Raw genomic sequence first — 57,671 nt, 5'->3', positions numbered from 1 at the left:
ATAACCACCATAATATATGGTTCCATCTTTGGATTGAAAGGAGGCGTCGTCCATAAAAAAATCGCTTTTCAGGTAGGTGGAAAACCTTTTTGTTTGCGTATTAAATTTACTGATTCCTCTGTTCGTACTAATCCATAGGTTATCGTCTGAATCCGAATTTAAACTGTAAACTATATTATTGGATAGGCCGTGTTCTTCGTAGTAGATTTCCTCTACTTTATTGCTTTTGGTATTAAAACGATTTAAGCCATTGTTCGACCCTACCCATAAATCATCTCCAACTTTAATTAAGCTATATATTTTGTGGTTGCTAAGTCCAACAGACAGGGTATTGAAATATGTAATTTCTTTTGTTGTTATATTAACTTTTACAATTCCGGAATTGTCAAGACCCAGCCAAACTATGTCGCCATCAAGCTCAATATCCCTGATGTTGCTTGAAACTTTGGCAGTTTGTTCGTAATCAAATATCAATTCTGAATTGTTTTTCAGATTGAGTATTCCAAGTCTTGAGCCTACTCCGATGGCTACATTACCATTTTTAAATTCTTTGATAGAATAACTTCGGTTGTTCCATTTATTACTAAAATAACGATTGATGTGCTCCAACCTTTTTGTCTTTCTGTTATAAATACAGAATCCGTTTAACATTCCTACCCAAATATTTTCCAGTTTATCCTCGAAAATGGTTCTAACACTTAACAGTTTCCTGTTATTACCATTTTCATCCACATAAGAATCTATCAATGTTTGATTTCCGTTTTGATGTATAATACCCAAGCCTGTTCTGTCAAAGCCTACCCAATATTCGTTGCCGGAACTTGCCCATATCGCTCTCACAAGGTCTATTTCTTTGTCGGAAGATGCATTGCGCTTCCAGTTAAAATGTTTAAAACTGTTTTTGCGTTTACCAATAAAGTTAACTCCATGCTTTGTTGTACCCACCCAGATATTTCCGGCCTTGTCCATTTTTATATTGGAAACATTGTAACCATGGAAAGAATTGGGATCGTTGGAATTGTACTCATAATTTTGACAAATCATTTCGGTAGCAGTCAACTCAAATCTGATCAGACCATTGTTTCCACCTACCCATATTTTATCTGAATCGGTGAATATGGGAGGATTCTTCTTTATTGGAGGACAATCTTTTATGCTGCCATATAAATACCTTTCTGTGCGCTTAGTTAACAGCTCGTTATAAAAGGATATCCCATCGTTATGTAGAGCCACCGTTTGGTTTTTGTTACATGATAGGGCATTGGTAGGTTCGGTAATACGTTTTTGCGGATAAAAAGAGGAGTCTTTGCCAAAAACCATTTCAATAACACCAAAGTCTCCATAGGCAGCTATATTCCCACTAGGAATGTTGGCAATATCTAAAATTTGTGTTTTGGGAAGAGGCGTAACCAATGAGCTGTCTTTCGGATTAAATCCAATAATTTTCGAGGATGTTTTGAACCAGAGCCAACCTTGGATATCTATCTTAACGTTATTAAACTGCTTTGCAGAATAAGGACGAAACAAAGAGTCATGGTAATGTATGAATTCTTGTTTCAGCCCATCGTATTTGTTTAATCCGCCATCTATGGTTACTATCCAGGTATTGCCTTCATCGTCACAGGTTAAATTAATACAATAACTGCCTGTTAAACTTCCTTTTTTATTTAAACTGGGCTTAAATACTTCAAACGAATAACCATTATACCGGTTTAAACCATCAAGAGTACCTATCCATACATAGCCATTGGCGTCAATGTCCATACAGAATGCGCTGTTCTGAGAAAGCCCATCATTAATATCCAGATGGTCAAATCGGATATTCTGACCCGGTATATTTGTCCCAATTAAGAATAATATTGGTACGATTAACAGACGGATTTGATTCATTTAATTTGTTTAAGGTGTAAATCTATAAAAAACATTTGAAATGATTATATGACACAAAACCATCTTTTTTTGACACAAATATTATGCTTGACCAACAGGGTTGAATAATAGATTTGTAATAATGTTAGAAAGTGAATTAATCAACGTTTAAATTATAAAAAATGAAAACTACGTTTTTATTGTCGCTATGCTTCGTACTGGTTTTAGGAGTGAATGCACAAAAATCAAAGGACCTGTTTAATGGAAAAAACCTTAAAGGCTGGAAAGTATTAAATGGCGAGGCCGAATTTAAAGTAGAAGATGGTGCTATTGTGGGTGTTTCAAAAACTGGTACCCCAAGTACATGGCTAGCAACTAAAAAAGAGTATACCAATTTTATACTCGAATATGAAATGGTTATTGGTAAAAACCTTAACTCCGGGGTTCAGTTCCGTTCTCATTTTGATGAGGAAAAAAAACATTTTTATGGTCTGCAAGTAGAAGCTGACGATTCGGAGAGGGCGTGGACTTGTGGGATATATGATCAAGGTCGTCAGGGATGGCGCTATCCGTTAGAGTATAACCCTGCTGCCAAAAAGGCTTTAAAAAGAGGGCAGTGGAACAAAGTAAAAGTGATTGCTTACGAGAACCATATTGCTACCTGGTTAAACGGCATTAATGTAGCCAATTTAATGGAGGAAGAAGTAGAGACCGGTTTTATTGCCTTGCAGATTCATAGTGCAGGCAAGGATAAAGAAGGAGTTGAAAATAAATGGAGAAATATTACCATTACAGAACTGGACGAAGAACCAAGTTTTGCGGGAGCTACTGCTCCGGTCGTAAGTTATCTGAAAAATCAGTTGACGGATGCGGAAGTGAAAGATGGCTGGAAACTGCTTTGGGATGGCAAAACAACCAAAGGATGGAGAGGTGCCAAAAGAGATGATTTCCCTGAAAAAGGCTGGAGTATTAAAGACGGAATCCTACAGGTGCATGCTTCAGGCGGCGGAGAATCGGAACACGGTGGAGATATTGTGACAACCAGACCATATAAAAACTTTATTCTTGAAGTTGATTTTAATTTCACCAAAGGTGCCAATAGTGGTATCAAATATTTTGTGGATACCGATTTAAACAAAGGAAAAGGTTCGGCCATTGGTTGCGAATTCCAGATTTTAGATGACAAAAACCATCCGGATGCCAAAAAAGGTGTTGGAGGCAAAAGAACCATTGGTTCATTATATGACTTAATTCAGGCAGACTCCCGACTTTTTGTACATGGCTTAAGTCCTCAGAAATACGTAAATACCGGTAAATGGAACAGAGCCAGAATCGAAGTGCGAGGGTCTAAAGTAAAACATGTGTTGAACGGATGTACCGTTGTTGAGTACGAAAGAGGCACCCAACAGTGGAAAGCCTTGGTGGCGTACAGTAAATACGCCCAATGGCCAAATTTTGGGGAAGCGGAAGAAGGATTGATCTTACTGCAGGATCATGGAGATGACGTACTATTTAAAAATATCAAAATAAAAGAATTGTAGCAGATTAGCAGCTGATTTAAAATCAAATGACGGAAAGGGGTTTAACAAATAGTAAGTTCCTTTCCTCTATGTGCTTTTTGCTAAATGTTTAAAATCGTGAAAAATGGAAACAATAAATAAAAGAAGAGAATTCCTTAAGAAAAGTCTTGTAGCAGCAGGTGGAATAACCATTCTTCCCAGTAGTACCATCTTCGCCGGGAAAAAGACATGGGATAAAGAATCACAATCACTTAAAAATTCATCCTATGTACCAAGCGAGAAAGTAAACCTGGCTTGTATCGGTATTGGGCACCGTGGTGGAGGCATTGTGAAAGAATTGCATAGTACCGGGTTGGCTAATGTTGTTGCTTTATGCGATGTTGATTTGGCAGGAGATCATACACAAGAAGTTCAGAATATGTTCCCTGATGTACCTCGTTTTACGGATTTTCGGAAGATGTTCGACAAGATGGGGGATAAGATTGATGCTGTTAGCGTTGGAACACCAGACTTTTCACACTTTCCGATCACGATGTTGGCCATGTCCATGGGAATTCATGTTTATGTAGAAAAGCCTATGGCAAGGACCTTTAACGAGGTTGAATTGATGATGGCGGCCGCTAAAAAATACAAAGTTCATACCCAAATGGGTAATCAAGGGCATTCAGGGGCTAACTATTTCCAGTTTAAAGCCTGGAAGGAAGCAGGTATTATTAAAGATGTAACTGCCATTACCGCACATATGAATAAGTCGAGACGTTGGCATAAGTTCGATCCGCGAATTACCAGTTTCCCGGCAAAGGAGACAAAGCCCAGAAGAATGGATTGGGATAGCTGGCTAACTACCGCTCAATATCACGATTATAATAAAGATTACCATCACGGTCAATGGCGTTGCTGGTACGATTTTGGAATGGGTGCATTGGGAGATTGGGGAGCCCATATTTTAGATACGGCGCATGAATTTTTGGATTTAGGTCTGCCATCGGAAGTGAACCCAACGTTATTAGAAGGGCATAATTCATTCTTTTTCCCCTTCTCATCTACTATTGAATTTAAATTTCCTGAAAGAGGGGATATGCCTGCCTGTGATATTACCTGGTATGATGGATTAGATAATATTCCTCCCGTACCTGCCGGTTATGGTGTTTCAGAGGTGGATCCAAATATTCCTCCAGCAAGTAACGGAGATGTGCAGCCAGCTAAATTGAATCCGGGGAAGATTATTTACAGTAAAGACCTAACTTTTAAAGGAGGCACACATAGTGGTACCTTGTCCATCATCCCCAAAGATAAAGCGGAGGAGATGAAATCGAAATTGCCTGAAGTTCCCCAAAGCCCATCAAACCACTTTGAGAACTTCCTTTTGGCATGTAAAGGGCAGGAAAAATGTCGTTCTTCTTTCGACATTGCCGGACCGTTAAGCCAGGTTTTCACTTTAGGTGTGTTAGCGCAGCAGCTTAGTACTAAACTGAAGTTTGATAGAAAAACTAAACAAATCACAAATAATTCCATCGCTAACGAAATGTTAGTTGGTACACCTCCACGAAAAGGTTGGGAGGAGTATTATAAATTGTAATAAACACTAGTAGATGAGAGGTAGTTGATTAGTGGTTAGCAATAACAGCAATCTTCGATCTCTTATCTAATAGCATAAGGCTGGTGGAGGCAGAGGGAGTGTAATTTATAGTTCGGAAGTTGTGATCTATCTCGACAGGGGTAGGTATGTATTAATGGACCTTAATGGTAAGGCTATAAAAACCGAAAAGGAAGGATCTTTTAAAGCTGCAAACGATACGAACGATTCCATTGGTTTTGACATGTTAACGGTTAACCATATGCGTAATTTGGTTGACGCAATAGTTAAAGGGGATAAATTAAATTCTCCGATCTACGATGTTGGTATTTCTACGCAGCTATGCCATTTGGGTAATATTGCCCAGGATGTTAAGGAGAGTATCAAGATTATTTAACCAATAAAGTCTTGTACTTGAGACTAAAATTTTGTCTATAAAGACTGTTTCAGAATGCCTATTAATATTTCATGCATCTTTTGTTCATTTATTAAAATGTCGTTCGTCTAATAAATGCCGTTCGTAAAATAAAAATGTCCGGGGTAAATCTCTACAACAATACCATTGCAGCCATGAATTCTAGGTTAGATGTGGTACTTTGGAGCAAAGACCAAAGTATAACATTTGAACGCGTGTTTTCTGAAATGGAGAAAATAGTATATGATGTTGAATGTATGTTGAGCATGTATCATCCTGAAGCGAAAGTGTATCAGCTTAATAATGATTCATTTAAAACTCCTGTTAAGGTTAGCGGTACACTTTTTACCTTAATTGAACAATGTATTGAATTCTACCATAAAACTAATGGCTATTTCAATATCGGATATAAAGCTTCTGGAAGTATCGGTGATAGTCTTGTTGATCAATTGATATTGGATAAAGAACAGCAGACCGTTGGGTATGGCTCAGGAGAAGTTCAGCTTGATTTTGGAGGAATTGGAAAAGGCATAGCCATAGATCGAGTAGCAGCCTTATTAAAGCATGAAGAAATTGAAAACGCCTTTGTCAGTTTTGGAGGTAGTTCTATCCTTACCCGTGGTCGTCATCCTTACGGTGAATATTGGCCGTTAGCTTTAGAGGATGGAAGAAATACAAATTTAAAGTTAAATGATGCTGCAGTATCTATCAGCGGTTTCCATGAAAAAGAAAATAAAGAGCATGTTACTGATCCTAAATCAGGAGAATTAAATCATAAGTTAAAACTGGTAGAAGTACAAATGAGTTGCCCTGTAAAGGCAGAAGTGCTTTCTACGGCTTTATTGGTAGCTCCGGAAAGGGAGCATCAACAAATCATTAATAATTTTAATCCGGAATTATGTATCAGGATACCACTGTAACCATCCTGATATTAAAATCTTGATATTATAATAATTGTTATGGGAGATAATAGGAGGGAGTTTTTAAGGAAGATTGGCATGGCAGGGGCCGGAATGGCCTTCATGGCAAATCCGCTGGTTCATTCTTTAACCGCACAGGAAAATAAGAAAAATGTGCGCATTGGAATAATTGGTACGGGGAGCAGAGGTAGGTACTTACAGGAACATTTGCACAGAATTCTTGAAGAAGGACATGGAGGGTTCGAAATAGTAGCCTTATGCGATAATTATGAACCTAGCTTGGAAAAATCCAAAGAGTTAGCACGTAAGTATAAGAATACAGCCAAAACTTACGATAAATACACAAAACTGATTAAAGATAGTGGTGTTGATGGAGTTGTCATTGCCACTCCATTGTTTCAGCATGCGCATATTGCCATTGACTGCATGAAAGCAGGAATCCATGTGCTTTGCGAAAAAGCGATGGCTCGTACGCTGGATGATACCAAAGCTATGTACGACGCACATATCAGCACGGGAAGTATACTTTTAATTGGCCATCAACGGTTGTTCAGCAATAAATACAGCCATGCCATGCAACGTATCCATAATGGAGAATTGGGTATTATTGGACAGATGCATGCCCATTGGCACCGAGGTAACGATTGGCGCCGGCCTGTGCCCAAAGGAAAACCGGAATTGGAAAGGCAAATTAATTGGCGTTTATATAAGGAATATTCGGCAGGATTATTAACAGAACTTATGTCGCACCAGATTCAAGTGGCAAACTGGGCCTTACAAGAGAATCCTGTTTCGGTTATGGGAACGGGTAGTATACGATATTGGCATGATGGGCGTGAGGTGTATGATAATCTGGCCGTTATATTTTCGTATAAGGATGGAACCAAATTTACATACGATTCCCAAACCATTAACAAAAGGTATGGTTGCGAAGAAGAAATAATAGGTGACAAGGGAACTTTTGAATTAGAAACCAATAAATTTTATTCCTCTAAACCCGTTAAGCCAAAACCTGCGCCGGGAATAGCCCAAATGATAGGTGACATTCAAAAGGGATTATTTGAGGAGGTTCCGATTGGAGGACCCAGCTGGGCTCCGGAGACTAAAAAGAAGCAAATTGCTGAACCTATATATGCCGGGCAAAAAGGAGATGGAACAAAAGAAGAATTAATTGGCTTTGTTAATTTTATAAAGCAAGGGAAATGTCCTGAATGGATCACCAAGGAAGGATATAATGCCAGTATCTGGACTATGCTTACGGAACAAGCTATTGATAGTGGCAAGATATTAACTATGCCCGAAAAATATAATATTTAGTATTTAAATCAAATAAGCTGAATAGAATGAAAGATATCGTATTAAAAGGAACTTCGGTAAGGAAAGAATTAAGGATATTGTTGATCGTATTTTTAATTGCATTTGGATTAAATATCTACTCAATAATAACCTATAAAACACTTTGGGGCGAATTACTTACCTCGCTGGGTTTTGTTGCTATATTAGCTATCATATTTTATTTGATAGTGGGCGTTATCAGGTTATTGGTATTGGGGGTAAGGAAGTTAATTTAGCTATTTTAATAAAATAGGTAATTCATATCAGATGATCAAAGTTATCTTTTAAAGTTTCGCTATATCGATGTCTTCTATGGTTTTAGAAAGGAGATATAATGGGTTGTAACGGTTACAAGTACCGTTAAGATCCCCAATATGGGCTTTGTAAAGGGAAAAATAATTTAATTTGTGATACTAAGTTTTAAAATTTATAATAAATCTATACATCATGAAAAAACTATTCATCACATTACTTATAGTCTGTAGTGTAAACTTAACTGCCCAAGAAATTAAACCTTCTGAAGTCAAAAAGAACATGAAACGGGTAGCGGATTGGCAGATAGAGCACTTTCGAGATCATTTCAGCGGAAAGAAACCACACCATATTGCCGATTGGACAAACGGAGCACTGTATATAGGTATGGTAAAATGGGCAGCAATGGCTGGTGACGATACTTATTACGATTGGTTAAAGAAAATAAGTGAGGATCAGGAATGGAAACTTCATCGTCGCCAGTACCATGCTGATGACCATACGGTAGGTCAATTATATTGCGAACTGTACAGGAAGTATGGTGACAAAAAAATGATTGAACCTACCATTAAACAATTCAATTACATTATGTATCATCCTTCGCAAAGCATATTGGATTGGAAAACACCATACCACCAAGACCGCTGGAACTGGTGTGATGCCTTGTTTATGTCGCCTCCGGTTTGGGCCAAGCTATATCGGATAACAGGAGAAAAAAAATATCTGGACTTTATGGTAACAGAATTTAAAGCAACCACTGATTTCTTATTCGATAAAAAAGAGAACTTGTATTATCGTGACCAAAATTATATTGGTAAGTTAGATAATGGTACTAAAATATTCTGGTCGAGGGGGAATGGATGGGTATTTGCCGGATTGGTGAATATTTTAGTTGAACTGGAACCCCAAAGTAAGCAGTACAAATATTTCTTGGGCATCTATAAGAAGATGGCCAAAAAGCTTTTGGAAATTCAAACAGCGGAAGGACATTGGGCCATGAGTTTGTTGGGTCAGAAGTTTTATCCAACACCAGAAACTAGTGGTTCGTCGTTTTTTACCTTTGGTTTGGCATGGGGTATCAATCAAGGCATATTGGATAAAGGAACTTACGGACCCGCAGTTAAAAAAGGATGGAACGCCATGGTAGGCCATATCACAAAAGAAGGAATGTTAGGATATGTTCAACCCATTGGCGCCGCTCCGGGTAAAGCCTGGCCAGATAAAACAGAGGTTTATGGAACGGGCGCGTTTTTAAGTGCGGGTAGCGAGGTGTATAAATTATTTGGTGGAAAATAGGAATATATCATATGAAGAGAATGAGGGAGTACGGATATAGGAATGTATATGCTGGCTCCTTTTTTTGTACGTATAATTTGGTTGTATTCCTATTAAAGGATGCAGACTAAAAAGATCCTTGGGCTGTTGGCTTATCTCATTTAAAGCGTATGTGTAAGTCTATTATTAACCGCTAATTTTACCCGTTAAAACATAAACCACCCCCTTTTTTCTGTTTAAAATTCATGCATAACAGATACGCTTATTGTTAATTTTGGATATCGATAATAAACAATCAGATATTTAAAATATAATACAATGCAACGTTTACTTTTTATACTGCTTATTGCAGTATCGTTTTTAACAATTAATGGCCAAAAAAAGAAATCGCCCAATGTCCTAATTATTTTATCCGACGATCAGGGATGGGGAGATGTTGGATTTAATGGATGTACCGATATTCCAACACCAAACCTGGATGCTTTGGCAAAAGACGGGGTTATTTGTTCGCAAGGTTATGCCTCGCACCCCTATTGCAGCCCGAGTAGAGCTGGTTTACTCTCAGGTAGATATCAGCATCGTTTTGGTCATGAGTGTAACTTGCCTTACGAAGATGCAAAAGCGGATGATGGATTACCACTAGATGAGTTGATGATGTCGGAAGTGCTGAAAAAACACGATTTTCAGACTTGTGCAATCGGGAAATGGCATTTAGGAGATTCCATTAATTATTGGCCTAATAAAAGAGGGTTCGATGACTGGTTCGGATTCTGGGGCGGTGGACTAAGCTACTGGGGAGAACCTAAAAAAGGGCGGGGACCAATGGGAGGCGTGTTAAGGGACGGGAAACCAGTTCCTATGTCTGAAATAACCTATTTGACAGACGACTTTTCTGATGCAGCAGTTGAATATATCGACGAATATTCTAAAAATGACAAGCCCTTCTTTATGTATTTGGCTTATAATGCACCACATTCACCTATTCACGCAACAAAGCAGTATACCGATATGGTGAGTCATATTGAAGACGGTTACCGTGCTGCTTATGCAGCTATGGTGGTTGGTATGGATGTTGGTGTTGGTAAGGTAATTCAGAAGTTGAAGGAAGAAGGGGAGTATGAAAATACAATCATTTTTTATTACAGTGACAATGGTGCAGCAACCAATGGGGCGCGTAGCGAACCTTATCGGGGACATAAAGGAATGCTATTTGAAGGTGGTATCCGTGTTCCATTTTCAGTAACCTGGAAAGGCAATATTAAAGGGGGACAGGTATATGACAAGGCCGTTTCAGCTTTAGATATTTTTCCAACTGTTTTGGCCGCAACAGATGTAAAGTGTCCTAAAAACAAAGAGTTAGATGGGGTTAACTTACTCCCATATTTTAACGGCGAGGTTAACAAGGCTCCACATAACACACTGTTCTGGAGATATTCTGATGGGGCTGGTTACGCTGTTCTTAAAGGAAAATATAAAATGGTAATGTCAGGTTTTAAAAACATTGAATTTTTCTTGTTCGACATAGAAAAAGATCCATATGAACATACCAATTTAGCCAGTGCTAAACCAGAAATACTGAAAGAATTGGAGAAGGAGTATAAAGACTGGAATAGAGGAACTGTCCCTGGCCTTTGGACAGATCCACATGCTGCAAATATTTCGAAAGAGGTAGAAAAACGTGAATCGTTTATAAGAAAAGCAACGGCTGGAGAAAGAAAAAAGTAGGCAGCTTACAGTCATCCGTGGGCAGAAATTTAAACGCTTAATAACACAAGTCTAATTTTCATAGATTATAATTTAAAAGAATTGATGAAACTGAAATTAATAATTCCAGCGTTCCTAATCTTGCTTGGATGGGTAGCTAAAGCCCAGGAGAAACCCAATATCATTTTTATATTAACCGACGACCAACAATATGGTTTGTTGGGATGTGAAGGAAACTCTATCGTAAAAACACCCAACATCGATAAATTAGCAGATGATGGCGTTCGATTTTCAAATGCGCATATAACCAGTGCTATCTGCACTCCCAGCCGGATTTCTATTTTGCTGGGGCAGTTTGAACGTAAGCATGGTGTAAACTTTAACTCGGGAACCAGTGTTGCACCCGAGGCCTGGGAGAAATCGTATCCCGTGGTGATGAGAGAGAATGGCTACTACACAGGTTATATAGGCAAAAACCATTCGCCTATTGGAGAAGGTGGGTACCAAAGCGGTTTAATGGAAAAGTCGTTCGATTATTGGTATGCAGGTCATGGACACCTATCATTCTATCCTAAAAAACGACATAAAATATTTACAGGTGCCAGGAATGATACGCAGGTTGAGGTAATCAATGAGGGTGTTAATGATTTTTTCAGCAACGAACACCGTATGGAGGGAGCGCTTCACTTTATAGACAAGCGCCCTAAAGATAAACCTTTCTGTTTAAGTATTTGCTTTAACCTTCCACATGGCGCAAGTACGGGAACCATGAAACAATTGCCTTCGGATTCGATAATTTACCGTGATTTATACCGCGATTTGGATATTGCAATGCCAGAGAATTATGTGGCAAAAGCAGATATAAAAACTCCTAAGCTTCCGCTTGATATTCATAGGGCATACGACCGTCAAACGGGTTATAACTACGTGGATAATCCTAAAGACAATAAGGAACGTATTATCCGTCAGATGCAGGCCATGACTGGTATCGATGGTTTATTCGGGAACCTTAGGAAAACTTTGAAAGAAAAAGGTCTGGATAAAAATACCATCATTTTTTATACTTCCGATCATGGTTTATTTATGGGGCAACAGGGGCTGGGAGGTAAAGCACTTTGTTATGAGGAAACAACGCACGTACCTATGATTGTTTATAACCCCATGGATAAAAAGAAGGTCAGAGGTAAAGTGAACGACGCGTTGGTTCAATCCATTGATATTGCCTCAACTATGGTAAGCTATGGAGGTATCGACCAACCAAAGGAATTTCAAGGTAAAGATTTATCGGCCTTGTTGAGCGGAAAGCAGGAAAAAGTAAGGGATTATTTGTTTACCGAAAACCTCTGGTCCACACAGTTTGGTAATCCGCGTTGCGAATCCATCCAAAACTTGGAATGGAAATATATACGTTATTATAAAAATGAAAATGTATCGGCTACAGCTAAAATAGCCATTGCCAAAGATCTTGGTTTAAATGTCAATCAAATGTTGTACTCGGTACACGATCCTGATATCGCATTATACCGAACGTTTGTGGAAGGGCCGCTAAACGGGGAGGAACCCGTGTACGAGGAACTGTATAACCTGAAAAATGATCCTCAGGAGGTAAAGAATCTGGTGAATAAAGAACAATATATCGATATTTTGAATGAACTTAAAGAGGCTTGGAAAGTGGCTATTAAAGAGGCTCGTGGATCGGGAAAACCAAAAGTGTTGCGATATACGGCCGATTCTATGATGGAGAAATACGGTTATGTCAAAAACGAATAAAATGCTTATCACCTTTTCTAAAGACTTTACTTAGGGTAAGGGATAGGATTGAAATCTCCCTTAAATAGCTCCCTTTTGTCCTTAGTATATTGTAGGGTTTTTGGTAATATCGTAAAAGTAATTTAGCGTTAAGCAAAATATTATCACTTAAACCCGCAATATGCATTAGGAATTCTATTACACATTGAAATTGTTTCAAAACAAGACACTCCGCTGCTTCACTTCAACTCACCAGAACGATGAAAACCTAGTAAGATTGCACTTTCAATGTTCACGACGAAGTTCTAATGCATAATCCGGGTTAAAACTTTATACTTACTTTTTTATGGGTCAGTATTGGACTATCGATAACTTCTCAAACCAAACACGTAACGGGAGTTGTTACCTCGTTTAATCATTTTTCGACATGCAGATCGTGTTTATCGATAAAAGTGTGTTTGGGTATTGAATTTATTGAGATATTGTAGAATAAATTTTTAAATTCAATCCCTATGAAAACAAACAAATTATTGCCACACAGAAGTTTACTAAACGTGCTCACCCTAGGCTTTATCATAGTGGTTTTAAGTCAATGTACCGTTATGTCGTTTTACCCGCTTTACACAAAAAATGAACTGGTAAAAGACGACAGGATAATGGGTACCTGGATGTCGAGGCTGATTACAGAGGAAGTTTCGAAAGATTCACTGGTATGGGAAATTAGTTTATTTGGTAAAAATGTAAAAACTGAGAATCAGAAAAGTCCGCAAAACAAAACTTACTGGTTAAAGTTATACCCCAGCGAAAACCCCAAGGACGTTGTTGAGTTCAAAATTCATATCGTTCATTTAAAAAACGAATATTACCTCGACTTTTTATTGGAGGAAATGCCTTACGAAAATATTTTTGCCATTATTCATTTGATGCCCGTACACACCTTTGCCAAACTCGAATTCAACGAAAATGAGCTAACGGTAAAATGGTTTAATAGTGAGTTGTTGGAAGACTTGCTTAAAACCCAAAAAATCAGGATAAAGCACGAAAAACGAATGGACGGGGCTCAATTGTTGACGGCCAAACCCAAAGAGCTACAGGAGTTTATTATTAATTATTCCAATCATGCAGATGCTTACCTGAAGGAGCTTAGTTTTAACTTGACGCCATATGCAAAGAATAGTTGAAAATGTGTCCCCAAATCCTTAATAAATTTTACCTGAGCAGGATGTTAGCACATATCCTATTTTAGTCGATACCTGCAGCGAAGCTGTGGTAATCCAGTAGGTGTAAATCCTACCTAAATAATTTTCTTAAAGATCATTGCTCCGTTCGGCATAATTCAAGCAAGCTTGATTCTGCTCTCTCTTATCGCAATAATGTACTGTTCATTTAGAAGAGCTGCCGACAGTTATGTCCGTGAGGATTGTCGCTTAAACTGGCTGATATAAGCATAGCGAAGTTCGACAGGGGAACAAGAGAAGTCGGAGGAGCCCATTGTACCATTGACTGTAGCGACAACAAAACGCTACATAGGGAAGGGGCTCTGCTTAGAGATGTGAATATAGAATTGATACTATCCGTACTGGCTTTGTCCTATTTGGCTGAAATAATTAAGTAGTTGATTCTAAACGTCGTTATATGTTTGTTCAAATATGAAGATAAGTCACAAGTAGTTCATATAGCTAATGAACTATACATGTACCGGGTAGGTTCATATGAAAAGTAAATGAAGAACTTTATCGGTAAGCCATATGAGGGAAAACTTCACAGCCTGTCCACGAACATCGGGATACGGTTTGATGAAGGGGCGCTGATAGTTTACTTATTATTGTTACTTTTAGTCACAGTAATTGAGTAGACTATCAGGCTCTACTCTACGTGTTAATTCCCTAAATAAAGAAACTCTATTAATTTCTTAAGCTATCGGGTCAAATATTGTGTAGGAAAATTATACTAAATTTAACCGTTGGACAGAATTAAAATGAGAAATCGAAATTTGGCGGAGTATGTGAAAATAATCCTAAGCTAGGAATGGAAATATAACTAATGTAATTATATGAGAAAATTAAAAGAGCTAACTGATGCTAAAATAGCATCTGGACGACAAGCTAATCCTGCGTTTATGAATGGTGTCGATGATATTATTAAAAAAGAAAAAGAGTTTGAACAAGGGAAAAATGCAATTAAAATTGGGAAAAAAGCTCCTAACTTTGAGCTACCTAACCCGGCAGGCAAATCAATATCATTAGATGTTTTATTAGAGAAAGGTCCTGTTGTTATTACTTTTTATAGAGGTAATTGGTGTCCTTACTGTAACTTGCAACTTAGAGCTTTGCAAGCTAAACTAGATGACATTCATGCATTAGGAGCTACATTGGTTGCCATTAGCCCACAAGTACCGGATGGGTCATTGACAAATGATGAAATTAGTAATATGGACTTTACTGTATTGTCTGACCAAGACGCAAAAGTTGCTCTGCAATATGGTGTTGCATGGGAAGTGCCAGAGTTTTTAGCAGAACATATGCGAGTAGATCGTAAACTTGATTTAGAAAAAATTAATAATGGCAACGGTAACATATTGCCAATTCCAGCTACGTTTATATTAGGACAGGACGGCGTAGTTACATGGAGCTATGTTAACGTTGACTATAGAACTCGTTCAGAACCCGATGAAATTATTGAAGCCTTGAAAAATCTATCTTAAGAAAGTACAACGTATCTTCATGTAACAGGATGATTATTTTTACCTAAAAAACAATTCAACTTCATTGATAGCATAGGTCGTTTATATGTTTCTGAAATAAAACTGCCATTCCAAAATATTATGACAAAGAAATACACGAAACAAATAATCAGAATTATACTACTAGTGGGAACCATTGTTTCTATGTTCTTCGTGCCCTGGCTTTTGGTGAAGGCATGGATACTTCCGCTACCTGATACGGTTCAAGAGCAGTTAGAAGAAGCAATAGGTCATGGATTTGACGGGATGATTGTCTTTGTAGACCAAGCTGGTAAACCACCTCAGTATTATACCGCAGGCTGGCATAATCGAGAAGCCGAGATACCTGCCAAACCTCAAGCCTTATTTAAAATTGCCAGCATCAGTAAGCTATATGATGCTGTGGCAGTCACCAAATTGGTAAGAGATGGACGTCTTTCTTTAGATAAAACCATCGCTGATTATTTACCTGAACTTGTAGGAAGAATTGAAAATGCTGAGAAAATTACCCTAAGATTAATGATACAGCATAGAAGTGGAATCCCCAATTTTACAGACGCGCCAAATTTCTGGGCAGCTCCATCTGAGTCATATGGAGAAAGCCTTGCATTGATTCTGGATAAACCTGCAAACTTTGAACCTGGTGAAAACTATGAATATTGCAATACGAATTATTTATTAATCAATAAAATAATGGATGATGCACTAGGATATGGCAACTTTCAATTCATACAGGAAGAAATTTTAAATCCCCTAAATCTAAACAATACTTTTAGTTCTTTAAGCGAAGTAAATTTGGATAATGTGATGAGTGGTTACCATGTGGGGCATCCCCATGATTTAAAGGCAGATGAACATGGTATGTTAGCTACGGCGGAAGACGTGGGAACATTCCTAAGAGCACTGAACGAAGGAACATTGTTTGAACAGGGAGAACAGGAAATATATTCTTCCATTTATGAATATGAACATTCTGGTTGGGTACCGGGATACCAGAGTTTTGCAAAATATCATAAAGATATTGATGCAGTTGTTGTTGAATTCTATAGCACGACCGACCCTAAACTGTACAATTGGAACTTATCAGAAATAATTAACAATAGAATTGTTAGAATAATTAGAAATAAAAACTAGCCACAATAAATAGGAATATCGCGGTCTGCAAGACCTAGCGATTATTCCAGGTTGAGCTACAACCCGGTTTAAATACCTGCCATGTATTTTAATGGGGGTTTTTGCGTTTTTTTTGTCTTAAGAATACAGTGTACCACTTTGTTTTGCTTATAAACCATCTTTTCCTGTCATGCGTTTTATTTTTTCTTGTTTTGATTCTGATATAACTTCCAGATGTGGGTTTGTTTGTTGCGCAGGGGTGAAAAATGCCAGATCAAGATTTCGTTTGGTGGTATGGTGATTTATGCCATACTTTCTAACGCGAACAAATCCCTTGGGCATGACATGTTGGCCAAAGCGCTGTAAAAATTCATAGCCTTACACGATTTGGGGCTTGGCAGGTCTTTTTTTCTGTAATCTTTTGCCCGGAACTTTACATGCGTGTTATTTATACTTATGATTCTATCATTAGATATGGCAATACGGTGTGTGTTGGGAAACCCGCGTACATTGCACCCATTTGCAATTACTCACAGTATTAGAATATTGTTTTTTTATGTTTGTGAACTTCGTTTCGCACAAGCTAAAGGCACAAACCAAAATTATAGCGATAAGTGAGAACAAATCGAACTTGTTCTAAATTTGTCGGGCGGAGGAATAATCAGCAATACTAATTTGTAAATGAGTGCAATGTTAACCAACTCGCTCTTCATAAATCACATGGTATACTATAATTTTCAAAGTTAGGTTTTATTACTTTTCAAGCTCAAAATAAATAGCTTCCGCAAAAAGTATCCATCTTTCCTTAAAATATATACATACGAAAAAGCTGTTATATAGAAATTTGCCATGTAATCTTAAAACGAAGAAGCATGGCAAATTCAAAACTTGGAATATTAGTAAACTTATTTCTTCCCCAACGAAGAAAACCTAATCCCAAACATGCAATCCCTGAAAAGGATAAAAATCTGAAAGGCAAAACCATTGTATTTACCGGAGGAACTGATGGTATGGGACGTGTGGCCGTAGAGATGCTTTACGCTATGGGGGCACATGTTGTCGTTCTTGGGCGCAATAAAACGAAAACAGAAAATGTAATTAGTGAAATAGTCAAGAGTGAAGGTTCAGGTTCATTAAGTCTTCAAATTTGTGATTTGGCTTCAATGGATAGCGTTAAAAAGTGTGCTGAACAAATTATGGCTGAGTATAGCAAAATTGACGTATTAATTAATAATGCTGGCATCAATATGACAAAACCAACCTTTACCTCTGATGGTTTTGAAACCAATTGGGCAGTCAATTATTTAGGAGGGTATCTGTTAACGAACCTTTTACTTCCAAGAATTCAGCAGTCATCACCTTCGCGTATTGTGAATCTTACGACCAATACCAACTTTATTAAGCAAATAGATTTTGATGACATTGAATCAAAATTGAATTTTGATACTGTTGATAGCTATACCCAGGCAAAACTTTCAATGAATATGTTTTCTATTGATTTAGCTAAAAAACTAGACGGAAAGGAGGTAACTGTAAATTATCTGTACCCTGGATATATAAAATCAAACCTACTGAGCAACCTTGAAGGGCCAGAAAAGATGATGCAGTTTTTTATGAATGTAATGGCATCTCCTACAGAAGTTGGTGCAGACCGGATTGTTCGATTAGCCATATCTTCTGAGTATAAAGGCAAAACGGGTGTTTATGTATCTGAAGATAAAATCAAACTTCCGCACAAGGAAGCTCAAATGGAGTCAAAACGAAATCACTTGAAAAAGATTAGTGATAACGCACTAAAAAAGTGGTTGTAAGAAAACAATCATGGTAATACGGAAAAAGTATTCGTCAATCCTTAAAATGTATTCATGCAAGAATGCCTAAACAAGGAAATTTGTAGCGTACAAAATTTTAAAACAGAAGATGATGGCAAAGTCGAAAATAACATTTGAATTCACTCATTTCTATCCGGGGTTTGAACCTCAGAAGTTTTGGGATTTTCATGTAGACCATGAATGGTATACTCAGTCTGATATAATGATTGGCGAAATTTCATTACTCAAAGAAGGCGAAGGACACCCATCGGGTTTGGGAGCACTACGTAAACTAACCATCGGAAACATAAAGCTTGAGGAAGACATTGTTGGCTTTGATGCGCCTCATTATTTTAGTTATGCTGCCCGCCCCGGTGGAATGCCGGTAAAAAACTATGTGGGTGAGTTTTTCTTTACAGCAAAAAACAATGGATTAGAACTTAGGTATAAAGGGAGTTTTGACCCCAAACCAAAGGGTACAAATTGGCTCTTTAAATACATCTTTAATTCACGTATGCGAAAAATGGTTCCCATTTGGGAAAAGGGTTATAAGTCATATCATAATTTATAGTACAAAACTACTGATGATGCATTAACTTGAAAAATATTGTCTTCATATTATTGACAATAAGCAATATATGAGTAGCCGTTGATTTTTTTGATTTGCATTAATTCATTTACCCCGAAGGGGTTTTACTTTGAATAACCGTGGGTGCAACCCACGGTAAAGACAAGAAAACTCGCTGGCAGCCCCAGAGGGGTTGAAAAATCAACTCGACATAAAAGTTTTATATTCAGCCCCTTCAGGGCTGTGACATTCAGGTTGTAGTCAACCGTGGGTTTGAACCCACGATTATTCATATTGTACCCTCCGTGGCAAGATTAATGTTGAAATCAAACGCATCAGCAATGATGCAAAATAAAAGTTAAAAGCAATGAAAGATTTAAAATTAGAAGAGAACAAAGCAGTCGTAAAAGCAGTATTTAAAGCCATTACAGATGGTAACTGGAGCTATGTAACAGAAACATTTGCCGATGATGCAAAAGTTTGGGTAGCTGGTGATATGCCCATTTCAGGGAATCACACAAAAGACTTTGTAAGAGGTTTGGAAACAGGAAATCCGGCAATGTTCCCCAATGGAATGTCGCTTACTCCCAAAGCAATGACTGCCGAAGGAGACCGTGTTGCCGTTGAAGCTGAAACATTTGGCGTGCATGTTAGTGGTAAAACATATAACAACTTCTTCCACTTTCTGTTGGTTATACGTGATGGTAAGATACAAGAATGGAAAGAGTATATGGATACGAAACATGCCAGCTATACATTCTTTGGAGAATAAGCGTAATTCTTCGTCTAGTCGTTAGCAAAACAAAAAAAATGGTAGGTGAGCATTGTATAAGCATGCTTTTACCTACTGTTTTTTAAAAAATAACTAGTGTTAAAAAATTGCATAATGAATAAAAAAACAATATTAATAACTGGATGTAGTTCTGGATTTGGAAAACTAACTGCCAAACTATTTCATAAAAATGGCTGGAATGTAATTGCAACGATGCGTTCGCCAGAAAAGGAAACAGAATTAACTGCCTTAAGCGACGTTTTGGTGACTAAACTGGATGTTACAGACCAGATAAGTGTTAGCAAAGCAGTTGACGCAGGTGTGGATAAATTTGGAGGTATAGATGTACTGGTAAATAATGCCGGATTTTCAGGAGCAGGTATTTTTGAACAATGGAAAGATGGAGATATCAAGGCAATGTTTGAAACAAATGTATTTGGTCTAATGCGTGTTACAAAAGAAGTACTTCCTCTTATGCGTTCAAAAGAAGAAGGTATAATTATCAATATATCTTCACTGGCGGGATTAATCGGTTCCCCATCTTCGTCAGTTTACAGTGCATCGAAATTTGCTGTAGAAGGTTTAACAGAAGCACTTGCAATTGAATACGCTCCCTTTAATATTAAATTTAAAACAATTGCACCAGGAGCTTATGAAACAAATCTGTATTCTTCTATGGATAACAGTCGTTTCTCAAACGGAGATGAACAACTCAGAGATTATTGTTTAAAGATGATTGCAAAGATGAATGAAACAGTGGAGCAAATGATTGAACAGGGAAACCAAACATCTGATCCGCAAGAAGTAGCAGATAAAATATATAAATGCGCTACAGAAAAAACACCAATACACAATGTTTCAGGAATTGATGCCGAATCTATGTTGCAAATGAAAAAATCAATGTCCGAAGAGGAGTTAGTGAAAACCATCAGTGATATGGTTGTTCCAAATACAAGTAATAGTAACCCTAAAAAAAAGTAAAATGATTAAGTATTTAACATTTGCTAAAAGTAAAAATGGATTGTCTTACGAAGAGTTCGTTGATTATTACAATAACAAACACATACCTCTGTGTATGGAGCTTCTTCCAATACTAAAAAAGAGTACCATTCGACGTAATTATCTTCAAAAGGATAAGGTAATTTTCCCTCCAAATTTCGAGGGTGAATTGGAGTATGATGTGGTAACCGAAACAATTTGGCATAGCCAAGAAACCTTTAATGAATTTCTTGCAGCGACGAATAATCCTGAAATTCAGGCGAAAATAACTGCTGATGAAGTGAACGTATTCGAGAAAGGAACTCGCGTTGTTATTGTTGATGTACATGAAAACAAAGCTGATATTTAGGTAATAAGTTGAATTTAACGCAAGAAGTAGGTAGAGATGAATCATACTTCACCTACTCCTTTTTCAAAAATAAAAGATTACAAAATGAAGAAAATAGTATTAATAATAATTGGAATCGCTTTGATAGTTTTAGCGATTGTTACTTGGGGTAAAAGTGTATCAATAGTTGACAATGGCGTTATCGTCACCAACAAAAGCAACAATGTAGTTACATCTTATCAAGGTAACAAAAAAGTAACAGGCGATTCGTACCACCCCTACTTAATGGGTACGAACATTGATGATGCTATAAACGGTGCTTTAGAAAAAGCTGGACCTGATTACGATATGCTTATTGATGCCACTTTAGAGGTGAATTATTATTACATGATTGTTTACTTTTCAAACTATATAACAGTAGAAGGTACGGCTGTTAATTCTGCTGAGCTTAAAGCTGAAATGGGTGAACAAGAATATTTTAAATGGCTTTCAAGTAAAAGTGTCATTCAAAGACACAATTAAAAAGGAGGAATAATATGTCAAAATCGTTGGTAATATACTACTCATTGCAAGGACATACAAAACGTGTTGCGGAAATGATTGCCAATAAAACCGGTGCAGATATTTTTAAGCTTGATTTAGAAGAAGATTACAATTTAGGAACGGTATTGGAGGTAAGTAAACAGCATATTAAGAATCAATACATACCAGATTTAAAGCCATTCAACTTAAACCTTGATGAATATGAGCAAATAATAATAGGAACGCCAGTTTGGTGGTATACCTATACAGCACCTATTCGTTCATTTTTACACAAACATAGTTTAAACGGAAAAACAGTAAGGTTTTTTAGTACACATGCCGGGGCAAATGGAAGCACATTTACTGACCTTGAAGTACTAGTGACCGGTGCTAAAATTCTTAAACCAAGAGGGTTTTATACCTATGAAAATTTTAGTTGGGACTCTATTGAAAACGAAGTAAGCAATTGGCTTGAAGTATGACTATTCGGGAAAATGTATTCATTATTTACTAAAATATATACACATTCAGGAACAATATTATAGTATTTTGTGGTATAAATAAATTCTATCTAAATGAATATAAAAAAAATAATGATAATAGCTTTTTCTATAATAGCAGCAATAATCTTAGGTATCATAATATTTATCAATACACCGCGATTTGGTAAACATCCTGCGGGTACCCGTCTTTCAAGAGTTGAGAAGTCACCGAACTATAAAAGCGGGCAGTTTCAGAACTTAAGCCCAACACCTATGCTTACCGAGGGAGTAAACTATGGAAAAGTGCTCATGGATTTTTTCTTTTCCGCAAAGCCAAAAGAACCCCAATCTGTTTTACCATCCCTAAAAACCAATTTGAAGGCTTTAGAGCCTTCTGAAAACGTAGTAGTTTGGATGGGGCATTCATCGTATTTCATGCAGTTAGACGGTAAAAAAATATTGGTTGACCCTGTGTTGAGTGGATATGCTTCACCCTTTTCGTTTAATATAAAAGCTTATGATGGCAGCGATGTTTACACAACTGATGATATTCCGGAGATTGATTATCTTTTTATTACTCATGACCACTGGGACCATCTGGATTATGAAACAGTTCTTAAATTAAAACCAAAGATTAAAAAAGTGATAGGTGGGCTTGGTGTTGGTGCACATTTTGAACGTTGGGGGTTTGACAAATCTGTAATTATGGAAGAAGATTGGTTTAAACCGCTTTATCTTGATGAAGGTTTTATTGCCCATGTTGCACCGGCACGCCATTTTTCGGGGAGAGGTTTTAAACGCAACCAGACCTTGTGGGCTTCGTTTGCTTTATTTACTCCAGCCACAAAAATATACATAGGTGGTGATAGTGGATACGATAAACACTTTGCAGAAATTGGTGAAAGGTATGGCCCTTTTGATTTGGCAGTTCTTGAAAACGGACAGTATGATAGCAAATGGAAATATATACACATGATTCCCAATGAGCCATTAAAAGCCGCAACTGACCTAAGAGCTCAAGCTTTGTTGCCGGTTCATTCAGGAAAATTCACATTAGCTAATCACGATTGGGATGAACCACTTTCTAAAATATCAGCAACACCGCAAGATAGCCCAATCCGTATCATTACACCTATGATTGGAGAAAAGGTAAACCTGCAAGATTCTCTGCAACAATTTACAAAGTGGTGGGAAACTGTAAAATAGTTCTATTATTCGTACCTTAATAATCATAAATTTCTTGACATAATGAAACAGATAATCGACATAGACAGCATAACCAGAATGCATCAGATTATGGGACTTAAGAGTCCTGATCATCCATTAATTTCGGTTACCCTTAGTAAGGATTTTGCAGCTGAGTTGATGGTGCCAGAAGGGAAATACAGGCTGAATCTTTATATGATAAGTTTAAAAACAAGTTGTAAGGCTGATTTTAAATATGGCAGAAATTCATTAGACTTTGAAGAAGGTACTTTAACTTTTTCAGCACCAGGTCAGGTTTTTGATTTTGAAGAGAGTCTGATAGAAAATCAAAATTCAGATGAAGGCTGGACCATAATATTTCATCCTGATTTCATCCGGCACACAACACTTTCTAAGTCTATTACTACTTATTCGTTTTTTGACTATGAAGTTTATGAAGCTTTACACGTTAGCGAAAAAGAGAAACGAATACTTTTTGAATTTGTTAGAAATATCAAAACCGAAATTAAGGAAACAATGGATAAGCATTCTCAGGAGTTAATTGCCATTAATATGGAAAGCTTATTTAAATACAGTAACCGATATTACGACCGTCAGTTTTACACCCGAACAAATTTAAATAAAGGCTACTTGGTTCGTTTTGAAAAATATCTGAAAGAATATTTTGCTTCGGAGTTGTTATTAAATCAAGGATTACCAACAGTGCAACAATGTGGCGAGGCCCTTAATATGTCTGGTTATTATTTGAGTGATTTACTAAAAATTGAAACCGGGAAAAGTGCAAAAGAACATATTACCTTGTATATGATTGAGCAAGCCAAGACAAAACTTTTGGGGTCTAACTCATCGGTTAGTGAAATTGCTTTCGATTTTGGGTTTGAATACCCGCAGCATTTCAGCAAACTTTTTAAATCCAAAACAGGATACAGTCCTTCGGAATATCGAAACATGAATTGACCACTGAAAACACTGAAAGCACAGAATGATAAACATAAATTATAGATTACTTATATTCAGACGAAACCTATAAAATTAGAGGAGCCATTTACGAGGTATATAAAGAAATTGGATGTGGATTTCTTGAAGCTGTATACCAAGAATGTTTGGAGCGAGAGTTTAAACTACTGGGTATACCTTTTGAATCACAGCAACCAATTGATATTGAATATAAAGGAGATGTACTAAAGCAAAAATATATACCTGATTTTATTTGTTTCGATAAAATTATTGTTGAAATAAAAGCTGTAAAAGAATTAGCAAATGAACATCATGCACAGGTAATTAACTATTTAAAAGCAAGCGAAATGGAACTTGGCTTACTGGTGAATTTTGGGAGCTATCCAAAAGCAGATATTAAACGATTAATTTATAACTATTAAAATATACTGACATGCAGCAAACTTTCAGTGTCTTCTGCGATTTCAGTGGTGAAAAATATGAAAGCTATAATAACAGGTTCAACAGGAATGTTGGGTAAAGGGGTTTTACTTGAGTGCATTGACGACCCAACGGTAGAACGGGTATTACTTATAAATCGAAAACATGTAGATATATCACATCCAAAGGTTAAAGAAGTTATTCATAAAGATTTCAGGGACTTTACTTTAATAAAAGAGCAACTTGAAGGCTACGATGCCTGTTTTCATTGCATGGGAGTATCAAGTGCAGGAATGCGTGAAGAAAAATTCACCGAAATCACCTATTCCATGTCGAAAGCGTTGGCTACCGTTTTATATAGCATAAATCCCAATATGGTTTTTAATTATGTGTCGGGTTCAGGTACTGATAGTGCTGAAAAAAGCAGCACAATGTGGGCACGGGTAAAAGGTAAAACGGAAAATATGATTTTGAATATGGGATTTAAAGATGCCTATATGTTTCGTCCCGGCGCTATTTTACCGGAACGAGGTACAAAATCGAAAACAAAATTATATAATACCCTTTATATGATTACCCGTCCATTGTTTCCATTAATGAAGCGGATGAAATCGGTTACTACAACTTCAAGAATCGGGAGAGCGATGATTAATTTATACAATCATCCTCAATCCCTGAAACATTTAGAAGGAACTGATATTAATAGGGTAGCAGGTGTTTAGTGTGTACTTCTTTTCTTATGTTTTTAATAATTGATTTTTGAGGCTGGCTTTTAGGATCTTTATTACGCTAACTTTATTGGGCCAATGATTTATATCTATCCCTGCCCAACGGTTTAACTGCAACAATCTATATTCTTCATTTCACATATTTTATCATTACTGGTTGCTAAAATGTATACATATTCAACCAAATTGTTTAGGTGGTAAATACCTTTCTTGTATGAACTTTGTTTTATGATAAATTTTTAGAAAACTAAAGAGTTTGAATTATGAAACGATCATTGACTTTATTAATCATAAAGTACACACAGGAGGATGATTAAAAAAAGTTGATGCGAGTTCCTGTCCGGCAACAACCGGATATGGCACATTTTTTAAAGACAAAAATTTTAAACAGATATGAAAAAGGTAGTTATTATAACAGGAGCAAGTAGTGGCATAGGTAAAGCAACCGCCATGCAATTAATACAAGAAGGTTATACTGTTTATGGGGCTGCACGCAGAGTGGAAAAAATGAATGAACTTGTTTGGACAGGAGGGAAAGCCGTAGCATTAGATATTACCAACCATAATCAAGTACGTGCTGAAATACAAAAGATAATTGAAACAGAGGGAAGAATAGATGTACTGGTAAACAATGCAGGTTATGCTGTTTATGGCCCGATAGAGGAAATCACTTATGAAAAAGCCAGACAGCAATTCGAAGTCAACTTATTTGGTTTAGCCGAAGTCACCAAAGCAGTTTTGCCCACAATGCGCAGCCAGGGCCAAGGAACTATCGTCAATGTATCATCTGTTGGTGGCAAAGTTTACACTCCGCTCGGAGCATGGTATCATGCAACCAAGCATGCCTTAGAGGGATGGAGCGATTGTCTTCGCTTAGAGGTCAATCAATTTGGCATCAATGTGGTCATTATAGAACCTGGCGTAATCAATACCGGTTTTGCCCATGCAATGGACCAACAGCTCGACGATAGTATTGGTCCTTACAAAGAGCTAAAACGTATTATTGTCAAAATGATGCAAAGCACCAGCAAACCCGGACAATATAGCGAACCTACCGTAATAGCCGTTACGATTAGCAAAGCGATAAAAACTAAAAACCCAAAGACGCGATATGCCGCCGGTAAAATGGCAAAACAATCATTGCTTGGCAGAAAGTTGTTGAGTGACAAGGGTTTTGATAAGATGTTTTTGAGAATGGTGAAGAATTATGGCAAATAGCAATGTAACAAATAAGTTATCTGTAACTTACCTCTTGAAAAATATATTAAACAAGAAAAAATTGGCTACTACCAAAATGTATACATCATCAACCAAATAGTTTAAGTAACAAGCCCATTTTCTGTTGTTTATTTGTATCGTGAAAGTTTCACCAAAAGAAGAACAAAAACGATTAATAAAAAAACATCATGAATACTAAAAACAAATTTGGAAAGCAGGGATGGACGCCAGAATTAATGGAATCTCAAAATGGAAAAACATTCCTTATTACGGGCACAACAAGTGGTACAGGGTATGAGGCAGCCAAGATACTTTTATCTAAAGGTGCTAGCGTAGTGATGTTAAATCGTAACCCTAAAAAGTCAGAAGACACCATTGCTGCTTATAAAAACGAGTTGGGTAATCATATCGACGTATCATATATCACTGTGGATTTAGGAAAACTTGCTTCAGTAAGGAAAGCTGCAGTAGAAGTGCTTAAGACGGTATCTCGTATTGATGCTTTAATGCTTAATGCTGCTATAGCGCAAGTGCCTAAGCAGGTGATAACAGAAGATGGTTTTGAGAGTCAGCTAGGTACAAACCACTACGGCAATTTTCTATTGCAAGGCCTACTGTTTCCGCTGATTGAAAAATCTAAAGGACGTATCGTAACGGTAGGCAGTATGGGCTATGATATGGGCATTAAAACCATCAAATTTGACGATATGAACTGGGATAAAGATTACACAGGTAATAATGCCTATAGCCAAAGCAAACTGGCACAGATCATGTGTATTTACGAATTACAAGATAGATTAGAAAAAGCTGGTAAAACGGCTGTCAAAGCTTATGCATGTCATCCCGGCTCTTCCAGAACATCCCTTATTAAAACAAGTGGTAGTTTAATGTTGAGAATTACCTTTGGCCTGATGAAATTATCACCATTGACACAATCAGCTGAAAAAGGTGCCTATCCTGAATTAATGTGTGCAACCGAAGAGAATTTAGATCAGAAGGGTTTTTATGGACCTACAGGACGAAGCAACTGGGTTGGTCCGGTTGGAGCACATAAACTTGAGCCACATGCCTTAGATAAAACCATAGCTGAAAAGTTGTGGGAATTATCAGAAAAGGAAACAGGTGTGAAGTGGAATCTTTAAATAGTTAGAATTATGGATATCTTAAAAACAGCACAGGATTGGGCAAAAGCCGAAATGTTTTCAACCACTTTTTTCATTATAGCGGGCGTTTTATTTGTAGCAGCAAGCATAGGCTTTTGGCAACTGGGAAAAACAGATTTAGCACGAGCATACATCATACCTGTCGCAGTAGCTGGTGCTTTACTTTTAACCATAGGATTTGGTTTATTCTTCACCAACAAATCAAGAGTTACGCAATTTGAAAAAGCCTATAATCAGGATGCATCAGCTTTTGTGCAATCAGAACTTACACGCGCCGAAAGTACTTTAAAAGAATATAAAAACATTGTTTTTACAGCAATCCCATTAATTATTGCTGCCTGTGCCCTGGTTATAATGTTTGTTAACGCACCAGGTTGGCGGGCTAGTATGATTACAACTATGGCCATGCTAATAGTTATTTTGTTAATTGACGGTACTGCCCATGCCAGAATTGACTATTACAACAAACAATTGATGTCAGCTGAAAAACAAGAATGAAGTTTTAAGGCTTACTGTAATAAAGTATACGTCATTTACCAAAATGTTTAAGTGATTGGAGGTTAGTAGGCACTTACTTTGTATTGTAATAATTTCAAGAAAGACAAAAAAATTAAACAGATGAAGATTCTTTATTTTACAGCAACAGGTAATAGTCTGCATATTGCAAAATCGCTTGGAGGAGAACTGCTTTCAATTCCCCAAATGGATAAACAGGGAATCTACGATTTTACAGACGAAAAAATTGGAATTGTATTTCCGCTCCATGCATGGGGTGTACCTTCTTATGTGGTGGATTTTCTGAAAAAAGTGACCTTTAATTGCAACTATCTTTTTGCCATAACAACTTATGGTATTTATTCTGGTGCTGTTGCTAAACATTTAACAGACATAGGTAATGAGGCTGGGTTCTCTTTCGATTATATCAATAAAATAAAGATGGTAGATAATTATATACCAACTTTTGATATGAAGAAACAGATTTCAAAAGAACCAAAGAAAGAGATTGAAAAACATTTGGCATTGGTTCAATCAGATATTGAAGCCTCTAAAAAGTGGATTTTGAAAGAATCGTTCGTAGACAGATCGATGTTCAACTATATGGCTAAAAGAGGCAGCAAGCCATTCAACACAAAAAGATTAAAGGTTCATGTGTATGGTGAAGGTATTGACAATTATATTTATGTAGAAGATTCTTGTACGCAATGTGGAACTTGTGCGCGTGTATGCCCGGTAGATAATATTAGAATGGACTATGAAACGGGAAAAATAGCATTAAGCGACAAGTGTTTTATGTGTTTTGCCTGTGTGCATCATTGTCCTTCAAATGCCATTCATATAAAAGGCGAAGTTAACGGAAACAGATTTCGTAACAGCCATGTTAAGTTAAGTGAGATTGTTAAGGCTAATAGCTAGCCTTTTTTCAGTAGTTTTGCTATTATTATAGAAGCATAACGGGAATTAAAAATGGCTTTATAATTCCATATTAAATTTAGAATAATGAATCATATAACAATTAAAAATATTTCAGATTTCAACCATGCTTTTAATTTACCTGAACCAGAGAACCCTCTATTTAGTATTGGACAAAAGAAGTTAAGTGCCGATGAAATTGAAAATTGTGTTGCTTCAAACGAAGAAGCTAGCTATACGAATCAGTTTTATCTCATCAGTCTTAAAAATATAGTTTCAGGAGAGATACTTTATGGGCGTACAAAATACGATTGTGGTACAGGCACCTTGTTGTTTTCCGCGCCCAATCAGACTTATGTAATAAAAGATATAGTGATTAGTTCAGAATCCTGGTTTATAGCTTTTCATGAAGACTTTATTCGAGGATTGGATATTCAAAAACGAATCAAGAGCTACAATTTTTTCAATTACAACGTCAATGAGGCATTGCACCTTTCACCAAAGGAAGAGCAAACCATAAAATCTATTTTTCGAAATATAGAAGTAGAGTATCAGAATAATCAGGATGAATTTAGTAAAGAAATCATTCTGACCCATTTAGACGCATTGTTAAAATATGCCGATCGTTTTTACAAGCGACAGTTCCTGAACCGAAAAGAGATTAACAAGGCTCTCTTTACGCGTTTTACGGAAATACTGGATGAGTATTTTGAATCAAACCAATTGGAAGAAAACGGAATTCCGACTGTTGAATGGCTTGCAAGTAAGCTTGGTGTTAGTCATAGATATATGCGAGATACCATTAAAACCGAAACAGGAAAAACAGCGGTAGACCAGATTAATTTGTATTTGGTGGAAGAAGCTAAAAATTTATTGCTTGCCCCGAATGCTTCAATCTCTGAGACAGCTTATAAACTGGGTTTTGAATATCCGCAATACTTTTCCCGTCTTTTCAAGAAAAAAACAGGAGTTAGCCCGAAAGAGTATATTGAGAGTGCAACAATGAATTAATTTCGGACCCTGTTTGTAAGTACATTGGTAAGTCGCACGTTCCACCCTCAGACCGAAACTTACCAAAGAGCTTACAAAGCAGCCCGAGCAACCGCCTTGCAGGACAGTTTTAGGATTGCCCGCCCTTCGAAAACAAAATAATTTCTGTGCTCCGAATCAAGGTTAGTGCAGATAGATTTGATGCGTAATGAACTGATATTATGGGATGAGCAGAGGAAGCCTAGTTGCTTGCGCTGTATAAATCATATGGCGGATAGTACTAATTTTAAGTATATTGCATTTGTTAAACATTACAACGGTTTGATAGGAAATAGCTCTGAAATCCCGCACGCTTCATCGAGATAACGTTGTGGGTTAAACGGGCTGATATAAGCTTGACGAAGTATGGCAAGCAAACTAGAGAAGTCACGTGTGGTTCAAATAGCTAATGAACAGTACATATGTCGGGTAGATTCACCTAAAATGCAAATGAAGAACTCTATCGGCAAGCCGTAGCGACTATGCTGAAGCTTCAGCGTAAGCATATGAAGGAAAACTTCACGTATGGTTTGATGCTGGGAGTGCTGATAGTCTACGTATAATTGTTACTTTTATGTGTATCGAAGTGAGTAAACTTTCAGGCTCTACTCTGGCCACCCAATGAAAAGTAAAATGAAATTAGGACTAATGTTATTTTTGGGTACAAGTTTTATAAGCTCTAGCAAACCGAAGGTAACTTTAAAGGATAATCAAGGGAATTCAATTGAACTTGAGGTTAAGAATATTAATTGACGTCGAGCAAAAGATAAGCTGCAAAAGACAGTCTAGTTATACGAAATATCAAGTCATTTTTAAAGGTTAACAACTCCGCAGTTGTTCTGAATTATTGGTTTCTATATGATAGTCCAAATATTAAATCCCTTAGAAACTGTAGCCCAAAACAAAAAGACGAGAATATTAATATTAGCAAAGAGGGTGGTTCAATTCGACCTATACCAGGTTCGTATAAGGTTGAAGAAGGGGCTTATGCCCGATATAAGATATATAATGACAGCCTTGGAAACCTGCATAGCGACGTAATTGATATTTCCCTATCTGACAAATAGGAAGTGCTTGACTTCAGTTCCACATTACGATTTTCATAGAACATTGATGGAACTAGCAGAGTTAGCTTTAATCCAGTTATCCAAAAGGATGAGCAATACCTGATTGAAGAAAAAAAAGAAAAAAACAATTGTTGGTAGCGGTTCTATGCATTACTGGCTTTTGTGCTAAACTGAAATTTACTACCTTTAATAAACATTGTGCGAATTCGGAAGGTAGTTGCGCTGGATCCCCCACTACGCTTGCAAAAGGCACATTAGTCACCATATGCATTTCAATACTTGGTGTAGAAGAACTCATTGCTATGTTAAAAAAGCATAGCAACTATTATTTTTAGCGAATCGAGGCCATTTTAAAACTTTTTAAGCACGAAATATAATTGCCCAAATAGCTTCTTCAAAAAAAAATGTTGAAAAAACTCCTTAATGGAAGTTTTGAACATCAATATGGTTATATTTAATCATCAATAATGAGTTTTTTCACAGACTCTCGTTAGCTACAATTTAAAATTAACTAAATGAATGTACTTGATGGCGTAAAAACATCGGAGATTAAAATCACACAAGAAGTTAATAACCTAAGCGAAATGTTAAAGGATACTTCTCTGTCGCTGGTGGATAGAATAGAATCTTTCGAAGATATCATTTCACTTGAGATTGGTGATACTTCATTGAGCAGGGCCAGGAATCTTGAAAGGGAGTTAAACATAAGACAACTTTATATCAAATATGAAGGGGGAAATCCAACAGGGACGCAGAAAGACCGTATTGCTTTTGCGCAGGTTCACGATGCTTTTAGGAGAAATTACAATACTATATCGCTTGCTACATGTGGCAACTATGGCGTAGCTGTAGCATTCGCTGCCTACCTTGCCGGTATTCATTGCAAGGTATTCATCCCCGAGACCTATCATACTGAGAGAGTAAAAGAAATGCAAAATTTTAATGCAGAAATAATTAGGCTTCCAGGTACCTATGAAGATACTGTGACTAGATCTAGTGAAATTGCCGCAAAAAACGAATGGTATGATGCAAACCCGGGAGGAATAAATACTTCATTGCAAATCATGGCCTATTCAGAAATTGCCAATGAGATTTATGATCAACTTAGAGATGCACCTAAATATATTGCTGCTCCAGTTTCCAACGGCACTTTTTTAGCTGGTGTGTATCGTGGCTTTGTAACACTCTATAAAAGAGGGAAAACATCAAGGATTCCGAAGTTTGTCGCAGGTTCTTCATCATATAAAAACCCAATTATATCTTCTTTTAAAGCAGGATTGGATTATTGTAAGGATATAGATCCTAAACAAATTAAAGAAACTACGATAAATGAACCATTGATTAACTGGCATAGTTTTGATGGTGATGAAGCTTTATATGCACTAAGGCAATCCAATGGAGATGCACATCATATAAGTGATAATAAAATGCTAAACATGAGTAGGTTTTTGCATAAAAAAGAGGGCTACAGAATTTTACCAGCTTCAACGGCTGGGTTAATAGCACTTTTAAATATTCACGAAAAAAACGAATTGATCAACGATAGATATGTTGCCATACTAACAGGACGATATTAAACATGAAAAAAACAATTGATGGCGAGGCTTTAGTCTATGCTGATGGTGCTTTTAATACACCAAATGGAAAAACCGCACATGGTTTGGTCAGATTCACCGAAAGATACGATATTGTCGGTGTAATAGACCATACTTATGCAGGCAAAGATGCAGGAATGGTGCTCGATAATACAATGTATGACATTCCTATTTTCAAGGATTTTGATGAGGCGCTCGATAAATTGGGAGAAAACAACAAGCCAAAATCGCTTGTGATTGGCTTAGCACCAGATGGAGGGCGATTGCCCAAAGAAGCTAAATCAACCCTAAAAAAAGCGTTGGAAAAAGGGATGAATGTGGATAGTGGGTTGCATGATTTTCTTTACAAGGATGAAGAACTGATGGCTCTTGCTAAAAAAAATAATTGCAGGGTTAGAGATGTCAGGAAAACACCAGATCGAGACGAACTGCATTTTTTTACAGGAAAAATCGAAGAGGTAGATTGTTTGAAAATAGCCATTTTAGGAACAGATTCCGCCATTGGCAAAAGAACAACAGCATGGATCATTGTGCATGCCTTTAGAAATGCAGGATTAAAGGCAGAAATGGTGGGTACAGGTCAAACTGCCTGGATGCAAGGGGCCAAGTATTCAATGATAATGGACAGTTGTATTAATGATTTTGTTTCGGGCGAAATTGAGCATGCCACATACGAAGCATGGAAAAACGAATCACCGGACCTTATCGTCATAGAAGGACAAGGAAGCCTTATGAACCCTGCGTATCCGGGAGGATTCGAAATATTAGCTGCTGGAAGACCGGATTTCGTGATATTACAACATGCTCCCAAACGATTGGAATATGATGGTTTCCCAGGTTATAAATTACATTCGCTGAAAGAACAGATTAATGCTATAGAAACTATTTCCAGTAAAAAGGTAATTGCCATTACCGTGAATCACGAATGGATGGGAAAAGAGGAGATTTTACCTGCTTGTCAAAAAATATCGAAAGAGATTGGACTTCCAGCCTTTGATGTACTTAAGTTTGGTGCTGAAGAACTTGTAGATTTACTTAAATCTTATTTAAAATGATCACTATCGAATCGTTTCTTGTCCATAAAAAATTATCTGTTCGCAATATAAAAATCGAGCCCAAAAAAGTAAAGGCAGAATATTGCGTCGAAAATTTTTCTGGTGAAACCCAATCAATCGAATTGATTTATTCTTACGATAAGCCATATTTCAATCCAAAATTGGCCAAAGACGTTAATTTGGCTTCAAATATGTTAGCACAAGTGGCTTTGAACTATGGCTTGTTCTTTGAAATAATTGAGTTCGATGGACTTTTTGATAAGGCAGACCAAAGGTTTATTCTGGATATGATGGAAAATACTTCAAAGGAAATTCTAACGAATAAACTATTAATCAAAAACGAATTTCTCAAACCGCCTTTTAATACTTTAGAAGTACAAAAACAATCTGTTTATACCCAATCTAAAATTGTTTTTAACAATACTAGATTTTCAGAATTAAAGCTTGAAAAAGTGCAGGAAGAAACCGATTGCAACAGTTACGCAATCCTAAGTAGTGGAGGGAAGGACAGTTTGTTAACATATGGAATTGTCAAGGAAATAGGCAATCCATATCCAGTTTATATCAACGAATCGGGTCGGCATTGGTTCACCGCAGTCAATGCACATAGATATTTTAAGGAAATTGAACCAAATACCAGAAAACCTTGGTGTAATAGCGATCGGGTTTTTAATTGGATGATCAAACAATTCCCTTTTATTAAGGAGAATTATGCCTCAATTAGGGCAGATATATATCCAATACGACTTTGGACAGTTTCCGTATTTCTGTTTGGAACCTTGCCAATTGTGCGAGCAAATAAAATGGGAAATATTTTAATTGGTGATGAGTACGATACAACGGTTAAAGGAACTACCAACGGAATAAGTCATTATAACGGTTTGTACGACCAAAGCAAATATTTTGATAATGCCTTAACCCGCTATTACAGAAACAAAGGTTGGCAAATCAATCAGTTTTCCATTTTAAGGAGCTTATCGGAATGGCTTATCATGAAAATTCTTATTAAACGCTACCCGGAATTGCAAAAAAACCAGGTATCCTGTCACGCTGCCCATGAGGTTGATGGCAGAATGTATCCTTGTGGTAAATGTGAAAAATGCAGAAGAATAATTGGTATTTTAAAATCATTAAACGAAAATCCCGAGAATTGCGGTTACAACCAGACCCAAATTAAAAATGGATTAAAAGCCTTGGAAACCCAATCGGTTAAGCAAATTGGCAGTGATGCGTCACATTTATACCATTTGCTGTTGTCACAAAATCTTATCGGCAAAAATGAATTCACTAAAAAAACGGCGAAAGAATTTCCGGAAATAACCAAACTCAGGTTCGACAAAGAGCGGAGCAACCTAATTGACCTTCCGAAATATATAAGAAAACCACTGTTCGATATCTTAATTCAATATGCAGATGGTGCGGTGTTGAGAAAAAATAAACATTGGGTTGATTTAAAAATCAACAATGATTTTATGAATGAATATAACTACATAATAGATGAGAAATAAAGAACAATATCCAGATTATATGTGGGAAACATTGACCTGGCCGGAAATTAAGGAAAGACTAAAAATTGTTGATACAGCAATTTTACCTTGTGGAGCCATAGAGCAACATGGACCTCATTTACCGTTGGATGTAGATTTTTTTGATGCCCATTATATGGCTAAAAAAGTTGCAGAGAATTGCGAAGAACCAAAACCTTTTGTACTCCCGGCAATTCCTTTTGGAGTATCGTATCATCATAGTGAATTTAAAGGGACAATTTCGGTGACCAATAACGCATTGTCAGCAATAATTTATGATATCGGCATGAGTTTGGCGCATAACGGAATTAAGAAAATAGTCTTGTTAAATGGTCATGGCGATAATAAACCAACACTTGAATTTGCAGCCCAAATGATCAATAGAGATGCGGAAATATTTGTTTGTGTAGAAACGGGGGAAACAAGTGATGTAGATTTATATGATTTAATAAAAACCCATAACGATATACATGCGGGAGAAATCGAGACAAGTACCACCCTGGCCATTCGACCGGAACTGGTAGACATGACAAAGGCTGTAGATGAAACCCTGGATCTTAAAAATGAATATTTGGATTTTACTTCAGCTAGAGGTGTGAGCTGGTATGCACGTACAAAATTACTTTCAAAATCAGGTGTAATGGGTAATGCATCTTTGGCAACTGTTGAAAAAGGAGAGAAGATGTGGAAGATCATGATAGCTAAAATGACCGAATTTGTAGAAACCATTAAAAATACACCTATGAACGAACTTCATCAAAACAGGTATTAATGAAAATCAAGAATATTGAGTTTTTTGAACTCGAGATGCCATTGGCAGTTCCGTATACCATTGCCTACGAAACTGTTGACAGAACGGTAAACATTGTCCTTAAAATTACTACAACTTCTGGTCTGACGGGTTGGGGTTGCGCTGCTCCAGACCTTGAAGTTACTGGTGAAACCAAAGAAGATGTCATACATAATATTAAAAATGATATTATTCCCATACTTAAAAATCAATCACCATTTCAAATAGTAAAATTCATTCATGACGTAAAACAACGATTAAAACAAGCATCATCAGCCATTGCAATGTTAGATATGGCCTTACACGATCTATTGGCGCGTAAAGCCCAATTGCCTTTGTACCAATTATTAGGTGGTTATAGAAAATCAATTCAAACAAGTATTACGATAGGAATTTTACCTACTGATGAAACATTAAAACAGGCACGGGAATTTGTAAGCCGAGGGTTTTCTGTAATAAAATTAAAAGGAGGACTGAACTTAAACGAAGATGTCGAGAAGATTATTAAATTAAGAGAAGAACTTGGAAAGGACATTGTTTTAAGATTTGATGCCAATCAAGGATATTCCATAGATGAATCGTTAAGATTTGTAGAACAAACTAAATCTGCTAGACTTGAAATCCTGGAACAGCCTACTTGCCAAACCAAAGAATCGAGTATGGGAATAATTTCCAATAGTATTCATATTCCGGTTATGGCAGATGAGAGCATAAAATCAATAAAAGACGCTTTTAGGCTGGCAAGCAATAATTTAATTGATATGGTGAATATTAAATTGATGAAAGTTGGAGGTATAATTGAAGCCCAGCATATTAACTCTGTAGCAAAAGCAGCAGGAATGGAAGTAATGGTGGGATGCCTTGATGAATGTGCTCTTGGGATTTCGGCAGGCCTGCATTTTGCATTGAGCAGACCAAATATCGAGTTTGCGGATCTTGATGGTCATCTCGACCTATTAAATGATCCATTTCATGATTTATTTACACTAAAAAACGGTACTCTATATCCGTCTCAGGAATATGGATTGGGAAAAATAAAACTGTAGCCAAAAAATGGAAGTGAAACAATTTTTTTTTGATTTTATAGTATTGGAAGGTCTCATGCTTAATTTCTAAAATTCACGAATTAGAAAATCTTAGAACAGCAACACAAAAGCTTTCCGCTGTTCTAAGATGTCATTCTTAACTTGTTTTCTAATAGTGTAGCTTGTAATATCACAGGTTCTCTACCAGTGTCGCTAACGTAATGTTTACTACCTTTAGGTGTAACAATTGCGTCTTTTTCTGCAATATCGTATCCTTCACCATAGTATTGTCTTTGCCTCTCGCCTGAACAACCAAATACAGCGCAGCCTGATAAGCATGAACATGTTCTCCAAGCGTTACTTTCACCCGTACGGTTAGATTTTATGGTATGAATAGGACTTCCTTTGGGGCGTTCTCAGGGAAGCTTACGGTATATTTCATGCAGGTTTTGAACCTGAATTGGAAGTTTTAAGTAAATAGCGACAAATTTTCAAGTTAAACCCGCAATATGCATTAGAAAATCTATTACACATTGAAATGGTTTCAAAACAAGACACTCCGCTGCTTCACTTCAACTCACCATAACGATGTTATGCCTGGTTTCAGTAAAGCCTTGTTTTATTGCACTTTCAATGTTCACGACGAAGTTCTAATACATAATCCGGGTTAAAGTGATAAAAAAGTAACTTGTAAATCGCCTATTTGGCCCCGTGATAATCTCGAGGACAGTTCTTCGTAAATTACTTCCGAAAACATGCATAGGGCGTTAGGCTTTATTTAAGGGCAGACTGTTAATCAGGGAATTATTTGTGAAATGATTTAGAATATTTATATTTGATACGATCAAGATGGAATGATTTATGAATCCGACACTACGCGTACAAGTGGCCATTTGCACATATTAAAAGTTCATTCAATTCAAATACAAATGATGAATATAAAAAGAGTATACGGATTTTTAATGGCAATCCTATTCTTAACGTCATGTTCTGCAGAAATTGATATTGAAGACAATACCACTTCAACGGCCCTTCAAGGGTCTTGGGGAGCTCGGTTGTATGTAAGAGGAGGTGAAACGTTAGATGATTACGTTAAGCCCGATTCCGATGGTGGTAGAGGTTATGATTATGTGGCGGGAGCTAAAGAAATAATAATCAGTTATCCAACTATGGGACATATTGTAACCAATGCGACGAATAATGCAAAAGCACATTTATGGACCTTAAGAACAAATGAAAATGTAGATGTTGTAATGGGAGCTTCAGGCTCTGTTATAGATGAAGAATTTGTACCGAGCTTAGCAAATGAACACGTTATTATTGATGTCATTAATGAGTTTAAAAATGCAAATAAAATAGTGATTTTGTATTTAAACGGAATGAGCCCTGCAGAAAGAGCAACAGCAGATGGAGCTGCCGCATGGAATAAATATGTAGATAATTACTTTGCTGGTAACGAACATAAAGCCTGGATGAATTTATGTGAAGGTTACATAAAACGTTTCGCTAAAATGGGAGTAGATGGTTATTGGATTGATGCTTTTTCAAGCTATCCCGGTGACGATACTGAAAGAGAAGAGTTTGTGCAAATGATACGTAATGTTGATCCGGATATCATGATATCGACAAATTATGAAAAGGATTATTTTACAGATGAAAACGGTGTTCAATTAAAGGTGGATAGTGATGGTGTTGATGATGCAAAGGATATTGATTATAAAATAATAAAACTAACAGCTAGGGATCCTTGGTCAGACTTCACAGCTGGACATATTACACCTTTAGGACAAGGAGCACCTCCTAACTCCTGGGCTTACGAAGAATTTACAGTGCCTGACATTCAATCATCACCTGTAACGTCATATGATGGTTCTAAACAAGCAACAAAACATTTATTCTTACCTATAAGGTCAACATGGTCTAGTGAAAAATCTGATTTAATGTTTGAGGGAGAACAAGCTTATCGATTTGTAAAAAACATTACAGATGCAGGTGGAGCCGTTACTTTTTCAACAACTACAGATACGGACGGTACTACAATGGAAGATGAGGAAACTGTTTTGAAATACGTTAATCAACAACTTGAAGCCAATGCCGCTCCATCGGAATATGTTCGTCCTGAAGGAGCTTTTCTTGTTGGAGAAAAATAAACATAACTAACAAAATTTGCTAACAATAATATGTATAGCAAATAAGGCGACTAGTAGGTTATTGAAAGGATGTTCTCCGAAAAAACACCGCCGAAGCTTTTGCTTCGCCTCCGATACTCATTAAGTTAGCAGTTCATACAATGGCCTCGGCTATTGGCACTTTGATGATTAGTCCCTTTCTAATTCGGCTACTATTTGTGCACTTTAATGTTGTGGTGTAATCACCCTATGAGCTTAAAAAGCTATTGATTTCGGAAGCTGACGTCATAATGAAACTTGAAAAATTGCATGAAAATAAGTGAAAAAGTGAATGTTGTAGTTTGTAGCGAATCAGTGATGTGTTTTTGCCTTAGTTAGGGTAAAATAATTAGCTTTGTTATTAACAAATAAACTGTTTAGATGTTATTGTAAAGACTAGAAAAAATACGACAAATTATGAATAGCATGAAGAATTTAATTCTATTAATCGTCTTATTATGGTTTCAAATTGGATATTCTCAGGTTTGTGATAATCTAACGCTCTACCGAACAGATTTTAAGAATGTTTCAGGTAATAATACTGTTTCTATTACAAGCTATGAAAAAAATGGCAAGTATTATGTATATGCTGGAGGTGAAGGAGATGTAGATGTTTTTAGCCTTAATGCACAAGGGAAATTAACGCATGTAGAAAAACAAGAACTGTATAAAAAGAAAGGGCCGGCAAGAGGAATGGTTGCCGATAACATCAAGGGAACTGACTTTCTATTTCTGGCCAATAAGTTTGGAGATGCCATCGAAGTATTTAAAATATTAGATGATGGAGCTTTGGAACAGGTGTTTATGATACACGACAACGAGGATATTCATATTGGCATTGGTATTACATTGCAGGTAATTCATATGAAAAATGCCTCTTATCTTTTTGCGGGAGGTTTAGAAGAAACACCGGGCTTAAGTTGTTTTTTGATTCATGAGGACGGAAAACTCACCCATGTTCAATCGATGAAGGATGATGACAGAATACATACCGATGGCATAATAGGCATGTTTGTTCATAAAATAGATGGAAAAACCTTTTTGTATACAGGAGGATTTCAGGACAACGGTGTAAGTAGCTTTAGAGTTTACGACAATGGAAAATTTAAAAACATTAACAATATAAGCGATAATACTACCGACAAATATTTAACTGGAACTTATCCTGTTAACGGAGCTAAGATAGGAAGCAATTACTATGTTATTGTAGGGCATAGGCACCATAAATACTATACAAGAAAGGGTTTTATAAAAAAGACAGATTTCGTATATCATGGCGACGCGCTCAGTGTTTTTAAGGTGAATAAAAAGGGAGAGCTCGTTCCTCATTCGGTCTTAAAGGACGACGAGAATACAAAGCTACAAGGGCAAACAAGAATTGAAATGGTCTCGGTAAACAACAATGAAGCTATTTTGGCAGTAGGCACACGAGATGATGCAAGTATTCAGTTGTGTAAGTTGAATGAGCAAGGCATATTAAGTCCTATTAATTACCTGCAAACCGGCTTCCCCGTCTATTATGGGTTAAGGTCGCTTACAATTGAAGATGACAATTTCCTCGTTGCAGGTTCTATTCAATGGGGCTTAAGAAAGATTGCAGCTTATAAGGTTGGTTTAAAAGACCTCAGTGCTTCCGGTAAAGTATTAAGGCATGTGGTTAGTTTTAGATTCAAAAAGGATGCTAACCAGGAAAAGGTTAATGAAGCTTTAGCCATGTTCGGAAACCTAAAAAATGAAATACCCGAGATAAGCAAATTGGAATGGGGATTAAACAATAGTACAGAAGGGCTTAGTAAAGGTTTTGATTATTGCTTTACTATTACTTTTAACGATGTACATGCCCGAGAAATTTATGTATTCCATAAAGCACATTTAGCGGCAGGTAAAAAGATAATGCCACTATTGGATGATGTTTTTGTTATGGACTATTGGAGTGATAATGAATAGACAAATATGGAATAATACAGAAATAATAACATTTCCCCCAATAAACGTAAGCAATCAAATGCAAATCATTCCAAATGACCAGACGAATCTATTCAATTTTAACAGGACACCAGTGATTAAATAATTATACATTGAATTAAAAAAACGACAGTTTAAATTTTTACATGAGGAAAGCAAATACCCATCATAAGCTTGTCTAAATTCATGGAGTTCTCATATGCCACCCCTTTAATTATCAAATACACCTTGCGTTTTCATATACCCCGTATTTAGGGTAAATATGCAGCTCTATAAGCTGCAGGTGTTCATCTATATTTGTTTTTGAATTATTGCGAATGTAAATCAAAAAAAGTATATGATGAGAAGGATTAAATCTACTATGTGGATGGCAATAACGTTGGTTTTTGCGGTATCATGTCAAAATAAGGAAAACAACAATGAAAGCTGTTGTTCTTCGGAAAAAGTTGAAGTTACGGATATGCAAATGGACAAGTTGGGTATCACCAATCGTGAATACTTAAGTGCTGCTTCTAAAAGAGCACTTCAATGGCCTGAATTAGGTAACGATTGGTATATTGAGTTTGAGGTGTTTGACTTGAAGGGAGATTTTGCTTATGAAGAAGGCGTGGTTCGGAGAGATCCTAGTGCCTTAATTAAGGAAAACGGGAAATACTATGTTTGGTATACCCGAAGCACGGGAAAAACAGATGGCTTTGCCGGTGATATTGAAAAAGATAAGGTTTTTCCCTGGGATAGATGTGATATTTGGTATGCCACCTCAGAGGATGGAGTAACCTGGAAAGAAGAGGGGCCTGCCGTATTGAGAGGTGAAAAGGGAGAATATGACGACCGATCCGTGTTTACGGTAGAAATTATGAAATGGGATGGTAAGTATTACTTGTGTTACCAAACAGTCAAATCACCATATAATGTGCGGGTTAAAAATCAGGTGGGTTTGGCTTGGGCTGATTCGCCAGATGGACCATGGACAAAATCAAAGGACCCCATATTAAGCCCAGCTGATAATGGTATTTGGGAAGGCGAAGTGCAAAACAGATTTAAGGTAAAGAAGAAAGGTGATTTTGATAGTCATAAAGTACACGACCCATGCATTATTCCCTACAAAGGGAAATTTTATTTGTATTATAAAGGGGAGCAAATGGGTGAGGAAGTTACTTTTGGCGGACGTCAGATACGTCACGGAGTGGCTATTGCTGATAATCCTAAAGGACCATATGTAAAATCACCGTACAACCCCATTAGTAATAGTGGACATGAGATTTGTGTGTGGCCATATAATGGAGGTATTGCTTCATTGATTACAACTGATGGGCCAGAAAGAAATACAATTCAATGGTCGCCTGATGGTGTTAATTTCGAAATTCAATCGTCGATAAAAGGTGCCCCGCATGCCATTGGTTTAAATAGGGCGGCTGATAATGAAAAAGATCCAACAGAGGTACTACGTTGGGGGCTTACTCATGAGTACAGAACATATGATTGGCAGTATATCCGAGGTTTTCGTTCACGTAAAGTAAAAAACCATACCGCAATAGGGGAAGAAGGGGAGTAAGCTCAGTGGTTCCGGTTGTTAGTCAGATCTTTTTAAGGTGCTGTCTCGGATAGTGGAAACAATGACTATTGCTTGTCTGTTTTCCAAAATATAAGGCTACATCAATGTTTTTAACAGGATGTAGCCTTTCTTGTTTAGTGCAATCATTTTTTAGCTTAAGGTAGACATGTATTGTCATCTTCTTTCAAAGACTACTTTAGGATTTCTGATAGCTTAATGATAGAAACGCCCAAAACTTGATTGGCAATATTATCCAGATATCCTTCATCTCCTTCAAAATGATAAATGCTGTGCATGTGATACATTTCCTCACCAGGTTGCAACTCTTTGGCACTCGATGAGGTTTCCAACTCATAAAAAGGCCAAGCCCTGTCGAGTGATTCATTTACTTCGCCATTAAATATATTGATAACATCACCTTTGTATGGTTTTTCATGTCCCCATTGGGAGTTTACATACAAGGAGTCTTTAGTGAAATGATATTTCACAATGGTTAATAGATTTATTTCAGGCGAATAACTTCCAAATACATTTTTACAATATTCGGGTTGAATCCCTATTTTGTTCATGTAAGCGGCATCTGCCTTGTAATAAACAATGTTGTCTTTTATTATAACTCTCGTGCTGTTTAAAGGAGTAAAATAATTGCTTACCGAATCAATATTGGATTGGCTTGGAATAATTACTGTAGTAAGGGGTGTTGGTAATATACATGAAATATCCCAAACGGAAAGCAGACCGTTTTCTTTGGTCCACTGTTCCTGGTTCATGTTTTTAATCCAGGTTTCTGCGCTAAACCCAACATGTGATATATGTTCGTTTAACTGAATATTTAGTTCTTGTTCTATGTTTGTTTTGTTCTTCAAGGATATTTTTCTTTTGGCATCCACTATAAAATGATAACTATTGGCATTTCTTATGGTCATTCTATTGCCATAGGTAATGGAATGTTTTGTTTTAGCGATGGGCTTGAATAAATTCGTATCTAAGTCTGGCGAAACGTTTATAGTGTGTGCATTTTGAGGGGTGTTAGGAGCAAAAAAGATGGCATATTTCCCGATTTCGGGGCCAAACCACATCCGGCCTTCGCCTCCAAGTTTGGTAAGATTGTTTAATGAAGATCCTTTGCCCATTAAGCCTCTGTTAAAATATCCCAGGCTTCTACCATTTATTCCTTTTGTAGTGCTCGTGAATATTCTCCCTTGATAAGCCCCGGATGCCGCAATCATAGCATCTCCATCCTGCAGTATGGTTAAGTCTTCCACGGATTCCAATAGTTTTAAATCCTCCCTGAAAGTAGTAATTGCAGATTGTTTATTGCATCCAATTGCGACAAGTGATAATAGTGTTAAAATCAAAGTTTTCATAAGCCAATTTAATCTGGTAATCATTAATAGAATTCTGATTGAGAATTTTTATAAAGGATATTTTTCGAATAGTATGAATTATAATAAGTGTCCCTATTTTTCAATTACCCCCGGAATTGTTTCAGATACCCCCGTCCTCCTCTCACAAATATCTGTACATTGTTTTATCGATACCAAATATTCATATATAAATTTTGTTTTCAAAACTAAAAGACATTTCTTTGTGTTCAAATATGAATATAGAATTTATATATCAAAATTAAATAAGGGGTTTAGACTTGAGTTATTTGAGTTTATTTAACGAAATTAGAAGGAATCACACTAAGCAGCGCAGCATGGAACAAGCAAATGTTATAACGTTAGAAAAGAAAAATAGAGTCGGTTATGTTATTGTTAACCGTCCTAAAGCGAATTGCTACGAAATAAATTTTCATAAACAATTGAACGCTTGTCTCGATCAAGCCAATGCTGATAATGAAGTAAAGGTGATAGTTGTAAAAAGTGCCTTGGAGAAGTTCTTTTGTGCTGGTGCTGATATAAAAGTTTTTGAAGCCAACACGGTAGAGGAAAACAAAGAGATGGTGGTAAACGCACAAATTGCGGCCAACAAATTATCAGAAAGTAAAAAGATAACCATTGCAGCCATTAGTGGTCACGCATTGGGCGGAGGACTGGAACTGGCCATGGCTTGCGACCTGCGTCTGGCTGCAGAAGGAAACTACTTCCTCGGTCTGCCTGAAATTAAACTTGGACTTATTCCCGGCAATGGAGGTTCGCAACGACTGATTCGTTTAATTGATAAAAGTAAAGCCTTAGAGTTATTGATAACAGGAGATAATATTGGGCCTCAGGAAGCTTTTGATATTGGCCTGATGAATCATCTTTATAAGAAAGAAGAATTTGCTGATAAGGTGGAAGCTTATGCCGAGAAACTGGCCAAAGGACCGCTTGAAGCAATGGCAGCGGTAAAAATATGTGTCAATAAAGGATTGGAAATGTCTTTAGAGGACGGATTGAAATTGGAAAGTGAAATGGTAGAACCATTATATAACTCGGATGACGCCAGAGAGGGCAACCGGGCTTTTGTAGAAAAACGTGACCCCAGATTCAAATAAGCGACTATCTAACAATAGATGTATAACGCTTAAATATCAAAAACGTGGAAATAAAAAACTACAATTGTTACATTAACGGAGAGTGGATAGAGAAAAGTGTAGGTGAAAAGATTGAAGTAGAAAATCCTGCAACAGGTGAGATGTTTGCAGCCATTCATGTAAGCACCATTGAAGAAACGCAGCACGCCTTAGAATCGGCTGAGAAAGCGCAGTTTGCCTGGCAAATGTTACCCGCCAATGCGCGCGCACAATGGTTATACAAAATAACCGATCAGCTGGAAGAGGAGAAAGATCACTTTGCGAAACTATTGGTGATGGAGCAGGGAAAAACCCTAGCCGAAGCTTATGGCGAAGTGGCAGATACCATTCGTTATATCAACTATTCGGCTGAAGCTGGACGAAGAATTCAGGGGGCTGTCTTTCCCTCCGATTTACCCAATGAGCATCTTTCGATTCACAAAGTGCCTTTTGGTGTTACGGTGGGATTAATGGCTTTTAACTATCCATTGGCTTTAATCGGTCGTGAAATCGGTCCTGCTTTGATAACGGGAAACACCATGGTAATTAAACCATCTGAACAGACGCCTGTGACAGCTGCGGAATTTTGTCGAATCGTTCACAAAGTGGGATTACCAAAGGGAGTTATCAACATGGTTGTTGGTTACGGTCACACAGTTGGCGCTCACCTGGTTGAAAACCCAATTACCAAATTGGTTTCAATGACGGGAAGCACCTGTGCCGGTCAAGCCATTTATAAAGGAGCTTCTGAAAATGTTGCCGGACTTGTTTTAGAGTTAGGTGGGAAAGCCCCGTTTATGGTAATGGATGATGCAGAAATTGATAAGGCAGTTGAAGCAGCTGCGATCTCTCGTTATGCCAATTGCGGTCAGGTTTGTATTTGTAACGAAATGGTATTTGTGCACGAAATGGTTGCCGATGAATTTACGGATAAGCTGATTAAGCGTATCCAAAAAATAAGAGTAGGCGACCCGATGACCGACGTGGACATGGGACCAAGCCTAAGTGCAAAGGCGCTGGAAAGAATGGATGGAATAGTAAAAGAAAACGTGGCACAAGGTGCCGAACTGGTTTTAGGAGGCAAACGCCCTACAGGAGCCCAATTCGAAAGAGGTAACTGGTACGAGCCAACTTTGCTAACAGATGTAAAGCCCGACCATGCGACAGTACAAGAGGAAGTTTTTGGACCTATCCTACCCATTGTTAAGGTTTCGGGATTCGAAGAAGCCAAAGAATTGTTGAATAAACGTGATGATAGCCTATCGTGTTATTTATATACGCAGAATCATAAAAATATTATGCGTTCCATTCAGGAATTCCAGATAGGAACCATTTTTATCAATAAACCCATAGTAGGTTATATCCAAGGGTTCCATTCAGGACATAAAAAGTCAGGAATCGGCGGTGAAGATGGTATTTATGGAATAGAGCAATACTTGCAAAAGCGAACAATATATATGAACTATGACTAACAGGCAGTTTATAGTTGGCAGTGAGTAACAAGTAAAGAAGGCTCTTCGCTTTGGCCATGAGGACTAGGTGAAGTACTATTGCGCAGCAATAGGGATTTATATAATATGCGGATCAAGAGTTGAACCCTTTCAGGGTACCCCGACTACATGATTATGTATCCAAGGGTTTCACCCGTGGTTATTCATAAAAAACCCCATTCGGTTTTTTTTATGAGGCTTGATTATATCTTTCTTGATATAAGAATTTATATAAATCAACCACGAAGTGGTTAAACTTTGAATAACCCTGGGTGAAACCCAGGGAAAAAAGGCAATGGAATCACAACCCTGAATGGGTTGAACTTTTATTCTAACCCTTGATTCGAATATAATAATAAGCGGTATTGCAAAAAGAATATTTAATTAACAATAGCTATGCAAAAAACATCTATCCAACAAATTATCCTTGCCCTTATGGTAAGTATGTTTGTTTTAACGGCATGGTCGCAACCGAATACTACTTTTGCCAAGCAAGAGGGTAAGGACAGGGTTCGTGACCTGAGTGGAATGAAATGGAAGTTTAAAATGATGCTTCCGGGAGAAGGAGTTAAAAAAGGATTACACAAACTACCTTCAGAGGATATTGAAACATTGGTATGGAACAATGCAAGAGTTCCTGGTGATGTGTATACGGATTTATGGAAAGCCGGTGTTATTGATGACCCATATTTTGGCCGTAATAATGTGAAGGCTCAATGGGTACAGCAATATGAGTGGTGGTATTCGTATCAATTTGATATGAAAACCCTGCCTGAAGACGAAATTGTAGAGCTTGTTTTCGAGGGGGTTGACTACAGTTGCGAGGTTTGGTTGAACGGTCATTGTCTGGGTAAACATGAAGGTGTATTTTCAAAGTTTTCTTTTGATATAACTAAGGCTTTACGGACCCATCCATGGGATGCCCAAAAAGGAAGGAACATGTTGATGGTGAAATTAGATCCGCCGCCACAGGTTAATGCCTTTGTAGCTGGAAAAAAAACACCTTGGTTTGGTGATTATACCAGGGATCTGACTCCAATTGGCATCTGGAGACCCGTGAAAATGGTACAAACAGGCAAGGTTCGTTTTAAGGATGTTTATGCCCATCAACAACTTAATAAAAATGGTTCGGCAGATGTTAACCTTGAAATAGAGGTTGAAAATACTTCTGATCAACCCAGAGAAATGACTTTTGAGGCCGCTCTTAACGGTAAGAACTTTAAGATGAAGGAAATAAAAGTTGAATTTACAAAAACTATTAAGCCAGGGGTTAGCAAAGTGGAAAAAAACATCCATTTGGCTAAACCAATGCTTTGGTGGCCATGGGACCTGGGTGATCAAAACCTTTACGTAGCTGATTTATCTGTTAAAGAAGGAAAAACGAATCATGATTTTAACAAAACGGTCTTCGGAATCCGCGAGGTAACCATGAAGTGGAACCCCGGCTTCAAAAAAGATGTGGATGTAACTTATCCTCGTTCAACGTATATCAATGGTAAATTTCATTTCATCCGTTCAGCCTGTTGGGGTGGACCACCGGATATCTTTGTGGGAAGAACGAATCCGGCAGAATACAGGAAATTGATTAAAATGGCTAAAGAAGCCAATATGAATAACATCCGTATTTTTGGATGGCACCCACCTGAAATTCCTGAGTTCTACCAGTATTGTAACGAAATGGGTATGACCATCTGGCAAGATATGATTCCATTGGGGACAGGAAATATTCCTTCCGATGAGGAAAGCCTTGGTGCAATTTTTAATGAAGGTGTGAAAGTGGTGAAAGAAAGAAGGAACCACCCATCGCTTATCATGATGGAAGGTGGTGAAGAAATGTTGTTCCGTACCCGCGACCCACATTTTGGACGTAAGTTCCTGGAGCGGTTAGGAGATTCACTTCAAGCGCATGTTGATCTGCCATATGTGCCGGATTCACCGATGACTGACCCGGTTGCTCAGGAAGCTGGTTTTAAACCTAAAGAAGCGGTACATGCCTTGCGTTATTTCTACGAAATGGGACGTTGGTTGCACGAAGACTGGTACCAGACGCATTGTGATGGCTATCCTATCGTACCGGAGTTTGCGATTACTTCAGTTCCTTCTGTTGAAAGTCTGAAGAAGTTTATTCCAGAGAACGAGATGTGGCCTCCGGGACTAAGCTGGGGACACCACTGGGCCGATTTAACCCGTCTTCGTATGCAAAACTGGGATGTTTTTGGAAGCGAAATGAAAGGTTCATTGGAAGAGTTTGTAAATGCAACCCAAGATGCACAAGGAATTATCTTCCAAAATGGTATTGAACACTTCCGTCGCGATAAGCCTAATTTGAGTGGTATTGCACTTTGTCACTATATTACATATTGTCCGGATATGAAGTGGGGAATCGTAGATAACTATCAGGAAGCTAAGCGTTCTTATTATCTGGTTCAAAAAGCTTACCAGCCCTTATTAGTGAATTTTGAATTCAAAAAACGTCGTTGGGATAACAAGGAGCCATTTGTAGGTAACATCTGGGTGGTTAACGACTTATACGAAGAATTCAAGGATTGTAAAATAAAGTTCGAGATGACAGATGAGTCCGGTAAGGTATTGTCAACAAAAGAATTTGAGGTAGCAAAAATTGATGGGAACAGTGCCAAATCGTTCTTTGCTATTGAAGAGGAAGTATTAAAAACTGTAAAGGATAAATTCCATGTAAACCTGGAGTTAATCAACAAAAAAGGTGAGATGATTTCTAAAAACGATTATTTCTTCCTGATTGGCGACCAGGAAGCTGCCAGAAAGAAATATAATGCCTGGAAGGACGAACGTGTAAAACAAGAAAACCTGCACGGTCGTTATGGTTCGTACTATCACTTCTTTGAAGAATTTACTGAGCAAGGGGGCAAAAAATACGAAAGCGGAACGCAAACACCTAGAGCAATAGGGTTTTAGCAGGCATTCTCCAGTAAGTAGTTGTTAATATGTAAAATATGGTTCATGGTTCTTCCCTTGACGATGAGGTCGGGGGAAGTACTTCATCACAGATGGAGGAATGGGGGTGATTGCCCTGGGCTCATCCTAATCATAATACCGACGCATCACTATGGAGTTAATCATATGCAATAACTTTGTGTCGTCATTCTGTCGAACAGGTAGGGAATCGCTACCAATCGTATTTTTTTAAAAAAACATTATTTGAACCCTATATAGGATGTCAAACAGCCACGCTTACACCTTAATCTATATCAAAACAATTATATAATGAACAACAATAACATACAATTAAAAGGAATTACCTGGAACCACAGCCGTGGATTTACTTCCATTGTGGCCTGTGCCCAGCGATTTTCTGAACTTCATCCGGGAGTAGAAATTTCATGGGAGAAACGCTCATTGCAAGCTTTTGCGGATGAACCCATTGACAAACTGGCCGAACGTTATGATTTTTTAATCATCGACCACCCTTGGACAGGCTTTGCGGCCCGTACAAAAGTAATCATTCCATTAAGCGATTTCTTAACCAAAGAGTACATAGAAGATCAGGCAGCTAATTCAGTTGGTAAATCCTACGAGAGTTATAATTTCAGCGGTAAGCAATGGGCATTGCCAATCGATGCGGCTACCCCTGTGGCTGCCAGTCGTCCTGATTTATTCAAAAAAGAAGGCCTGGAACTCCCTAAAACCTGGGATGATTTAGTGGTGTTGTCAAAAACAGGAAAAGTAGCAATACCAGGAATCCCTCAGGATACCTTGATGAGCTTTTATATGGTGTGCTCAAACTTAGGCGAAGATGTATGCGTAAGTGAAGATAAGGTAATTTCGGATGAAGTAGGTATTAAAGCTTTACATATGCTGCGCGATTTAGGCAAAAACATTAAAGCAGAGAATTTTGACTTCAATCCAATTAAGGTCTACGAAAAAATGACCTTGACAGATGATTACTTATACAGTCCTTTTGCTTATGGTTACACCAACTATTCTCGCAGAGGTTACGCCCGCACACTTTTGAAATTCCATGATATGGTTGAGATTGACGGTGTTGGATTAATCACTACTTTAGGAGGAACAGGACTGGCGGTTTCTGGCAAGTGTAAACACCAGGAAATGGCTGTTAAATTTGCCGAGTATGTAGGCTCTCCAGAAACCCAAAAAGGAATATTCTTTGCCAATGGCGGACAGCCAGGACATAGGGCGGCTTGGTTAGACGAGCAAAACAACGCGGATACGATGGACTTTTTCAAAGATACTTTGCCTGCCTTAGATCGGTCTTTTTTACGTCCACGTTACCATGGCCATATGTACTTTCAGGATAGAGCAGGAGCTCCTATTCGTGAGTACATGATGAATGGCGGTGATGAAGTGAAGTTACTGGCAGAGTTGAACGGTTTATACAAGATATCACTTGGAATTAGTTAACTTAGTCTTCAGTCCACAGTAGGCAGTCAACAGTCTATTTACAAACGACAACTGAAAAATGTAAGCTATGGGTTTCAGACAACTAATTGTATATCAAAAGGCATTGAGTTTAGCGATGGAGGTATTTGATATTACGAAAAGTTTTCCCGCTGAAGAAAAGTATTCTATGACTGACCAGATTCGTCGTTCTTCTAGGTCTGTATGTGCAAATATTGGAGAAGCCTATCGGAAACGTAAATATCCGAAACATTTCGTAAGTAAATTATCGGATTCTGATAGTGAAAATACGGAAACACAGGTTTGGTTGGATTTTGCTTTGGAATGCAAATACATCAATCTGGAAACTTATAACTCGTTAAATTCAAGATGCGAAGAAGTTGGAAGGATATTGAATTACCTAATGAATAATCCAGGTAAATTCCAATAAAAGGTATTTCCTGACTGAAGACTGAGAACTGAAGACTGTGGACTAATAAAGCATTAAATAAATAAAAATGAAACTACCCCTACGCGGAATAACCGTATTAGAATTCGCACAATTTATGGCAGGGCCTTCGGCAGGATTAAAAATGGCCGATTTAGGTGCCCGTGTTATAAAAATTGAACGTCCGGGCACAGGTGAAGCTGGCAGACAAATAGCGATTAAGAACTTGTTTATCGACGAAAGCAGTATGGTTTTTCATACCGCTAACCGAAATAAACAGTCGTATGCTGCCAATCTGAAAGATCCGCAAGATTTAGAAAAAGTTAAAAAGCTAATCGCCCGTGCAGATGTGATGACGCACAATTTTCGACCTGGGGTGATGGAGAAGATTGGGCTGGATTATGACACGGTTGCAGCCATCCATCCCAAGATAGTTTATGGGGTGGTGAGTGGTTATGGTCCGAAAGGCCCATGGGCAAAAAAGCCAGGACAGGATTTATTGATTCAGTCCTTATCGGGTTTTGCCAATTTATCGGGTAACCAAGATGATAACCCAACCGCAAGTGGTCTTGCAACATCGGATATATTTACGGGAGCTCATCTGGTACAGGGCATTTTAGCGGCACTAATTCAACGCACAAAAACTGGCAAGGGAGCTAAAGTTGAGGTGAGTTTGTTGGAATCTACCCTTGATATCCAATTCGAGGTGATTACAACCTATCTGAATGATGGCAATACACTTCCTGTGCGAGCTAAACAACGAAGTGCCCATGCTTATATTGATGCTCCATATGGAACGTACAAAACCAAAGACGGACATATTGCTTTGGCATTGATCCCACTGGATGCGCTTTTTAAATCCATGGATTTGATATTGCCGGATGAATGGAGAGAAAGGAGCTCCTGGTTCGAAAAGCGAAACGAAATTATGGCCTACCTCGCAAACGAACTTGCTCAAGAAACCACAGCCCACTGGCTGGGGATTTTTGAACCTTTGGATTTTAAGTGCTCCGACGTATATACGTACGAAAAATTGTTAAACCACCAAGGTTATAAAGCATTGCAGATGGACCAGAAAGTGGAAACCAGCGATGGTTTAACAATGAAAACAACCCGTTGTCCGATTCGAATCGATGGAGAAAGGATTTTTAACCGTAAATCAGCTCCAAAACCAGGTGAGGATAATGTGATTATTGAAGAAGAATTTAATCTTTAGTCTTCCGTACGCAGTCTTCGGTCTTCAGACTTCTTTTGACTATCGACTGCCTACTGCTTACTGCCGACTGTAGACTTTAAAAAAAATGGATACAAAAAACAAACCCCTTAGCGGCACATTAGTCATCGACTTTAGCCAATACCTGTCGGCTCCTTCAGCGAGTTTGCGCTTAGCCGATTTGGGTGCCAGGGTAATTAAAATAGAACAGCCCGAAAAGGGAGATTTAAGTAGAGAATTGATTTTCTCTAACTTGACTGTCAATCGCCAGTCTACCATGTTTATGGCTGTGAATAGAAACAAACAAAGCTATGTTGCGAGCCTGAAAATAAATGAAGAACGCAGGAAGGTTTACAAGTTAATTGAACGGGCAGATGTGGTCATTCACAATTTCCGTCCGGGCGTAGCCGAGCGATTAGGTATTGATTACGAAACCATAAAAGGTATCAATTCAAAAATTATTTATGCCGAGCTTTCCGGTTACGGAAAAGAAGGCGTTTGGAAAGATAAACCGGGTTTGGATTTGCTGATTCAGTCTATCTCGGGATTGACGCAACTGAACGGAAATGATGGTGCTGGACCGGTTCCAATTGGTTTGGCTGTGGTCGATATCTTGTCGGGAGCCCACTTGTGCCAAGGGATCTTAGCTTGTTTATATCGCAAGATAACGACAGGGGAAGGGGGGCGTGTTGAGGTCAGTATGCTGGAGTCTGCTTTAGAGTACCAGTTCGAATCTATCACGGCTTTCTTCCGCGATGGAGGAGAGCCGACTATCCGACCTAAGAACAACTCAGCACATGCTTATCTGGGAGCACCTTATGGGATTTACCCTACGCTTAACGGATTTATCGCATTGGCCATGGGACAAATCCCGCATTTAGGAGAGTTGCTGGGCTGTGATGCTTTACTGCCGTATACCAAAGTGGATGAATGGTTTACTAAACGGGATGAAATAAAGAATATTTTAGGACAGCACCTAAGTTCTAAAAACACTGCCGACTGGTTAGCCGTGCTTGAACCAGCTGATATTTGGTGTGCAGAGGTAATGGATTGGAAAACGCTGTTTGACACGGAAGCATTCAAGATTTTGGAAATGATTCAGGAAGTAAATATGGGCGATGGTTTTAGCTACAACACCACCCGTTGTCCTATCTCCATCAATGATGAGTTTTTAACTTCAGAAAAGGGATGTGCAGAATTGGGAGAAGATAATCAGGAGATTCAAGAAGAATTTACTTTATAATGACATTTTGAGGTTCTTCCCTTTCCCCAAGACTTGCGGGAGGGGGAAGCACTATTGCGCAGCAATAGGGATGGGGGTTGACATGATTATTATAAACCTAGACCAGCTCAAATTAATAACCACGCTTGTTTTCTCTAAAAAACACGTTACATTTTCACCAAAAACACGTGTGTTTTTTCAAAAAAGACGTGTGTTTTTTTCGACCTTCCAGAATTCATAAACATGGGGACACGTGCGATATGAAGATATTGTCAAATTTCAAGTTTAATTATTACCAATATATTTATAGCTTGGTTCTCTATTTCTTAAAAAAAACTCTCTGAAATCCACTATTATTGCATTAATCGCTTTATGTTTTGTGGCCTGTAACCAACCTACACAACAAACGCCTCAACAGGTATTGCGTAATGTTGAACTTTTTGAATGGACAGATAGTATTACTCCGCAAAAGATAACCGAATTAATAGAACACTTTGCTTCGTTAAAAAACGAAATTGATGTCATTCAGGATTTTGAATATGGAACTGATGTAAGTGTTGAATGGTTATGCAAAAAAAATATCCAATGTTTTATTGTAACATTCGATTCTGAAAAAGGACGAGACGCATATCTTTCTCATCCCGAACATAAAATATTTGGTGATTCTGTTACACCTTGGTTTAAAAATGTGCTGGTCGTAGATTATATAATTCAAAATTAGATAGAGAATTGATTTCGACAACCAAAGCAATTATTGTCGTATAGTTAATTCATGAGAGCATCACATGGTGCAATGCGTGGACGGAAAGGTTAGAGGATTCCCAACGATTCTCTGATCATACTAACCGTACTTAAAATTTCTCTTTCAATTTCTTCGGCAGAAACCAACTTTCGCATTTGAGAAGTTAAGGTGGATACAGCCAAAACGGCTATTACCTCATTTCTCATGTTAAAAACAGGCGCTGAAAAATCGGTGATTCCTTCGGTAAGCATGCTTTTATTGCTGACACATGGTTTCCCTTTTATTTGAAGTAATTCTGCTTGCAACTCTTTTTTTTCAGCGGCTTTCATGGATTGATAATCATCGCACAAAGACAAAATTTGATTTTTCTTTTGTTCTTCCAAATTTGCCAGAGTCACTTTACCTGATATGGTTTTTTCCAATGGAAATAAACTGCCAATTTCAACAGATAATGAAACTGGGGTTTGACTCTGAACCTGTGCAATAACCATCAGTTTGTTGTGATGCAGTACGCTCAAGTGAACGGATTGGTTAATGCAGTAAGACAAATTACGCATATGCATTTCCGATGCTCTGACCATGGTGTCAACAGGAGAGTGGTGATGGGCTAATTGAAACAATCGGAGCGTTAAGTTATATTTTACCGAAGATGGGTCTTTGACAATGTATCCCCTTTTTTCAAGGTTTACCAGCATTCGGTATATCTCGTTTGGTTTTCGGTCTATTCCGGTGGCAATTTCCAATTGCGATTGTGGAACAGATTGAGCCGATAAAAATTCTAATATATCTAATCCCTTATCAAGAGCAGGAGCATCATATTTAGTCATAACGATAAAATTAATTCAATGTGCAAATTGATTAAAAATCCTTTCTGTTTGTCGGAAATGTAAGTGGTAGAAATACAGTTGTTAATAGCGATGTTTAGTTCGTGTCTATGTGAATCTAACTCGTTAATTATTCTGAATTTCAAAATAGGGGTGCATTTTGTTGTTTTTACACCCATGCAAATATAAAAAATAAGTTCATATTTGAAGTTGAGTAAGGACATTTATAATTGGTTAAGCTAAAAATTTAAATAAAATGAAGAAGATTATTTACCTTTTTTTAATAATGCTACCCGCATTGTTGTGGGCACAGCCCGGAACCATTAATTCTCATACCGAGAATAGTCAGGTGGTTCGTGATTTAGGCGGACATCATTGGAAAATGAAGATGATGTTACCCGGAGAAGGAGTAAAGGAAGGATTGCATGAAGTTCCACCTGCAGATATTGAGACCAACTTTTGGAACCCGGCTTATGTTCCGGGCGATGTTTATACCGATTTATGGAAGTGTGGGGTTATTGACGACCCTTATTTTGGAAGAAACAGTGTTAGGGCGCAATGGGTTCAACAATACGAATGGTGGTACGCTTACCAGTTTAATGTAACTGAAGATATCACAAACCAGGTTGTTCGTATCGTTTTTGAAGGCGTGGATTATAGTTGCGATGTGTATTTGAATGGTACTCATTTGGGGAGTCATACGGGCGCGTTTTCTTCCTTTTCGTTTGATGTAAATGATGTGTTGAGAGTATCTAAGAAAAACATTGCCAGCAAAAATATGCTGATGATAAAGCTCAATCCTCCACCAAAGGTAAATGCTAAGGTGGCCGGATTAAAAACACCTTGGTTTGGTGATTATTGGAGAGACTTGATCCCATTTGGGATAAGCCGTTCGATCAAAATGGTTTCTACCGGTAAAGTTCGTATTCAGGATACCTATGCAAATACTACACTTAACAAGGATGGTACCGCGGATGTGAATATGGAAGTAGAGGTTGAGAACACAACAAACGAACCCAAAGAAATGACTGTGATTGCTTCGGTTCAAGGCAAGAACTTTGAATCGAAAGCTATAACTGCAGAAATAACGCAGCTGGTTCAACCGGGTAAACATAAAATCAAGAAAAATGTCCACATTAAATACCCTCAGCTTTGGTGGCCTTGGGATTTAGGCTTACCCAATTTGTATACGGCTAAGGTGTCGTTGAAAGAAGGCAAGGTAAACCACGACGCCAACGAAATTACATTCGGTATTCGCGAAGTAACATCAAAATGGAACCCCGGTTTTAAAAAAGGAGTTGATGTAAGCTTTCCTCGCTCGACTTATATAAACGGTAAGTTTCATTTTATCCGTTCCGCTTGCTGGGGAGGACCACCGGATATTTTTGTGGGAAGAACAAACCCGGCAGAGTACAAAGAGCTGATTCGGTTGGCTAAGGAAGCCAACTTGAATAATATCCGGATTTTCGGATGGCATCCGCCTGAGATTCCCGAGTTTTATGAGTATTGTAACGAGATGGGGATGACGGTTTGGCAAGATATGATTCCGCTGGGAACGGGTAATATTCCGCAGGACAGAAAAGGAATTAACAGAATCATGCAAGAGGCCGCATCGGTTATTAAAGAACGTCGCAATCATCCATCTTTAATTATGATGGAAGGTGGTGAGGAAATGTTGCTTCGTACGCAGGACGCGCATTTTGGGCGTGCTTTCCTGGAAGAGCTGGGCGATACGTTGCAGAGTTATGTAAATCTGCCTTATGTGCCGGATTCGCCCTTGACATGCGAAGTTTCCAGAGAAGCGGGTTACAAACCTAAGGAGGCTAAGCATGCCCTGGCTTATTTTTACGGCATGGGGCGATGGCTAATGGAAGATTGGTTCAGAACACTGGATTATCCCATAATACCTGAATTCGCCATTACTTCGGTTCCTAACGTGGAGAGCTTGAAGAAGTTTATCCCTGAAAACGAAATGTGGCCTCCCGGGTTGAGCTGGGGACACCATTGGGCCGACCTGGACAGGTTGCGAATGCAAAATTGGGATAGCTT

Annotated in this window: 51 protein-coding genes and 1 pseudogene (2 of these 52 cut by a window edge); 46 read left to right on the top strand and 6 right to left on the bottom strand. The window is 37.8% G+C overall.

All coding sequences use genetic code 11. The features are described 5' to 3' along the window. Window positions 1-1,890, bottom strand: partial view of a response regulator gene (locus ACT29I_RS06735; protein ID WP_444793021.1) — the beginning only. It extends 2,109 nt beyond the left edge of the window; the window shows 1,890 of its 3,999 coding nt (coding positions 1-1,890); it begins with the start codon at window positions 1,888-1,890; the stop codon falls past the left edge of the window. Between the two features lie 161 nt (window positions 1,891-2,051). Here ACT29I_RS06735 and ACT29I_RS06730 point away from each other — a divergent pair, with 161 nt between their 5' ends. From ACT29I_RS06730 to ACT29I_RS06670, 13 genes are all read left to right on the top strand, one after another. Beyond that, complete coding sequence (locus tag ACT29I_RS06730) at window positions 2,052-3,410, top strand: 3-keto-disaccharide hydrolase (RefSeq protein ID WP_444793020.1); 1,359 nt, start codon at window positions 2,052-2,054, stop codon at window positions 3,408-3,410. 103 nt (window positions 3,411-3,513) lie between these two features. Then, a complete protein-coding gene (locus tag ACT29I_RS06725; protein ID WP_444793019.1) occupies window positions 3,514-4,968 on the top strand; it encodes a Gfo/Idh/MocA family protein in 1,455 nt (484 codons plus the stop codon). Window positions 4,969-5,089: 121 nt separating this feature from the next. Then, on the top strand, window positions 5,090-5,362 hold the full coding sequence (locus tag ACT29I_RS06720) for a hypothetical protein (protein WP_444793018.1): 273 nt from the start codon (window positions 5,090-5,092) through the stop codon (window positions 5,360-5,362). Between the two features lie 173 nt (window positions 5,363-5,535). Further along, window positions 5,536-6,300 (top strand): FAD:protein FMN transferase, encoded by a 765-nt coding sequence (locus ACT29I_RS06715; RefSeq protein ID WP_444793017.1) that lies wholly within the window; start codon window positions 5,536-5,538, stop codon window positions 6,298-6,300. Window positions 6,301-6,339: 39 nt separating this feature from the next. Further along, window positions 6,340-7,617, top strand: a complete 1,278-nt coding sequence (locus ACT29I_RS06710; protein ID WP_430936474.1) for a Gfo/Idh/MocA family protein — start codon at window positions 6,340-6,342, stop codon at window positions 7,615-7,617. 26 nt (window positions 7,618-7,643) lie between these two features. Next, complete coding sequence (locus ACT29I_RS06705) at window positions 7,644-7,871, top strand: hypothetical protein (RefSeq protein WP_430936476.1); 228 nt, start codon at window positions 7,644-7,646, stop codon at window positions 7,869-7,871. Between the two features lie 211 nt (window positions 7,872-8,082). Next, on the top strand, window positions 8,083-9,183 hold the full coding sequence (locus ACT29I_RS06700; RefSeq protein ID WP_444793016.1) for a glycoside hydrolase family 88/105 protein: 1,101 nt from the start codon (window positions 8,083-8,085) through the stop codon (window positions 9,181-9,183). Between the two features lie 297 nt (window positions 9,184-9,480). Further along, window positions 9,481-10,887, top strand: a complete 1,407-nt coding sequence (locus ACT29I_RS06695; protein WP_444793015.1) for a sulfatase family protein — start codon at window positions 9,481-9,483, stop codon at window positions 10,885-10,887. 84 nt (window positions 10,888-10,971) lie between these two features. After that, on the top strand, window positions 10,972-12,636 hold the full coding sequence (locus tag ACT29I_RS06690; RefSeq protein WP_444793014.1) for a sulfatase-like hydrolase/transferase: 1,665 nt from the start codon (window positions 10,972-10,974) through the stop codon (window positions 12,634-12,636). A 491-nt stretch (window positions 12,637-13,127) separates the two neighbouring features. Then, window positions 13,128-13,796: a hypothetical protein gene (locus ACT29I_RS06685; protein ID WP_430936484.1), complete on the top strand. Its 669-nt coding sequence runs from the start codon at window positions 13,128-13,130 to the stop codon at window positions 13,794-13,796. 239 nt (window positions 13,797-14,035) lie between these two features. Continuing rightward, complete coding sequence (locus tag ACT29I_RS06680; RefSeq protein ID WP_444793013.1) at window positions 14,036-14,230, top strand: hypothetical protein; 195 nt, start codon at window positions 14,036-14,038, stop codon at window positions 14,228-14,230. 438 nt (window positions 14,231-14,668) lie between these two features. Next, window positions 14,669-15,319 (top strand): peroxiredoxin-like family protein, encoded by a 651-nt coding sequence (locus ACT29I_RS06675; RefSeq protein WP_444793012.1) that lies wholly within the window; start codon window positions 14,669-14,671, stop codon window positions 15,317-15,319. Between the two features lie 120 nt (window positions 15,320-15,439). After that, the gene (locus ACT29I_RS06670; protein WP_430934154.1) at window positions 15,440-16,471 is read left to right on the top strand and encodes a serine hydrolase domain-containing protein; all 1,032 of its coding nucleotides are present in this window, start codon (window positions 15,440-15,442) and stop codon (window positions 16,469-16,471) included. A 147-nt stretch (window positions 16,472-16,618) separates the two neighbouring features. Here the strand turns inward: ACT29I_RS06670 and ACT29I_RS06665 are convergent. Both ACT29I_RS06665 and ACT29I_RS06660 read right to left on the bottom strand, forming a co-directional pair. After that, window positions 16,619-16,810: pseudogene (locus tag ACT29I_RS06665) on the bottom strand (IS91 family transposase); the annotation flags it as partial. Beyond that, the gene (locus ACT29I_RS06660) at window positions 16,753-16,932 is read right to left on the bottom strand and encodes a hypothetical protein (protein WP_444793098.1); all 180 of its coding nucleotides are present in this window, start codon (window positions 16,930-16,932) and stop codon (window positions 16,753-16,755) included. The gene ACT29I_RS06660 and the pseudogene ACT29I_RS06665, both read right to left, overlap by 58 nt. A 390-nt stretch (window positions 16,933-17,322) precedes the next feature. Between ACT29I_RS06660 and ACT29I_RS06655 the strand changes: the two genes are divergently transcribed. The 21 genes from ACT29I_RS06655 (at window position 17,323) to ACT29I_RS06555 (ending at window position 37,142) form a co-directional block, all read left to right on the top strand. After that, complete coding sequence (locus ACT29I_RS06655) at window positions 17,323-18,261, top strand: SDR family NAD(P)-dependent oxidoreductase (protein WP_444793011.1); 939 nt, start codon at window positions 17,323-17,325, stop codon at window positions 18,259-18,261. A 109-nt stretch (window positions 18,262-18,370) separates the two neighbouring features. Next, window positions 18,371-18,832: an SRPBCC family protein gene (locus ACT29I_RS06650; protein WP_444793010.1), complete on the top strand. Its 462-nt coding sequence runs from the start codon at window positions 18,371-18,373 to the stop codon at window positions 18,830-18,832. A 364-nt stretch (window positions 18,833-19,196) separates the two neighbouring features. Further along, entirely contained in the window at window positions 19,197-19,601 is a 405-nt protein-coding gene (locus tag ACT29I_RS06645; RefSeq protein WP_444793009.1) for a nuclear transport factor 2 family protein, read from the top strand. Window positions 19,602-19,715: 114 nt separating this feature from the next. Beyond that, on the top strand, window positions 19,716-20,582 hold the full coding sequence (locus ACT29I_RS06640) for an SDR family oxidoreductase (RefSeq protein WP_444793008.1): 867 nt from the start codon (window positions 19,716-19,718) through the stop codon (window positions 20,580-20,582). 1 nt (window position 20,583) lies between these two features. Beyond that, window positions 20,584-20,949 carry an EthD domain-containing protein gene (locus ACT29I_RS06635; RefSeq protein ID WP_444793007.1) on the top strand — a complete coding sequence of 122 codons (366 nt, stop codon included), beginning with the start codon at window positions 20,584-20,586 and terminating at the stop codon, window positions 20,947-20,949. Window positions 20,950-21,033: 84 nt separating this feature from the next. Then, window positions 21,034-21,450, top strand: a complete 417-nt coding sequence (locus ACT29I_RS06630) for a hypothetical protein (protein WP_444793006.1) — start codon at window positions 21,034-21,036, stop codon at window positions 21,448-21,450. 14 nt (window positions 21,451-21,464) lie between these two features. Continuing rightward, complete coding sequence (locus ACT29I_RS06625) at window positions 21,465-21,932, top strand: flavodoxin (protein ID WP_444793005.1); 468 nt, start codon at window positions 21,465-21,467, stop codon at window positions 21,930-21,932. A gap of 93 nt (window positions 21,933-22,025) precedes the next feature. Next, window positions 22,026-23,138: an MBL fold metallo-hydrolase gene (locus ACT29I_RS06620; protein ID WP_444793004.1), complete on the top strand. Its 1,113-nt coding sequence runs from the start codon at window positions 22,026-22,028 to the stop codon at window positions 23,136-23,138. 42 nt (window positions 23,139-23,180) lie between these two features. After that, window positions 23,181-24,095: a helix-turn-helix domain-containing protein gene (locus ACT29I_RS06615; RefSeq protein WP_430934163.1), complete on the top strand. Its 915-nt coding sequence runs from the start codon at window positions 23,181-23,183 to the stop codon at window positions 24,093-24,095. A gap of 38 nt (window positions 24,096-24,133) precedes the next feature. Then, window positions 24,134-24,517, top strand: coding sequence for a GxxExxY protein (locus ACT29I_RS06610; RefSeq protein WP_444793097.1), 384 nt, complete (start codon window positions 24,134-24,136; stop codon window positions 24,515-24,517). A gap of 57 nt (window positions 24,518-24,574) precedes the next feature. Next, window positions 24,575-25,237, top strand: a complete 663-nt coding sequence (locus tag ACT29I_RS06605; RefSeq protein WP_444793003.1) for an NAD-dependent epimerase/dehydratase family protein — start codon at window positions 24,575-24,577, stop codon at window positions 25,235-25,237. Between the two features lie 399 nt (window positions 25,238-25,636). After that, window positions 25,637-26,461: an oxidoreductase gene (locus tag ACT29I_RS06600; protein ID WP_444793002.1), complete on the top strand. Its 825-nt coding sequence runs from the start codon at window positions 25,637-25,639 to the stop codon at window positions 26,459-26,461. A 188-nt stretch (window positions 26,462-26,649) separates the two neighbouring features. After that, entirely contained in the window at window positions 26,650-27,603 is a 954-nt protein-coding gene (locus ACT29I_RS06595) for an SDR family oxidoreductase (protein ID WP_444793001.1), read from the top strand. Between the two features lie 12 nt (window positions 27,604-27,615). Beyond that, on the top strand, window positions 27,616-28,122 hold the full coding sequence (locus ACT29I_RS06590; protein ID WP_444793000.1) for a hypothetical protein: 507 nt from the start codon (window positions 27,616-27,618) through the stop codon (window positions 28,120-28,122). A gap of 120 nt (window positions 28,123-28,242) precedes the next feature. Continuing rightward, window positions 28,243-29,037 carry an EFR1 family ferrodoxin gene (locus tag ACT29I_RS06585; RefSeq protein ID WP_430934168.1) on the top strand — a complete coding sequence of 265 codons (795 nt, stop codon included), beginning with the start codon at window positions 28,243-28,245 and terminating at the stop codon, window positions 29,035-29,037. 84 nt (window positions 29,038-29,121) lie between these two features. Then, window positions 29,122-30,045, top strand: a complete 924-nt coding sequence (locus ACT29I_RS06580; protein WP_444792999.1) for a helix-turn-helix domain-containing protein — start codon at window positions 29,122-29,124, stop codon at window positions 30,043-30,045. 1,600 nt (window positions 30,046-31,645) lie between these two features. After that, window positions 31,646-32,707 carry a pyridoxal-phosphate dependent enzyme gene (locus ACT29I_RS06575; RefSeq protein ID WP_430934170.1) on the top strand — a complete coding sequence of 354 codons (1,062 nt, stop codon included), beginning with the start codon at window positions 31,646-31,648 and terminating at the stop codon, window positions 32,705-32,707. Window positions 32,708-32,709: 2 nt separating this feature from the next. Further along, window positions 32,710-33,780 carry a DUF1611 domain-containing protein gene (locus tag ACT29I_RS06570; protein WP_444792998.1) on the top strand — a complete coding sequence of 357 codons (1,071 nt, stop codon included), beginning with the start codon at window positions 32,710-32,712 and terminating at the stop codon, window positions 33,778-33,780. Next, window positions 33,777-35,288, top strand: a complete 1,512-nt coding sequence (locus ACT29I_RS06565) for a hypothetical protein (RefSeq protein ID WP_444792997.1) — start codon at window positions 33,777-33,779, stop codon at window positions 35,286-35,288. Before ACT29I_RS06570 ends, ACT29I_RS06565 begins: the two co-directional genes overlap by 4 nt. Next, window positions 35,278-36,078 (top strand): creatininase family protein, encoded by an 801-nt coding sequence (locus tag ACT29I_RS06560; protein WP_430934173.1) that lies wholly within the window; start codon window positions 35,278-35,280, stop codon window positions 36,076-36,078. Before ACT29I_RS06565 ends, ACT29I_RS06560 begins: the two co-directional genes overlap by 11 nt. Next, entirely contained in the window at window positions 36,078-37,142 is a 1,065-nt protein-coding gene (locus ACT29I_RS06555; protein ID WP_444792996.1) for a mandelate racemase/muconate lactonizing enzyme family protein, read from the top strand. The genes ACT29I_RS06560 and ACT29I_RS06555 overlap by 1 nt, the downstream gene beginning before the upstream one ends. Before the next feature lie 169 nt (window positions 37,143-37,311). Here ACT29I_RS06555 and ACT29I_RS06550 read toward each other — a convergent pair whose 3' ends face one another. Then, entirely contained in the window at window positions 37,312-37,488 is a 177-nt protein-coding gene (locus tag ACT29I_RS06550; RefSeq protein ID WP_444792995.1) for a hypothetical protein, read from the bottom strand. A 562-nt stretch (window positions 37,489-38,050) separates the two neighbouring features. On the opposite strand from ACT29I_RS06550, the gene ACT29I_RS06545 reads away from it, so the two are divergent. The 3 genes from ACT29I_RS06545 to ACT29I_RS06535 all read left to right on the top strand — a co-directional run bounded on the left by ACT29I_RS06545 (window position 38,051) and on the right by ACT29I_RS06535 (window position 42,809). Continuing rightward, window positions 38,051-39,271: a hypothetical protein gene (locus tag ACT29I_RS06545; RefSeq protein ID WP_444792994.1), complete on the top strand. Its 1,221-nt coding sequence runs from the start codon at window positions 38,051-38,053 to the stop codon at window positions 39,269-39,271. A gap of 444 nt (window positions 39,272-39,715) precedes the next feature. Beyond that, complete coding sequence (locus ACT29I_RS06540) at window positions 39,716-41,236, top strand: Dabb family protein (RefSeq protein ID WP_444792993.1); 1,521 nt, start codon at window positions 39,716-39,718, stop codon at window positions 41,234-41,236. A 355-nt stretch (window positions 41,237-41,591) separates the two neighbouring features. Beyond that, a complete protein-coding gene (locus tag ACT29I_RS06535; protein WP_444792992.1) occupies window positions 41,592-42,809 on the top strand; it encodes a glycoside hydrolase family 117 protein in 1,218 nt (405 codons plus the stop codon). A gap of 191 nt (window positions 42,810-43,000) precedes the next feature. Here the strand turns inward: ACT29I_RS06535 and ACT29I_RS06530 are convergent, their stop codons facing one another. Next, on the bottom strand, window positions 43,001-44,176 hold the full coding sequence (locus tag ACT29I_RS06530; RefSeq protein WP_444792991.1) for a DUF6786 family protein: 1,176 nt from the start codon (window positions 44,174-44,176) through the stop codon (window positions 43,001-43,003). Between the two features lie 335 nt (window positions 44,177-44,511). Between ACT29I_RS06530 and ACT29I_RS06525 the strand changes: the two genes are divergently transcribed. The 8 genes from ACT29I_RS06525 (at window position 44,512) to ACT29I_RS06490 (ending at window position 54,777) form a co-directional block, all read left to right on the top strand. Next, window positions 44,512-45,291, top strand: a complete 780-nt coding sequence (locus ACT29I_RS06525) for an enoyl-CoA hydratase/isomerase family protein (RefSeq protein WP_444792990.1) — start codon at window positions 44,512-44,514, stop codon at window positions 45,289-45,291. 44 nt (window positions 45,292-45,335) lie between these two features. Further along, the gene (gene aldA, locus ACT29I_RS06520) at window positions 45,336-46,781 is read left to right on the top strand and encodes an aldehyde dehydrogenase (RefSeq protein ID WP_444792989.1); all 1,446 of its coding nucleotides are present in this window, start codon (window positions 45,336-45,338) and stop codon (window positions 46,779-46,781) included. A gap of 414 nt (window positions 46,782-47,195) precedes the next feature. Then, window positions 47,196-49,733, top strand: a complete 2,538-nt coding sequence (locus ACT29I_RS06515) for a glycosyl hydrolase 2 galactose-binding domain-containing protein (RefSeq protein WP_444792988.1) — start codon at window positions 47,196-47,198, stop codon at window positions 49,731-49,733. A gap of 309 nt (window positions 49,734-50,042) precedes the next feature. Further along, window positions 50,043-51,197 (top strand): ABC transporter substrate-binding protein, encoded by a 1,155-nt coding sequence (locus ACT29I_RS06510; RefSeq protein WP_430934183.1) that lies wholly within the window; start codon window positions 50,043-50,045, stop codon window positions 51,195-51,197. Between the two features lie 67 nt (window positions 51,198-51,264). Continuing rightward, a complete protein-coding gene (locus tag ACT29I_RS06505; protein ID WP_444792987.1) occupies window positions 51,265-51,624 on the top strand; it encodes a four helix bundle protein in 360 nt (119 codons plus the stop codon). A 67-nt stretch (window positions 51,625-51,691) separates the two neighbouring features. Further along, a complete protein-coding gene (locus ACT29I_RS06500; RefSeq protein WP_444792986.1) occupies window positions 51,692-52,837 on the top strand; it encodes a CaiB/BaiF CoA transferase family protein in 1,146 nt (381 codons plus the stop codon). A gap of 85 nt (window positions 52,838-52,922) precedes the next feature. Continuing rightward, window positions 52,923-54,077 (top strand): CaiB/BaiF CoA transferase family protein, encoded by a 1,155-nt coding sequence (locus tag ACT29I_RS06495; protein ID WP_444792985.1) that lies wholly within the window; start codon window positions 52,923-52,925, stop codon window positions 54,075-54,077. Between the two features lie 358 nt (window positions 54,078-54,435). Further along, the gene (locus ACT29I_RS06490) at window positions 54,436-54,777 is read left to right on the top strand and encodes a Dabb family protein (protein WP_444792984.1); all 342 of its coding nucleotides are present in this window, start codon (window positions 54,436-54,438) and stop codon (window positions 54,775-54,777) included. Window positions 54,778-54,866: 89 nt separating this feature from the next. Here the strand turns inward: ACT29I_RS06490 and ACT29I_RS06485 are convergent, their stop codons facing one another. Then, the gene (locus ACT29I_RS06485) at window positions 54,867-55,625 is read right to left on the bottom strand and encodes an IclR family transcriptional regulator (protein WP_430934187.1); all 759 of its coding nucleotides are present in this window, start codon (window positions 55,623-55,625) and stop codon (window positions 54,867-54,869) included. 253 nt (window positions 55,626-55,878) lie between these two features. On the opposite strand from ACT29I_RS06485, the gene ACT29I_RS06480 reads away from it, so the two are divergent. Beyond that, window positions 55,879-57,671, top strand: the 5' portion of a protein-coding gene (locus ACT29I_RS06480) for a beta-mannosidase (protein WP_444792983.1). It continues 724 nt past the right edge of the window; the window shows 1,793 of its 2,517 coding nt (coding positions 1-1,793); the start codon lies at window positions 55,879-55,881; its stop codon lies beyond the right edge, outside the window.

The sequence above is a fragment of the Saccharicrinis sp. GN24d3 genome (genome assembly GCF_052400645.1).
Taxonomy (GTDB): Bacteria; Bacteroidota; Bacteroidia; order Bacteroidales; family Marinilabiliaceae; genus Saccharicrinis.
The sequence above is the reverse complement of the archived record's forward strand: the minus strand, read 5'-3'. Positions and strand labels throughout refer to the sequence as shown.

What these genes read in the sequence shown, in the direction of transcription:
- ACT29I_RS06535 (WP_444792992.1), top strand. Translation starts at nt 41,592, where the DNA reads ATGATGAGAAGGATTAAATCTACTATGTGGATGGCAATAACGTTGGTT.
- ACT29I_RS06525 (WP_444792990.1), top strand. Translation starts at nt 44,512, where the DNA reads ATGGAACAAGCAAATGTTATAACGTTAGAAAAGAAAAATAGAGTCGGT.
- ACT29I_RS06580 (WP_444792999.1), top strand. Translation starts at nt 29,122, where the DNA reads ATGAATCATATAACAATTAAAAATATTTCAGATTTCAACCATGCTTTT.
- ACT29I_RS06640 (WP_444793008.1), top strand. Translation starts at nt 19,716, where the DNA reads ATGAATAAAAAAACAATATTAATAACTGGATGTAGTTCTGGATTTGGA.
- ACT29I_RS06705 (WP_430936476.1), top strand. Translation starts at nt 7,644, where the DNA reads ATGAAAGATATCGTATTAAAAGGAACTTCGGTAAGGAAAGAATTAAGG.
- ACT29I_RS06625 (WP_444793005.1), top strand. Translation starts at nt 21,465, where the DNA reads ATGTCAAAATCGTTGGTAATATACTACTCATTGCAAGGACATACAAAA.
- ACT29I_RS06675 (WP_444793012.1), top strand. Translation starts at nt 14,669, where the DNA reads ATGAGAAAATTAAAAGAGCTAACTGATGCTAAAATAGCATCTGGACGA.
- ACT29I_RS06555 (WP_444792996.1), top strand. Translation starts at nt 36,078, where the DNA reads ATGAAAATCAAGAATATTGAGTTTTTTGAACTCGAGATGCCATTGGCA.
- ACT29I_RS06620 (WP_444793004.1), top strand. Translation starts at nt 22,026, where the DNA reads ATGAATATAAAAAAAATAATGATAATAGCTTTTTCTATAATAGCAGCA.
- ACT29I_RS06505 (WP_444792987.1), top strand. Translation starts at nt 51,265, where the DNA reads ATGGGTTTCAGACAACTAATTGTATATCAAAAGGCATTGAGTTTAGCG.
- ACT29I_RS06615 (WP_430934163.1), top strand. Translation starts at nt 23,181, where the DNA reads ATGAAACAGATAATCGACATAGACAGCATAACCAGAATGCATCAGATT.
- ACT29I_RS06730 (WP_444793020.1), top strand. Translation starts at nt 2,052, where the DNA reads ATGAAAACTACGTTTTTATTGTCGCTATGCTTCGTACTGGTTTTAGGA.
- ACT29I_RS06560 (WP_430934173.1), top strand. Translation starts at nt 35,278, where the DNA reads ATGAGAAATAAAGAACAATATCCAGATTATATGTGGGAAACATTGACC.
- ACT29I_RS06575 (WP_430934170.1), top strand. Translation starts at nt 31,646, where the DNA reads ATGAATGTACTTGATGGCGTAAAAACATCGGAGATTAAAATCACACAA.
- ACT29I_RS06495 (WP_444792985.1), top strand. Translation starts at nt 52,923, where the DNA reads ATGGATACAAAAAACAAACCCCTTAGCGGCACATTAGTCATCGACTTT.
- ACT29I_RS06540 (WP_444792993.1), top strand. Translation starts at nt 39,716, where the DNA reads ATGAAGAATTTAATTCTATTAATCGTCTTATTATGGTTTCAAATTGGA.
- ACT29I_RS06500 (WP_444792986.1), top strand. Translation starts at nt 51,692, where the DNA reads ATGAAACTACCCCTACGCGGAATAACCGTATTAGAATTCGCACAATTT.
- ACT29I_RS06685 (WP_430936484.1), top strand. Translation starts at nt 13,128, where the DNA reads ATGAAAACAAACAAATTATTGCCACACAGAAGTTTACTAAACGTGCTC.
- ACT29I_RS06585 (WP_430934168.1), top strand. Translation starts at nt 28,243, where the DNA reads ATGAAGATTCTTTATTTTACAGCAACAGGTAATAGTCTGCATATTGCA.
- ACT29I_RS06510 (WP_430934183.1), top strand. Translation starts at nt 50,043, where the DNA reads ATGAACAACAATAACATACAATTAAAAGGAATTACCTGGAACCACAGC.
- ACT29I_RS06650 (WP_444793010.1), top strand. Translation starts at nt 18,371, where the DNA reads ATGATGGCAAAGTCGAAAATAACATTTGAATTCACTCATTTCTATCCG.
- ACT29I_RS06690 (WP_444793014.1), top strand. Translation starts at nt 10,972, where the DNA reads ATGAAACTGAAATTAATAATTCCAGCGTTCCTAATCTTGCTTGGATGG.
- ACT29I_RS06565 (WP_444792997.1), top strand. Translation starts at nt 33,777, where the DNA reads ATGATCACTATCGAATCGTTTCTTGTCCATAAAAAATTATCTGTTCGC.
- ACT29I_RS06700 (WP_444793016.1), top strand. Translation starts at nt 8,083, where the DNA reads ATGAAAAAACTATTCATCACATTACTTATAGTCTGTAGTGTAAACTTA.
- ACT29I_RS06715 (WP_444793017.1), top strand. Translation starts at nt 5,536, where the DNA reads ATGAATTCTAGGTTAGATGTGGTACTTTGGAGCAAAGACCAAAGTATA.
- ACT29I_RS06710 (WP_430936474.1), top strand. Translation starts at nt 6,340, where the DNA reads ATGGGAGATAATAGGAGGGAGTTTTTAAGGAAGATTGGCATGGCAGGG.
- ACT29I_RS06655 (WP_444793011.1), top strand. Translation starts at nt 17,323, where the DNA reads ATGGCAAATTCAAAACTTGGAATATTAGTAAACTTATTTCTTCCCCAA.
- ACT29I_RS06630 (WP_444793006.1), top strand. Translation starts at nt 21,034, where the DNA reads ATGAAGAAAATAGTATTAATAATAATTGGAATCGCTTTGATAGTTTTA.
- ACT29I_RS06695 (WP_444793015.1), top strand. Translation starts at nt 9,481, where the DNA reads ATGCAACGTTTACTTTTTATACTGCTTATTGCAGTATCGTTTTTAACA.
- ACT29I_RS06485 (WP_430934187.1), bottom strand. Translation starts at nt 55,625, where the DNA reads ATGACTAAATATGATGCTCCTGCTCTTGATAAGGGATTAGATATATTA.
- ACT29I_RS06605 (WP_444793003.1), top strand. Translation starts at nt 24,575, where the DNA reads ATGAAAGCTATAATAACAGGTTCAACAGGAATGTTGGGTAAAGGGGTT.
- ACT29I_RS06515 (WP_444792988.1), top strand. Translation starts at nt 47,196, where the DNA reads ATGCAAAAAACATCTATCCAACAAATTATCCTTGCCCTTATGGTAAGT.
- ACT29I_RS06595 (WP_444793001.1), top strand. Translation starts at nt 26,650, where the DNA reads ATGAATACTAAAAACAAATTTGGAAAGCAGGGATGGACGCCAGAATTA.
- ACT29I_RS06600 (WP_444793002.1), top strand. Translation starts at nt 25,637, where the DNA reads ATGAAAAAGGTAGTTATTATAACAGGAGCAAGTAGTGGCATAGGTAAA.
- ACT29I_RS06645 (WP_444793009.1), top strand. Translation starts at nt 19,197, where the DNA reads ATGAAAGATTTAAAATTAGAAGAGAACAAAGCAGTCGTAAAAGCAGTA.
- ACT29I_RS06635 (WP_444793007.1), top strand. Translation starts at nt 20,584, where the DNA reads ATGATTAAGTATTTAACATTTGCTAAAAGTAAAAATGGATTGTCTTAC.
- ACT29I_RS06530 (WP_444792991.1), bottom strand. Translation starts at nt 44,176, where the DNA reads ATGAAAACTTTGATTTTAACACTATTATCACTTGTCGCAATTGGATGC.
- ACT29I_RS06590 (WP_444793000.1), top strand. Translation starts at nt 27,616, where the DNA reads ATGGATATCTTAAAAACAGCACAGGATTGGGCAAAAGCCGAAATGTTT.
- ACT29I_RS06725 (WP_444793019.1), top strand. Translation starts at nt 3,514, where the DNA reads ATGGAAACAATAAATAAAAGAAGAGAATTCCTTAAGAAAAGTCTTGTA.
- ACT29I_RS06545 (WP_444792994.1), top strand. Translation starts at nt 38,051, where the DNA reads ATGATGAATATAAAAAGAGTATACGGATTTTTAATGGCAATCCTATTC.
- ACT29I_RS06670 (WP_430934154.1), top strand. Translation starts at nt 15,440, where the DNA reads ATGACAAAGAAATACACGAAACAAATAATCAGAATTATACTACTAGTG.
- ACT29I_RS06570 (WP_444792998.1), top strand. Translation starts at nt 32,710, where the DNA reads ATGAAAAAAACAATTGATGGCGAGGCTTTAGTCTATGCTGATGGTGCT.